Here is a 57671-nt window from a genome sequence, read left to right as displayed (position 1 = left end):
TGAAGTGAAAAAACATTACTTTAGAAAAATCCCTTCTTTTATAAGCAGTCATCGAAAAATGATGGAAAAGCAAAAAGACGACGAAACTGAGTAATTATTTTTAAAGGGGAGTATCTAATGAATGTAGAAATAGGGTTTCTTCGGAAAAGTTATATAAGTGAAGTTCCAGCAGACGGTGATTTTTTTCCATTTGGAATAGATGGAGAAGGATCTTATATCATAGAGTACTACGAAAGCCAAGAGTTAGATATAGAAGTCTTTTTTGACAATTGGATGGCACAGTTAAACAGATTTCCCATATACACACTTTTTTCATATGGGAAAGTCGATGAAGAAGAAATAGATCATACATTTTCATCTGCTAATATTGAGTATGTAAAACTTAAAATAAAAAGGAAACGCTTTATTAAATCTAAAGTACAAGACAATAAGCAATTTGAAATTGTTATGTCTTACTTATATAGACAAGGAAGTATCAATGATTTTGCTGGTTGGTCTCTTTCTGAAGACTTATTTAGCTTTGACAAACGAGATATGAAAACCTTATTTGGGAGAAGAAAAGTTCATATGCCCGTTGTTACACTTCAAAAAGACTCTACAATGTTTTGGATTTGTTATGATGGAAGCTCTGTTATTTCCATTTCTAATGCCACCCTATTTTCTACATTTGATTCAATTATTAGCTCCTTTCCAACAGGTGTTAAAGGAATTAAATCTGAGTATGAAGAGTAATTTCAGATTGTATATCGCATTCACTACTAGTTAACATAGTTCAGGTTCTCCGAAATAAAAAGCCTTTGTAATTTACAAAGGCTTTTTATTATAGATAGTTCAAGAAGGTACACCTTTTTAGGCTATAAAAAAATCAATGATATTAATTCTATTTAATATTAAAAATAGATCTTTTTAGACGTTCAAAAATAAATAGACCTTTTTATACTTTTTGTCCTATACTTAAACTATCTATTATAAACAAGGATGGTTTTCACAATGGGAATTAATTTTGGATATATTCGTGTAAGTACCAATGAACAAAATTTAGATAGACAGTTAGAAGCAATAAGACCTTATCTAACAGATGAAAAGTATCTATACAGTGATAAGGCGAGTGGGAAGGACATGGAACGCGACGGCTTTCAAAATATGCTGAAAGCACTGAGAGATGGCGACACACTGTATATTAAATCCATTGATCGTCTAGGCCGGAATAAAGCACAAATAAAAAAATATTTAGAGCAGTTTAAAAAAGAAGGAATCAGAATCAAAATTATTGATTTACCTACGACTATGCAAGAGGTACCAGAAGGTCAAGAGTGGGTCATAGACATGATCAATAATATCATTATAGAGGTTTATACATCTATGGCGGAACAAGAGCGAGCAACCATTTTACAGCGCCAACGAGAAGGAATAGCCGTTGCTAAGGCAAAAGGGAAACATCTGGGTCGCCCAATCATTGCCTTTCCTAAAGAGTGGGATAAGTTGTATAAAGAATGGAAGTCTGGAACAATCACTGCTGTCGCATTTATGAAGGAAATAGGCATGAAAAAAGCGACGTTTTACAATAAGATAAAGGCTTATGAAGAAAATAAGTAACTATAACAAGAAATAAAAAGAAGCCTAAGCTGAATTTATAAGATATCAGATTAGGCTCTTATTTACATTGTTTTCTTTATATGACCGTTTTTACCTTTTTTACTTACAAATAGACCAATAATTAATACAACTATTCCAAGTTATACACGACATATTCCTGGGGGCGATCCCCGAAATCTTTTAAGAAAACGTTGGTTAGGGTTAAATATTTATACATAAGGCATTCATAGTAACAACAATGAATGCTGCATTGGAAAATATATAATCTAAGGTTGCATGAGAATGCATAATGAAGACATCGAAAAACTTTATGATAAAGTCCAAGTGGGTTACATCGGTTGCTATCAATTATAGCTACACATTCAAGGGGTACCATATGAAGGATATCTAAAACTAAATCAAAAAGAAAGTATGTGTTCTCTTTTTTGTGATTATTTTAGGAGAAACTAATAATTAATTTCGGTATTGAATGAGTTACGGCAAGACATACAGTCCCAGTTATAAGTCAAAACTATTTTCGTTTCCAATAAGCGTAACGTTAATTAGAACATTTCATAATAATACTATATAAACGTTAATAGTAAATGTGTTACAAACAGGACTAAAGTTTCAAAAATTACAAAATATTCTAAAAATAGTTTATTTTTAGGTAATAAAAAAGTAAAATAATGGTTGTGATATACAAAGGGGGATGATGTTATGGAAAAAGCTGTTCTTTTATTCTCAGGTGGACCAGACTCTACTACACTAGCTTATTGGATTAAGGAAAAAGGGTACGATTTAAACACTTTAACTTTTAATTTTGGTGAAGAAGAAGGAGAGGCTGAAAAAAGGACTGCACAATATTTTGCAAGTGAACTAAATGTTCCTCACAAATTTGTTAGCTTTGAAAAGGTTATGCGAGATTTTTATATGGGCGATGAAGACCCTATCCATATACTTAGAAAAGCAGCAACAAATGATGCACCTATAAAAGCTTTTGGTGCTGGTGTTGCAATATCTTTAGCAGCTTCTTATGCAGCAGAAATCGGTGCTAGTCATCTATTCTACGCTGTTCATAAGGATGACACCGTTTTTAGAGAAAATAATAAAGAATTTTTCCAATTAATTTCGAAAGCAATTTCGATTGACCTTGGAAAAGAATTTACTGTTCATACCCCTTTCCTAGATAAAACAAAAGCTGAAGTTCTAAAAATTGGACATGATTTTGGAATACGTCTTGATGAAACCTGGAGCTGCGCTACAAATAGTTCTATTCATTGTGGATCTTGTGCACCTTGTCAGGATAGAAAAAATGCATTTAAGCTAAATAATCTACCTGATAGTACACTATATAAAGAGATCACTTCCAAAAGCGAAACTCTACAACTAGACACTAAAGCATAAATTTAAAAACTGTTAAAAACCTATCTTTTGTAATTTATTAAAGGTAGGTTTTTTTATTAAATGATAAGGAGTAACTAAATGTTAACCTTAAAGAATATAAATAAAACGTTTGATAATAAGACTGTAATAGAAGATATTTCTTTACAATTTAAAGAAGGAGAAATTGTAAGCATAGTTGGACATAATGGAGCTGGTAAGACAACTTTAATGAAAATTATTACAGGTTTAATATTACAAGACTCAGGAACAGTCGAAGTTTACAATCAGAAAAGAAATAAAAAACACTTGAAAAAAATGTCATTATTATTTGAAGGAAATAAAAACTTTTATTCAGAATTAAATCTATACCAGAACATTCAATATTTCTATCGGCTAAGGGGCTTTAAATACTCAATTTCCACACATAATAATGTAGATAACTATTTGAAAGCGTTTAATTTATATGAATATGCTAAAGAGCCTGTTTATAAACTGTCACGTGGTATGCAGCAAAAAGTTTCAATCATTTTAAATTTTGTACTCCCCAGTACAATTATTTTGTTAGATGAACCGACATTGGGATTAGATGTTTTTTCAATAGAAGAATTTGAAAAGCTTATTGTTCAAGCAAAGTTAGAAGGGAAAATTGTCCTTATAACTTCTCACCAGCTTGATTTATTACAGAGACTTTCTGATAAATTAATAGTTCTTCATAAAGGGAAAGTCTTATTTGACAATAAACCGAATGTATTTCTAACAAAATATGCTCCTACAATATACACATTGAAGTATAATCAGAAAATTCCAGAATTTGATATAGCTAATATAACTTCCTTAAAAAGGGAATATAAAATTTTAACCGAAAAAAATGAAATAGTACTTCCCTACTGTACTGATTTAAAGTTATATGATTACTTAAAATATTTAAGCTTAGAATATATTGAAAGTATAAGTACAAACGTCCCCAAATTAGAGGATGCTTATAAAAAGTTTTGGTCCAATGAGGAAATAATATGATAGAAGTTATAAAAGGGAATATTATAAAAGAAGTACATTTAATTAATAATCGTAAAATAGGTATGCTTTTTACTGTTTTAAATTCCTTTTTACTTTTCTTTGCCTTATATATGTTATTTAACAATATTGTACAAGCAAATGACAATGCAAGGTCTACTTTTATCATAAGTTATGTGTTTTGGTATTTTTCTCTTTCCGTAATAACCGATCCAGGATGGGTTATTGTAAATGAATCATCTAGAGGAACTATTGAACAATGGTGGTTATCTCCTTATCCTTTTTGGGGAATACTTTTATCCAAAATAATAGCTGGAAACCTCGTGAACTCACTTAGGACTATAATGCTGTTAATATTAATAATGATTACAACTAGACCTGATATTCTATTTAATTTACAAACAATTATCATTCTATTTATAGCTTTAGTAGGTATGTATGGTGTTGGATTTATATTGGCAGGGTTCTCCATAATGTATAAAAGGATTCAAGATATCATACCAATCTTACAATATATACTTTTAGCAACTATTTCTTTACCTGCTATTAATCATGTCTCTTTTACCTTAATACCTATATACTCTAGCTCTATCTTATTAAAAAAGAGCATAATAGGTAAAAATATAGCTTTTTTTGAATATGGCTTGTTTACTGCATCATCGGTATTAGTCTTTATTTTAGGAGTTCTTTTCTTTATATGTTGTGAGAAAAATGTTAGAAAAAAAGGAAACCTTAGTAAAGTGTAGGTGAAGATTTTGAAAGAATGTATATTCTGCAACATAGTAAACAAAAAAAGTAGTGCTCATATTATTTTCCAAGATGAATATGTAACTTCCTTTCTTGATATAAACCCAATTACAAAAGGTCATACCCTCCTTATTCCTAACCAACACATAGAAAGATTAGATCTTATAGAGGATGAGGAGCTAGCATATCATTTAATGGGTTCCTTAATAAAAGTATCAAATATCCTTATTGAATCGGGAATATGTGAAGATTTTTCAATAGTTCAAGATAATGGAGAGCAAGCAGATCAAGATGTACATCACCTTCACTTTCACATAATACCCAGATATATTATGGATGGAGTAAGCTTAAATTTAGAAACTAATAAGATTTATTCAAGTAAGGAGAATTTGTATAACACTTGGAAGGAAATTTACAAGCCTATGAAGTAATTACGTCCTATATGAGGAATTTGATAAAATTAGAACATCTTGAACTGACTCAGCTAATTTGAAAAAATAATAAGTATATTTTCTTTTTATTAATATAAAATGTACAGTTTTATAATATAGAATACAAAGACAAAAATAAAAAAACAATTTCTATAAATATAATTTAATGTTATTAATAAGAGTAATATTAAAAATATTTTATTTAAAAATACTTTTAATATTACTCTTATTGTAGAAAAATTGGTTCTTTTTCTACAAAGTATATACAATATACAACAAATATGGCCCAGTGACAGGGTAGGAATATTTTGTGGGAAAGTCGAAGTTGTTTTATTGAATAACAACTTCGGTATCGGATTTTTGAAACTATTTGAACATGATAGCATTCACGAAATAAGGTTTGCAAATATTCCAATAATATAGGGTTTATGAAGTGTTGTTCGTTAACAAGATGTTATATGACATATCCGAAAACTCAATTTCAAATTTTCCTATACAGTGACAAGGTGTTTTTTGTTCGAAAGGAATTTGTAACTTTTTAATAGAATAATGATGAAGATGATCAGATAATAAATTTTTACACATAAGGAGATAAAACTATGGCAAAAAACAAATTATTAAGAATGGACAATGTCAGCATCGTTGTAGAATCCCTCGATGACGCAATTTCTTTCTTTGAGGAGATCGGCTTGAACCTCGAAGGGCGAGCTACTGTCGAAGGTGAATGGGCTGATCGCGTAACCGGATTGGATTCTCAGTGCGTAGAGATTGCTATGATGGTTACCCCAGATGGCCACAGCCGAATCGAACTTTCGCGATTTCTTACCCCCTCTACTATATCAGATCACCGGACTGCTCCTGTAAACGCCCTCGGTTATTTACGCGTCATGTTTACCGTTGAAGACATTGACGAAATGGTATCCAGACTCACTAAGTATGGTGCTCAGCTCGTTGGCGAAGTGGTTCAGTACGAGGACTCGTATCGGCTCTGCTACATTCGTGGAATTGAAGGACTTCTAATCGGTTTGGCGGAACAACTGGATAACAAATAAGTAATTGGCGTTTTATAAAAGGCCTTTACTGAAATATACATTACTGAAGTAAAAATATTTAAAAAAAACTCTTATTCAATAAAAGGGCGCTTTTCTGGAGGAAGGAGTGCGCCCTTTTCACGTCTACGTATTTATAGCAAAGACCATCTAACGTCCAATCAAGTGATTTTTTTAGTTTTTATTACTAATTATGTTTTATTATTCCGAATAAATAGTAGTTAAAGAATTTTATCATTCAATTAATGATATAGATTCTCCATATGTTCTTCTTTTTGCTATCTATAAAATGACTCCATCTTTCTCCTTGGCTAATATAATCATTAAACGTAGCATTCTTTATTACAATATGACCTCCACATTTATCTGCCAATTGTTTAGCAGACTCCTCATCAATGGGAAATGCTAACGATTCATCATTAGTAAATTCGTAACTGGATACCTCTTTCTTTTTTACGTCCTTATACGAATGGTATACGTAATATAAATTACCTACCTTCATAAAATAGTATGGATACTCTCTGTTAGGCAACTTACCTCCCTCCATTTCTGCATCCTTTAACTGCTTTATAAGTCACTATTACTATCTTACTTGGACTTAAAAAGGCAAAATCCTTCTACGCCAAAGGATTTCCTTTTTCTTGTGTTCCGGAAATGATGATTATGGTAACTAACTTTGTATAGAGTATTCATTATTCTTTTGCTAATTCTTCTTCCTCAATATCAGGGAGCAAAGGACGATGAGATATAGAAGATGAAAGGATGATAGATGTAGTTACTTGTCCATAAGGAATAAGTTTATCTACTAAGTCTTCTAAAAGATGAATAGAACTTACAGCTGTTTTCATAAAATAGCTATCCGTTCCCGTCACTCGGTGACACTCAAGAATATCTTGCTCATTTTTTATTTTTTCCTCAAATTCACGACAACCACATTTAAGATTACCTATTTGGATAATTGCTTGTACACTTTTCCCAATTGCTTGTGGAGATATACGAGTAGTAAACCCTTCTATTACACCACTTTCTTGAAGGCGTCTTAACCGTTCATTGATGCTGGGACGACTAAGGTGCAATTCTTTAGAAAGTTGAATAATGGTCATTCTACTGTCTTCTTGAAGAAGTTTAAGAATCTTATAATCGATGTAATCCACGTTTTTCACCTCTTTTTTCACTTTTGCTCATTATCTAAACGATTTTTATCCAAAACCAAAACTACAATTCCATTATTTGTACATTTATGCATATAAATATACCTTATTGTTTTCTATAATGCTAGTAGACATGAAGATATGGTAAAAGGAGGAGATGGATTGGATAAATCATTAAAACAGACAATTTCGGCTCCACAGGGGGTAGCACTATACGTAGGAGCTGTTTTAGGGTCAGGAATTCTTATTTTACCAGGGATGACAGGCGGAATTGCTGGAGCTAATGCCCTTATTTCTTGGATTGTGATGATATTGTTAAGTGTTCCCTTAGCTTGTACATTTGCTTTTTTATCGATTGATCATCCTAGCTCTGGAGGTGTAGCTACTTTTGCTAATAAAGCCTTTGGTCATTATACAGGTGCCTTGGTAGGGTGGTTCTTTTTTATAGCAGGTAGTATTGGACAAATTATTGTATCTTTAACTGGTGGAACTTACATTGCCTTTGCTTTTCAGTTGCCTCATTACGTTGCTTATATCATTGCTGGAGCTTTACTTGTTATTTCTGTGACAGGAAATTACTTTGGGTTAAAAACGAGTGGTAAAATGCAATTAGGAATAGCTGCTCTTACATTTTTCATCCTATTGGGCACTATCTTTTTAGCTATTCCATCTATTCGTTATGAAAACTTAGTTTGGAATGTTGGCCCTAACAGTATTAAGCCCATAGCTCAATGTGTCATGCTTATTTTTTGGTCTTTCTTTGGCTGGGAAGCTATCTCAAGTTTAGCTCCAGAGTTTAAGAACCCTAGAAAGAAAAATATTCTCATTTCCACCGTGGGAGCAATTGTAATTGTAGGTATTCTTTACATAGGCATTGCGTTTGCTGTCATTGGGACAAATTCCTACTCTACAGGCGCTGAAAACATGAATGAAGCCATGAATCATGCATCACTCTCAGAAGTAGTCACCAAGGGAATTGGAAAAAATGGAGGCTGGGCGACTGGAATCGTTGCCTTTACGATATGTTTAGGAACAATGAATGCGTTTGTGGCTAGTATGAGTCGGTTAGGATATTCCTTAGCTAAAGATAACATTGCACCCTCATGGCTAAACAAAATTAATGAAAAATATTCTACACCAACCCGTGCGGTATTAGTAGTAGGTAGTATTGCTGCAATTGGTTTATTAGCGAGCTACATTTTTAAAGTTGAATTAGAACAACTTGTATTTATTCCAAATTCGTTAGGAATTGCAACGTATATAGTGGGATCTGCAGCAGGAGTAAGATTAATTAAACACCTTTTAGGTAAGGTGTTTGCAGCCATTGCTTGTATTTTATGTTTCATTGCTTATTTCTTTGTAGGTTCTTTTCTTTTAATACCCATATTAGTATCTATATGTTGCCTCTCTTATCTTTATATAAAGAGTAAGCAGTCTAATAAATTAGCTAAAGAAGCTTAGTCTAATCAAAAGCAGACCTTTAGATTTATGAAAGGTCTGCTTTTTTGCTGCAGATAAAGTATATTACGTGAACAAGAAAATCCTTTAAACAAAAGGTCTGGAGGGTATTTTTATAGAAGTATAGTTAAGTTGACTACTGATACCTTGTGTAATGTCGAGAATGAATAGTGAAATAGGGGGAATTTCAAATGTCACATCACTCATTAAAATTGTACGACTACCATGTATGGGCAAACCAAAAAATTTTCGACCGATTAAAAGAACTTTCTGAGGACATTTACGAAAAGGAAATTCAGAGCGTTTTTCCTTCTATATCAAAGGTGATGGCGCACATTTATGTCTCTGATAACATATGGTTAGATTTTATTTCTGGTAAAAAATTTGATGAAGTATATGCGTCGGCTGATCAATTGAGAGAACAGATGGAAACGAAAAGAATCGAGGAAGTAGAAACGATGTTTTGCGATTTATCTGACCGGTACAAAGCCTTTCTCGATCGTCAAGAAGATATGGAAACGGCCATTGTACTTGAAACCCGATTTGCTGGACGACTCGAAACTCGTTTATCTGACTTAGTACAACATGTTGTCAATCATGGAACATATCATCGTGGCAATATCACAGCTATGTTGCGGCAATTGGGCCATCCTGGTGTTATGATTGATTATGTTTTATATTTATATGAAAGGGATACGAAAGAGTAGTTTTTCCTCTATTGAGGATATACTAAATAATATTCTTAACAAAGTTTAGAATATTATTTATATAATCAGTTAACAAATCGTGTAATAAATGAAACTTTTCAAGGATTGGCTCAATTAAAAAGGCAACAAATCTTAACCTTTATAGATAATAAATAAAAAGAGAAGAGATACTTTAAGTACTCTTCTTTTTTTTATGTGTTCCTATTCTGAATTATGTTAACTAACTTTGTATATAGCACACAAAGATAAATTATAGAAAAAATGATAGTATATGGATAATAGATAAAAAATAGAATAACGGGGGATATCAATGAAAAAGTGGTGCGTAGCTTTGGTTAGTGTTTTACTTTTTATTTCTTTAATTGGATGTCAAAGTAAAGATGAAAAGCCCTTAGATTTTTCTGGTAAGGGAGATCATTGGTCAACAAAAGTGATAGTAAAATCAAGTGGAGATAAAAAAGAAAACAAAAAAATTAATTTAACTTATATAGGTAATGATTTAGATTCTGTTGGAGAATTTGAATTTAAATTAGATGCACCAAATGGTCAATGGGGAATGGGTGCTATTAAATTAGACAAAGAAGGTAAATTTGAAGGTGAAAATAATATGAACGTTAGCGAGAAAACTTCTAAATCTAATCAATTAGTTCTACATATTGAATGGGGTAATCAATCTGAAGAGGTTGTTTTAGAAAACGAATAAGTTCTCAGAAAACCAACCATGTATTCACGGTTGGTTTCTTGCTTGTAATACTCTTTACATCAACCCTGGTATACGATATGTCTAAAACTAGAACTTTTGATAAAATGGAATTAATAGGAATTGCGGAGATTAGGAGGTAGAAGTGAATTTTTTTAAAACGATATTGCGAAATAAAAACTTAAGTATTGTATTGGGAAGCCAATTAGTATTTCAATTAGGTATATGGTTCGGAACAATTGGAAACCTGCAATTTTTACAAACACATGTCGAATCTCATTTTTTTCAAGCGTTTTTTCTTGTCATTGGAGGGATTATAGGCGTTATCATCGGTCCATATGCTGGACGTTATATAGATGTTACGCTCAAGGTTAAGGTATTGAGATTAGTAGGAGTAATGAGAATTGTTTCTGTTATAGCTATGTTAATTGCTATCTATACAGGATCGATTTATTGGATGATGATATATAGCATAGGGATTGGCTGTTCTGCTTCATTTTTTAATCCCACAATACAGACCATTTTACCTTCAATCGTTGATAAAGAGGATCTGATTACGGTTAATGCAATTAATATAAATATCATCACATTATCAAGAATCTTTGGTGCTGTATTAGCAGGTTTATTACTAACGGTTGCACCTTTATATGTATTGTTTCTAATTGCTCTTATTGCCTATCTTACTTTGTATTTTATCAACTTTTTGCTAATTGTTCCTGAAGCCTTGCATCAAAACGTTAAAAAGACTAAGACTAAATTTAAAGACATCTTTCCTATTATTCTAAGAGATCATTCAATAAAGATTGTGCTAGTAGTATCTATTATTCCCCTCATTTTCATTTCTGGATTTAATTTATTTGTCATTGAAGTGGGTAAAGGCCAGTCTGGTTTTATTATGGGAATCCTCTATTTTGTAGAAGGCACAAGTATATTAGTTGCGGGATTATTTATAAAAAGGATAATAAAACGATATAAAAAGCATGTACTCATTCTGTTGTTTGCTTGCTGCTTAATGGGAATAGCTCAACTTCTATTGTCATTGACAAGTATCTATATAACAGTCTTAGCATTTGGTTTATTTGGTTTGGCGTACGGCATGTTTAACCCTCTGCTATATACATATTCTCAACAAAAAGTGCCTTTAGATATCCATGGACGATTTTTTTCATTTAAGACCATGATTGATCGAACCATTATGCAGCTATGTCTTGTGGTAATTGGTTTTTTACTTGATCAAATAGGATACAAAAGTTTAATGATGTTATTAGGTCTATGTACTTTCACTTTAGTTTTTTCTATTTTTATTGATTCTAAGCGTTCTAGGAATAAAAATAAAAATAAGTATTATCAGGGTTAAAATAAGGACAGAGCTTGTGGAATCAATGCTCTGTTCTTATTTTGGTTCCGAGATTTTACATTATGGTAACTACGTTTGTATATCTTATACAGCCTAAAAAGCGAAAAAACCTACTAATCATGGACGATAGTAGGTTTTTCTTTTAGCTTATTTATAGTACACGATGAAGGATTGAGAATGAACATCTCTCCGCCTTTTCAATAGTGTGCTCAAAATTTTAATTTTTATGCTTTAATAGATATCGACTTGTACTACAGTATCCGTTGTGGATGTGTTTCCCCTATAGTAACCATGTAACTGAAAGAGCTTTAAAAGCTAACATTTTCACCTTACTATCTACTTTAAATGTCTAGATCTGTCACTGCCCCTTTTGAAGCAGAAGATACAAGTCGCGCGTATTTTGCTAAAACCCCTGATGAGAATTGAAGTGGAGGTTTAATCCAGTTATGCCGTCTCACTTCTAGATCTTGTGAGGAGATATCAAATTTGATTTCCTGCGTTTCACTATTAATAGTGATAATATCTCCTTCCTCTAATAAAGCAATTGGCCCTCCAACTTGAGCTTCAGGCGTTACATGTCCAACTACGAAGCCATGAGAACCTCCTGAAAACCTTCCATCTGTAATTAAAGCTACTTCTCCCCCAAGTCCTTTGCCGACTATCATTGCTGTAACAGACAACATTTCCGGCATTCCTGGTCCTCCCTTTGGTCCTGCATATCTAATAACAAGGACATCTCCCTTACGTATCTCATCTTTAATAATAGATTGGGTTGCCTCTTCTTCACTATTAAATACTCGCGCAGGTCCAGAAAAACTAAGCCTTTTTAACCCAGACATTTTAGCTACTGCTCCTTCTGGAGCCAAGTTTCCTTTAAGTACAACTAGTGGACCATTTGGTTTTAAAGGATTATTAAAAGGTCTAATAATAGTTTGATTTTCTTGCAAGGGTTCTATTTCAGACAAGTTCTCAGCCAATGTCTTGCCCGTGACAGTTATACAATCTCCATGTAGTAAACCTTCCTCTAATAGTAATTTCATGACCCCGGGAACACCCCCAATGCTATTAAGATCTTGCATAGCATATTTTCCACTTGGCTTGAGGTCAGCTATATGAGGTACTTTTACACGTATACGTTCAAAATCATCCAATGTTAAATCAACTTGTACCGAATGAGCGATGGCAAGTAGATGTAAGAATGCATTAGTTGAGCCTCCAAGAGCCATTACAACAGTAATTGCATTTTCAAATGCTTTTTTAGTCATAATATCTCTTGGATAAATCCCTTGTTCCAAAAGATTAATTACTCTTTTTCCTGCTTCCTTACATTCGAGTGCCTTATTAGAAGAAATAGCAGGTGTCGATGAAGACCCTGGCAGACTTATTCCAAGAGCCTCAGCAGCTGATGCCATCGTATTCGCTGTATACATTCCTCCGCATGCTCCGGGACCAGGACATGCGCTACACTCCACTTTATGTAACTCTTCGTCTGTTACCTTACCGTCGTGATATTGTCCAACTGCTTCAAAGGCACTTACAATATCGACTTTTTTTCCCTCTAAGTTTCCTGGTTGGATAGTTCCTCCATATACATACACAGCAGGTAGATTCATACGTCCAATGGCCATTAGACAGGCGGGTGTATTTTTATCACATCCACCTACAGCTACCAGGCCATCAAAACGTTCTGCGTTCGTAACAATTTCAATAGAATCAGCAATAGCCTCACGACTTGGCAGTGAGAACCTCATACCATCATGTCCCATTGAGATACCGTCAGAAACTGTGATGGTATTAAAAATCAATGGTGCTCCGCCATGGTTTTTAATACCTTCCTTTGCCTGAAGTGCTAGTTCATTGATATGCATATTACAAGGGGTTACTTCGCTCCATGTACTAGCTACCCCAATCATCGGCTTTTTAAAATCTGCATCCGTAAATCCTACCGCCCGCAACATAGCTCGGTTAGGAACGCGATTTACTCCCTCACTAATCACTTTACTTCGAATCCTCAAATCTTTTTTGTTATCCACTTCTATCCCGCCCTTTCTTTATTAAATTAATTCGTATAGCTCATGCATAGGTCTTATTAAGTTTTGTTTCATCATAACAGAAGCCTTTTCATAGTCACGTTCTTCCATTGCATCAATAATAGCTGAATGTTCTTGAACAGAGGCATGGGTACCACTCATCGGCTGTTTTAGAAATACATACTTGAACCGACGAATATGAATTTGAAGTGATGAACTAAAAGACGAGATGTAAGGATTATCAGAGATATCAATAATAAGATTATGAAATTGCTCATCTAATTCCATTGCTTCGTAAGGGGTTCCATTTGCAATAGCGTCACCAAACTGTGCATTTAATGTTTTTAATTGTTCAATCTGTTCAGGCAGAATGACTAACGATGCTGCTTCAGCAGCTAACGCATGTAGGGAGGAAAGGGTAGAATACATCTTCAGGATATCTTCTTTTTCAATATTCTTTACTCGTGTATCTTTTCGAGGTAACAATTCTACAAGACCTTGAATCTCAAGTAGCTGTAAAGCTTCTCTAATAGGGGTTCTACTAACACCTAACGCCTCTGCTAATTCAGCATCTACTAATCTCTCTCCCGGTAAAAGGGTTCCATCTATAATCCATCTTTGAATTTGAGAAAATGCTCGTTCCTTTGCTGACATTCTAACTTTTTTAGAAAAATTACTTGGTATTGGCACCAAAACTATCCCCTTTCTGTGATATATTACGTAATATATCACAGAAAGGGGATAGTTTGCAATATTTAGATAATTAAACTCCGAAATCATCTTAAAATTAATAGGGAATTTCTCTTTTTTTCCGTGATCTAACTCTTTTTTCTAAATTAACGAAACAAATGATAATAGAGTTGCTATTGTTAAAGCAAGTCCTATATAAAAATTAATTATCTTGCTATAACCTAGATAAGAAGAAATATAAAAACTGAACTTGTCAATATTTATTGGACACTAAGTTAGGCTACTATGATGAATAGGCTTTTTCGTATTCAATAGGGTGAAGGTAATGCAGAGAAGAATGCATTCTTTTGGTATTGTAATAGAGCTCTATGTATTTAAATACTTTTTTTCGAGCTCATTCATGCATTAACATAAGGATTTCCTTTTCTACTAACACTTGAGACAGCACCATACTTTTTCAGTATGGCTTGAAAATTACGACCTGTATATTGGGATCCCTGATCTGTATGGATAATTCAATTTGTCCCTGTAAAAGGTTTTATGTTAACTAAAATTAATCCTAAAAAGACAACTTTATTAGAAATGAGGATAGTTTGGTTGTTCTTAGATGTTAGAAGCTAAAATGTTCAATCTATAATATTAACTATATAGATTTTTTCTTCATTAACAAATATAGTTACCATGCATTAGTAAAACCACCTATAGCTATTACAATCACTATTAGACCTATGGCCATGTAAAGAAAGGGTCCCCTTTCTTTACACTCTAAATAGGTAGTGTAACTATTAAAAACGAGCGATGATCCTAACAAAACAAGGCCAAATGACTTCAAATAAAGTGAATGCTGAAAGTAAGAAACGATAGCTAGAATGGCTCCCACTACAGCCAAAAGCACATAAAATACCTTCAATACTTTAATATATGTCATGTATTTCCCCCTTTTGCATCAACCGTATACTATCCTCTGTTACCCAGCATATGTTTGTTCGATATGAATTTAGGTCTAATTTCTAAAAATAATCAAATAAACATTTGAATATTTTTAGAAATTGGCGCCATCTCTAGTTCTAGGTGTGGCTATTAATATTTAATTTCACTATCTGTAAGGTACATTAGGCAAAAATGAATTGTGCTTAATAAAAAAAGAAACCTTTGCTTATATAAGCAAAGGTTTTTTAAATTTATTGGAATAGGGGGAATACGTTATTAGTCTGGCCAGATTTGTAGATTCATATACATATATCTTTAAAAATAAACGGTGTAATTGCCTCTTTTATTAGAAAATACCTTTATTCAAGTAATGTTGTTAGTGGAGTAAATACTAATTTATTTAATATATTATTAATGTTCTACTATTTACTCTACCTGACGACAAATGTAGACTTTCCGAACTGTCAGTAAAAATCTTGAAAAGTTACATGAGAAAAACAAATAGAGATGATTGTTTGGTACATAAGGAATCGTTCTCTGTATATGTGTCGGAAAGAGATATTTCGTTAACTCCTGTTGTGTATCATATACAATCTAAATACGATTCTAGTCATTATTTTCATAATTTAATTTATTGCGTTTTTTTTTTATTTTCCAAAATACACTTGTGAGAAATGCGCTAAAAGCACCAATAGCAATTAAACAAAAAACAACTTGATACAAAATAAAATTCCAACTGTCCTCTAAAGAAAAGAGTGTAATTTTCCCTGAATCTACAACATCAAAAATAATAAACAATAAAACTATAGTAAGATATATAACAGGGAATTTTTTGAAGAAATAGCTCTTATAATTGCTGTTCATTTTATTCACCTCACCTTAATTCTACGATAAGTATATATATGTGTAAAGATATACCAAATATTCAATTAGAATCCTTTAGTCTATGTTATACGCATAGTATTTCTTATTTTTTGTATATTTTTAAAAATATCCCATATTTAGTTTATATATACAAATAATACATATATAATTCAAGGTGATATTTTAATAGAAAGGAAGTTATAAAGTGAAAAAGTTAGTGATGGTATTGTTTTTAGCTCAATTTTCAATTCTTTCACCTGTACTTATGAGTAGTGCAAGTGCCGAGGCTAAAGAAAATGAAGATAGTAATCCTTATTTAGAAGAATCGTCTATTAATGTGGAAGAAAATCAACCTGAATTAAGTGAATTCAGTGATCATGAGTCATTGCCAGAAGAGTATAAAATGGATTACTCTAGAGAATCAAACCCCTGTGATGGAATTTGTACACAGGCAGCAGGAACCGGTTTAGGAGCTAAAACTTCCGATACAGCGAAGTCTAGTATTATAAAAGGTGGAACCAATAAGATATACGGCGAAGTTTATTCAACTGGAAGGGCTCAAGATTTTTTCTATTCAACATTTAAGGGATATGGAAAAACGACATATAGTGGTACTAAAACGCCTAGTAGTATTAAAGCTACAGTTAAAGTAAGTGCTACTGGTGCTGCGCCAATGATTTCATCTGGTGGATCTACTTGGAGTATTTTAAGTGCATCAAGACAAGTAGCAAGTGATTCTAATTCAAAGAGTAAAAGTGCCACTGCAAATTATTCTAATGTTAAAATTCAAGCCATATCGACACTTACAGCTATTTTCAAAAATACATCTTATATTAAAGTTTCAGGAGTAGGTTCAGAAACTTGGACAGAAGATATATGGTTCTGGTATTAATTTACTAAAAGGGATGCTTCTATGCATCCCTTATTTATTTTAGGAGTGTTTCGATTGCAAAAAATAGCAATAATAGCTATCATTTTAGTTTTTTTTACAGGATGTATCAACCAATCAAAGAATCAAGAATCTAAATCTAGTATTAAAGATGAGTGGAATAGAAAAACCGTCGATTTAATCAATAAAGGAAAAATATCAAATAATGTTTATTTTGATTATTCAAGTTTATTGACTCAAGATACCTCTTTAGACGACACATGGAGATACTTGGAATCTTTAAAAGTTTTGAATATCGGATTGAACAAAAAGACTATAGATTATTTAAATAATGTTGAAGTTGAAAATTTACAAGAAAAGATAAAAGTTAATTATCTTTTAAGCTTTTTTTCAGTTAAGAAAAGGTATGAAGTAAATATAAGCTCATACTTAATGGGGATTATAAATGATAATAATACGAATTCTGAAAATAAGATTGAAGAAATATATTATTTAGCTTATTTTACTAATTTGGATGTCCAACAAAAAGATAAAGAAGCATTAAATAAGTTCTTAACAGAAACGCTTCAAAAAAATGTACCAAAAGATAATAATTTGATATATGAAATATTATTTATTAGTCATAAAATAAAAATTGACTATAGCAAATATTTTGATAAAAAAATCTATAAAGAGAATTTTTTAGATTTAGTTGAAAATAAAAGCAACAACATTATTGATATATACTATCTATATTTCATCAATAAATATTTAGAAACAAAATTAGTTTTTAAATATGACTATCTTATAAAGAAATTTCAAACACAGGATAAAGGTTTTAGTAAATCAAATAAAATAATTGGGGATAGTATAACTACATTTATAATATTAAAAATCTTAGAGAGTGAATCTAAAACGGATTTAATCGATAAGGGGTCATTAAACAAAACAATCAATAATAATTTGAATAGTAATGGTGGATACAATATTGGGCTAAATATAAATCCAGACAATATAAATACGACCTCCTTATTAGCTTTATTATCTTTAAAATATCTTAAATACGATATTAATACCGAGGAACACTATAAGTATTTATTAAAAGGAAATACGTTGAATTTAAGAGAGAAATATTTAGGGTATATGTTGATAAAAGAAGATATTACAAAAAAAGAAACACAAGCCCTTAAGAATGATTTAAATACAGCTATCTCACAAATTGCTGAAGCATATAATTTAAATAATAACATAGTAAAAAAACCAGATGTGATTGAAGCAATTTATTACTTAACAATATTTCAAAACGATTTGGATTTTGAGTTGAAGGATTTCAATAAAATAAGCTATATTACTAAAGCAATGATTGATTTTCAAGTAAATAATTTTAAAACGACTGATTCATATCTCTTAATGTTAGCTGTTGAAGTGGCTGTAAAATTAGATTATACATTTGAACAATCAACCATTGTCAAATATATTGTCACCAAATATAATAACGAAAAGCAAATATTCATTGTGAATAATAGGAAAGACTTTTTGCTGAACTATTCGTATATTAGGATTTTATTTTCATTAGAATACAAAGGAGAAATAGATTTAAAGGAGTCACTTCGAAAGTTTAAAGATGTAGATGCGGGATACAATACTATAGTTAATCATAAAGAAACGTCTTCATTAACTGTAACACTTTTAGGCTTGATGTTAAGTGATTTAATTAATGAACATTAAACTCATATTTAAAGAAGACGTATTATATGGGCAGTCTTTTTCTAAACTAATATTTTTAATAATTTACATAAATAAAGGCAAGACAGTAAAACTGTCTTGCCTTTATTGTTTTCTGAAACATCGTGAAGCCTTTGATAACGTTTACAAATTTTGTGCAGCATATAATAACAATTCCTCAATGTTTCTTTTACCTAATTCCTTCGCCTTTTGTTGTAACTCTTCCTTCAAATCACTTGTTACTTTCACTCGTACAATCTCTAAGTCGCTATCAATATAAATGCCACGGCTACGCTTATTAATTTTTCCTGAGACAAGAACCGAATCTAATAACTCCACGATTTCTTGTGCTGATTCTGTCAGTAATACCGGTTTAATTTCAATCAAAAATTGCTCTTTCTCTTCTTGTGGTGTAATTCTCATATTGGTCGGGCTTAGGTACTGATAAAATAAATCCATGAGTTTATAAAGCTGTGATTTCGCATAGGCTGTTTGCTTAAAGGCAAATGTAGCATAGCCTTCTTTGGTAATTGTTTTTTTCGATTCAATCTCATAGGCTGCTTCAAAACCTCGGTTCAACAACTCCTCTAATGTTACCTCTTCATGTTGTTCTGTAACTGCCATAATCGGATCTTCTACCGAGATGATACGAGCAGACTGCTCTTTTTCTTCGCCTTTCTTCACAAAAAGCTGAAATAGGGCCACATTTTGTTCAACGTGATAGAAATGACGCTTACTTGGCTTGCGCCCAACTTCGTGTGTGAGCTTAAACGCTTCTAGATCTTCTTCATTCACAAAATAACAATTAATGCCCCGGTATTCTTCTTGGAACGCCGGTAACAGTTCTTGCTTAATATACTTATTAACCGTTGTAACCGAGATATCAAGTTGTTGCGCTACCTCTTTTGTCGTAAGTCCAGGCTTCTTTAACTCTTCTTGTAAACGAACAACATCCTCGATATCAAATTCATAACGTCCTTCAATATGCCAATCATCTTTATTAATAGGATTTAACTTTTCTTGTTGAATATATGTATAAATCGTTTTCTTCGATGAAATAGATAACATTTCCATCACATCTTCAATGATAATAATTTTAGTAGGATTATCAATCATGATATACACTCCTTTTATATTTCTTATATTTAATAATATATTGTATCACATTTATATAAAGTTATAGATTTAAAGTTATTATTTTAGATATGTAAATATTATAACTAACTTATAAAAATATATGTTTTATTATTTACTTTAAGTGACGACAAATATGGGCTTTTTCTACAACTTATATAAAAGTTATACTATATTTAGAGAAAGTAAGTTTACACTTTTACTTTTAAATAAGATAAAATAAAGAAGTGATATCTATAAAAAGATAATTTAATGATGTACTTAATTATATAAATACTTGATATTTAATTAATATCTTTTGTACTTATATAACTATAACGGATGCTATTAGTAGTATTTAGAGGTTTTTTAGTGTCTATGTACATATGAACACATACATAATCTTAAATAGAGAAGAAACTGCCTTAATACCAGAAAGAGATATGAATAACATGATCCGTGGAAGGAGAGGTTTTATGAACGCTTTCTCTTTAATGAATATAGGAACAGAAGTTGGAGAGACAAAAGGAGATTTCAACAAAATTGTTTCATTGATGTTAGATACTACGTATTATGATGCTTTAGAAGAAAGAAATGAGCATCACCAGCGAAAAAACGAAGACATGTTCAGCGATTTTACAGATGAAGAAATGATGTACTACTATGTCCATCAACGAAAGCATATTCGAAAGAATCGAGAACGAAAAGAAAACACAAAGACCGAATACTTGCGGATTTTGTTGCAGTTTTATCAGTATGCGGTAGACAGTGAGTCATTCTTACGACAAGATGTAGACGATTATATAGAAAAAACGATTTTTAAAAACCTAAGACCTTGGCATATACGGAACTACCAGACATATTTAAGCACAGCATTGTTAGGAAAGGGTGGCAAACCCTATTCACCCGCAACCTTAGATGCTAAGATGACGATTTTGAAGAGTTTTATGAAATGGTTACATGATGCTGAGTATATTCAGTATCCGTTACATAAAGAAATCTTGAGCACCTCACTATCTGAACAAGAAATTCCAAATCGAGATTTGTATTACCATGAAGTCAAGCAGCTGTTAGACTATTACAAAGACCATCCTATCAACCATGGATTGTTAACCATGCTGGCCATGACAGGGCTTCGGGTACAAGAAATAGCCAATGCTTCGTGGGGAGATGTTTATCTAGACAGTTTAAGTGGCCATTATCGATTAAGAGGAGTAGGGAAGGGTGGAAAGAAATTTGATAAGTTACTTCATCCATCTTTATATGAACGAATCCTTGCCTTTCGATCACGACGCCATGTCAGTACGGCATTAAATACAAGTGATCAAGGACCATTATTTCCAGCCAAAGACGGAGGATATTATCAATATAAGAACTTAAGTAATTATATTGTGCGTATTATCGAACGAACGGAGTTACCTTTTGTGAAAGAACGGACTGATAGGATTACGCCTCATTATTTTCGTCATTTTTATGCGATTTATAGTAGGCAGCAGGGAGCAGATATCTTCTTAATTCAAAAAGAGCTTGGCCATAGTGACCGGAAAACAACCGAGCGATATCTGGAAAAGGTTCTGCAGCGAGAACAAGAAATTGGACTGATGTGGAAGGAGCAAGATTTTTAACCAGTATTTTATATCAAAATTGGAAATCCTCATTGTTGCGAGTTGACAATATATATCAAGAAAAGCTACTGATCCTTTTTCAGTAGCTTTTCTTGTCTTTTTAATATGTATCTTGTGCATATTTAGATCCACTTGTATATAAATCCCAATATTATACATAATAATAAAAAATTACTTTCTCAAAAGGGGCTTTCGATAGTGAATAAAGAACAAGTCATTGAAATTTATCAAGATGTTCTAGATAAGAGAAGAAAACGATTTCCGAATTATTTCTTTGTAGGTAATGAAGGAAAAAAATATATGCGCTATATGACATGCTATTTACTTGAGCAACGCTTATCGATCCCTATCGAGGAAATCCCTTTTCAAGTAAGCGCTAATAAATTGTGGTCTCATCGTCTCAGACCCCCTGCTATGCTATATGGATGGAATTATTATGAAGTCATTGATAATGCCTACCCAGGAAGATTTAAAGCTTGGCAGTTTCAACAAGTTCCTGATAAATATTGGGATGGAGACGAGGGGAAAAAACGGGCTATTGAAGCAGTAAAGTATGTAATAGAGGAAAAACTAAAAATCCCTCTTAAAGAAATTCCTATTCAGGTTAATATTCACTTTTTTAATCAACATAGCCTAGGAGGTGTCTTTTCCCTTTTCGGTCAATCCCCTTTTCAAGTAGTAGAGGCTGTTTATCCTGGAATTTTTAAACCCTGGCAATTTGCTCATGTTCCTATGAATTGTTGGAAAAATGAAAAATATATTCGAGAGGCAATGGAAGATTTTTTATTCAAACAGCTTCATTTCTCTTCTTATTACGAGGCTTTTCTCCAATTAAAGGGAAGTCATTTTACCGATTTTCAGTTAACGGGTCTTTTTCAAATGGCTTTTGATTCTAGAATGAATAATGTAAGGGAATGGATAAAAAACCAGCTAAATAATCTAGATGATGAATTATTTTATGTGAACTGAACCATTGATTAATGAAAGAACCGATTGAAACGGATAGCCTGAGCTACATTCCTATTATTGTTATCTCCTATTTAAAAAAATAGCGATTTATAAGTATGTAGTTACTTGCTTTGCTTTTTCTTCTTCATAAAAAGATATAAAGATTCAGCAAAAAAAAGAAAAAGAAGAAAAAAGAGCACAAATAATTCGGCAACCTCCATTACCCGAAAAGGACTCACGGCGTTATACAACGCCTGAGAAACATCAAATCCTTGAAGAATATCGATGCCTAAAGAAAAACCCATTAAGCATCCCATCATTAAAAGACTAATACCCATGATTTTCATATTTATCACGCTCCATTTAATAGGGTCTTCTCTTTTTTCTATGATGATACATAAATGTTTGTTGTTAATTTTTACATAAAAAGTTCCTATATGGTTAAAGTAATAAAAACTTAAAGAAGGGTGCTTAAATCTATGCCTTCGTTTTTTAAAGATCGAAAACCCAAAAAGAAACGACAACAGAATGGTGGGAATCAAACTACTGATTATCCAATAGAACAGATAGAAGTTTCATTATCTGGAAACCTTAATAACATTAAAAAGAAAACGGGCAATAGTTCAGATGTTGTTATTCGTGAGATAAAAATGGGGAGCAATTCCGATATTAAAACAGCCATTGTCTATGTAGATGGAATTGTAGACAATCAGTCGATTCAAGAGTATCTACTGCAATCTATGATGAAGGATGATCATAAAGAAGAAATAAATCAGCACAATGCGTTAGACCTGCTTTCTGAAGATATGATGACAATTGGAAATATATCCTCCGTCACTAACTTGGATGACCTGTTTGCATCTTTAATGGCAGGCGATACTCTTATTTTAATAGACGGAGTAGACCGAGCGCTAAGTGCTAGCACCAAAGGTGGAGAAAAACGTTCCATTTCGGAATCAACTACCCAAATGGTGGTAAGAGGTCCAAAAGGAGCATTTACCGAGTCTCTGGGAACCAATACAGCCATGGTACGCCGGATCATTAAGACCCCCGATTTATGGATGGAGTCTTTAAAAGTCGGACGTGTAACAAAAACAGATGTAACAATTATGTACATACATGGCATTGCTAATGATAAAGTCGTTAAAGAGATTCGTCAGCGATTGCACCGAATTGATATTGATAGCATTTTGGAATCAGGTTATATTGAACAACTAATAGAGGATCAAACATTCACCCCTTTTCCAACTATGTACAACACAGAAAGACCTGATGTTGTAGCTGGAAACCTGTTAGAGGGACGAATTGCTATATTTGTGGATGGGACCCCTTTTGTACTTATTGCGCCAGCTATATTTATGCAATTTTTCCAATCGGCTGAAGATTATTATGCCCGGTTCGACATTGCAACCTCGATTCGTCTTTTGCGTATTTTTATGTTTATGATTTCTTTAATTGCACCTGCTACCTATGTCGCCGTTACAACTTTCCACCAGGAAATGGTGCCAACCACGCTCATTGTAGCTATTGCGGCACAGAGGGAATCCGTTCCTTTTCCCGCATTTGTGGAAGCCGTTCTTATGGAAATAACCTTTGAAATCTTACGAGAAGCAGGGATACGCTTACCTAAAGCTATTGGTTCAGCAGTATCCATTGTCGGAGCCCTTGTAATTGGGCAAGCAGCCGTTCAAGCAAGTATTGTGTCACCAGCAATGGTTATCATTGTATCAATCACAGCCATTGCTAGTTTTGCCACGCCTTCTTTTGATATGGCAATTTCAGCTCGTTTAATTCGTTTTTTGTTTATGATTGGCGCAGCAACATTTGGTTTCTACGGAATTATTCTGTGCCTTTTGATGATGGTTGTCCATCTATGCAGTTTACGTTCATTTGGGGTACCCTATATGGCCCCATTTGCTCCCTTCATCCCGGTAAACAATGCTGATACTATTATAAGATTACCGTGGTGGACCCTGAGACAAAGACCACGGTTAATTACTGCTAACACGATTCGGGAAGGGGCAAATCAATACCCACATCCTCCTTCATCTCGTGGTATGGTGAACCGGGACCTTGAAGAAGGTGACAATAATGAAACGTAAAGGAGTTTTTCTTTTATTGATGATGACAATGACGCTCTTGCTCACAAGTTGCTGGAGTAAAAAAGAATTAACGGACCTTGCTATTGTATCAGCCATGGGGATCGACGAAACGAAAGACGGAAGATTTCACCTAACACTTCAAATTATCAACCCAGGAAACGTGGCAGGAGGTATGCAAGGAGGAGGCGGCAGTCAAAGCCCTCCTGTTACCATCTATTCGGCTTCAGGGGATAATATAGTGGAAGCAAGTAGACGGGCTTCAGGAAGAATCTCTCGACGATTGTATTATGCTCATACAAACTTAGTTGTAGTTGGAGAAAAACTGGCCAGAAAAGAAGGGCTTAATACGTTAATCGATAGTTTAGATCGGGATCCAGAATTTCGAAATACTTCCACTCTTGTGGTTGCGAAAAACTCGACCGCAGCTGACCTTGTTAAAACGTTAACGCCAGTTGATAAGATTCCAGCGAATAAAGTGCTAAAAACCTTAGAATTTACGGAAAGAAAATGGGGAGAGAACGTAAAAACATCACTCCAAGAAGTGATGAAGAGCATTGAATCCCCTGGAAGAGGAGCTGTCGTTTCAGGATTTCGTCTAGATGGGAATCCCCAGCAAGCACAAAAGCTGGATAACCTTCAAGAAAGTGCACCTGGAGCGACGCTTCGAGCTTCGGGAATTGCTGTTTTAAAGCAAGGAAAATTAGTGGATTGGCTGTATGGAAAACCAGCAAGAGGAACGGTATGGATTCTCAATAAAATCCAAGGAACGAATATTAATATTGATTGGGCAGGAAAGAAAGAAGCTATTGCTTATCAAACCGTACGACAAAAAACAAGTGTATTTGCCCAAGTGAAGAATGGGAAACCTCATATTTCTGTTCATACACGTGTTGAAGGAGATATCGGTGACATGGAGGTACCTGTTGATATCACGAATCCAAAGGTTATTACAAAAATCGAGCAATCTGTGAGGAAAGAAATTAAAAAAGAGCTAAGGACAGCTATTAAACGTGCACAAAAAAACAAAACAGATATTTTGGGATTTGGCGAAGTAGTTCACCGTACTAGACCCAATCAATTTAAAAAATTAAAAACAGAATGGAATGATGTCTACTTTCCAAAGTTAGATGTAGATATCACAGTGGAAGCCTATGTACGTCGAGCTGGATTACGAAATAAATCGTTTCTTTCAGGAGTAAAAGAGAATCAAAAGTAAGGAAAAGGAGGTGCCAGTTAAATGGAGAAAGCAAAAATTAGTGCCAGTCAGCTCTTTATTTTAATGGTCCTGTTTGAGCTGGGGAGTGCTTTACTGGTACCTCTTGCGATAGATGCAAAACAAGACGCTTGGCTTGCAATTCTGCTTGGAATGGTATTCAGTTTCATTCTATTATTAGTCTATCATAGGCTTTATACCTATTATCCTGACCTTTTGCCTACAGAATATATGCAAAAAATCTTAGGGAAAGTGATGGGGACTGGACTTGCCTTTGTTTACATTCTTTACTTTATGTACGATGCCTCAAGGGTTCTACGTGATTTTGGTGAGATGCTGTTAACCTTTGCCTATCCTGATACGCCTTTATTCATCGCGAATGCATTATTGATGCTTGTCATTATTTATACCATTAGAAAAGGGATTGAGGTCGTAGCTCGATCCGGAGAACTGCTTTTTATTTTTATGTATGTCCTTGCGGTTGGAGGCTTTATCTTAATTATATCTTCTGGCTTAATTGAGATTAAAAATTTACAACCCATTTTAGAAGAAGGTTTATTCCCTGTTCTAAAAGTGGTATTTACTCAAACCTTGTATTTTCCATTTACAGAAGTTATTGTATTTACGATGATTTTGCCCTATTTAGACAATCCCCAAAAAGCAAAGGTAACTATGTTATGCGCAACAGGATTAAGTGGAATCAATTTAATTATTACCATGCTTATTAATGTCTGTGTACTGGGTGTTGATCTAACTGAACGTTCACAATACCCACTTCTTAGCACAATTGAGAGCATCCAAGTAGCTAATTTTTTAGAACGTCTTGATGTATTTTTTATGCTTGCCTTAATCATCACTATCTTCTTTAAAATCTGTGTATTATTTTACGCAGCTGTCGTAGGAACTGCTAGTTTATTTAAAGTTAAATCACCTTCACGGTTATCGTATCCTTTAGGGCTAATCATTCTCTTTTTATCTATTACCATTGCGAGTAACCTTCAAGAACATAACTATGAAGGACTGAAGGTGGCAATGTTCACTATACACATTCCTCTTCTTGGGATTATTCCTCCTTTGCTTCTTCTTGTAGCTTTCTTTAAAAACAGGAAGAAGCATGAGGAAAACACATTTAACTAGCTAATTTTCATATGTAATATTGTCATTCTTGTTAAGCTCCCCAGTAAAGTTCTTACCCGTAGACAGAATACTTTTAGCCTAGAATTAACCTTAAAGTAAATCTGCTATCTATTACATAACGTTTAAAAGATTGTACGTAATGAAAGGTCGAGAAAGCAAAAGATTAATTTAAATAAAATTAGAAAGGAGGTTCCAGTTGAATGGAGAAGGCAAAAATTAGTGCCAGTCAATTGTTTATTCTAATGGTTCTGTTTGAACTAGGTAGTTCTTTATTGGTACCTATTGCAATGGATGTAAAACAAGACGCCTGGCTTGCGATTCTGCTTGGGATGGTAGGAAGTTTTGTTCTATTTCTAGTCTATAATAAGCTGCATTCTTATTATCCGGATTTGCTGCCTACCGAGTACATGCAAAAAATCATGGGTAAAGGGATTGGAACGGTACTTGCCTCTGTCTACATCCTTTATTTTATGTATGATGCAGCGAGGGTTCTCCGTGATTTTGGCGAGATGTTGTTAACCTCCGCCTACCCTGAGACTCCTTTATTCATTGCACATACTTTATTAATGCTTGTTATTATTTATACGATTCGAAAAGGAATCGAGGTTGTAGCTCGCTCAGGAGAAATCCTTTTTATATTCATATATATTTTTGCCATCGCGGGGTTTGTTCTCATCGTATGTTCAGGTTTAATCGAGTTTACAAACTTACAGCCAGTACTTGAAGAAGGTGTTTTACCTGTCCTGAAAGTTGCATTTACTCAAACCATCTATTTCCCGTTTGCAGAAGCGATGGTATTTACAATGATATTGCCGTATTTAAAAGACCAAAAAAAGGCAAAAATGACGATGTTATGTGCAACAGGACTAAGTGGCATCAACTTAACTATTACAATGCTTATTAACATTAGTGTACTTGGGGTTAATTTGACTTCACGTTCACAATTCCCTCTTCTTAGTACCGTACAAAGCATCCAGGTAGCTGACTTTTTGGAACGTCTTGATGTATTTTTTATGCTTGCTTTAGTTATCGGTGGTTTCATTAAGATTAGCGTGTTGTTATATGCAGCTGTCATAGGTACGGCTAACTTATTTAAGATTAAATCACCTTCACGTCTTTCCTACCCTTTGGGCTTCGTTATTCTATTTATGGCTAGCACGATTGCGAGCAATTTTCAAGAACATCTCCATGAAGGACTAAAGGTAGAAATGTTTATTCTACATATGCCTATCCTCGCGATTATTCCCCTTCTTCTTCTTCTTGTTGCTTTCTTGAAAAACAGCAAGAAACAGAGAGGGTAACAAGTTCATTTGTATCATTTTCCCGAAGTTGACGTGATTCATATCATCTGTTGAATTCTTATAAGTTAGTGCTTATCAAGGTGAATTTAAACGATTTGAGGTGTTTTTTATGTATACGTGGTTTTATGATCATTTTATTAACACTATCCTTTTTCCTCTTACTTGTATAGTGATGGTGGCCATCACTTTAAGTTCGTATGCATACTTTAAACTGGGGAAAACAAAGAATCAATAGTCTCTTTTCTGGTTTAATCAAAAGAATTATTACAGAAGATGAATTTAATGATCTATCTGATGAGCTTTATAAAAATCAAACAAGATTAAGATCTACAATGGAGCTAGAAAAGGAGTTATATCAGAGATGAAGCTCTCAATTAAAAAGAGAAAAAACTACTGCTCCTGTTACAGTAGTTTTCCTAGTCGTTGAAATATAGATGTTATGTTGACAATGCTCTATTGCATCTTGGGTAGTTTGCTCAAGCTGTTATTTATTATTCTTTTTTATAATTATTAAATAAAAAGAAACAGACTTGTTAGGAAGTCTGCAACTGCAACAAGAAATAAAGCTATTTACATACAACAGGTATTGTTTATTTAAAACTACACATGAATAAGTACATCTTCTATTGCCTTCTGTAAACTTGATTTTATAGTCAAACTACTGAAATCAATACCAATACTTACAATGGTCTGTGCAACTTCCGGACGAATTCCTGTTAGAATTGTTTCTACACCAAGAAGCTTTAACGAGTCTATCACTTTGAAAATCCGATCTGCTACCATAGTATCTATAATATAAACACCTGATAAATCTAATATTAAACGTTGAAGTTGTAGTCTGTTTACTGATTTCAACGTTTCTTCCATTAGATAATTGGCTCTTTCCGTATCTATATTTCCAATGAGAGGTAAAACAGCGATTTCTTTGGCTAAAGGTACAACAGGCACCGATAATTCAAGAAATGCACTTTGCGCACGTTCAAGGGTTAATTGATAGAAATGCACATAACTTAAACTAAAGGAATAAGCAGCATGATCTAAAAGAGGATCAATAATTTCACCTACTTCAAATACCGTATCTATTGATAGATTGTTTTCCTTTATTACTTCCTTCAATTTCTTCCATAAGAAAGTTCGATAATATCTTGTATCTTTTAACGCTTCATCCAATGGCACCTTCAAATTGCAAAACATTTCTCCTTTTTCTTTTCCCCATTGTGTAAATTTTTGGAGGGCTGTTTTTTCACCTAGATGATCCCTAAGAACTTCACCAAATAGACTTATAAAGTGAGCTCGGATATTAATAAGTTCCACTTCAAAAGCAGCCAATTGTTTTTTTTCTTCTTCTGTAATACCAATCATTCTACTTTCATGTACTTCATTAGCGATTTCAAATCTATATTCTAAGATTTTATCTCCTAAAAACTTTATTTCATCTTTCATTTTTCCTCTTTTCCTCCGAAAAGCCTGTTGAGGCTATTAATTAATTTTTTATATTAATTATATCACCACATGTCAAAATACTTAGGGACCGTCAATAATTTTCTGTAAATAAAAATTTATAAGGATGAAAAAGATAAATAGAAAAGAATAATAAGTCAATAGGGTATACCCAAACGATAGTTAAATAGAGTTTTGATTTTTCTATATAATTCAACTATCATATACACTTGTCTTTTGATTAATAATTTTGAGGAGGTTTTTTATGATTTTTGGGTATGCGCGTATTTCAGCCTTTGATCAAAATTTAGATTCGCAGATTGAACAATTGAGAGAGGAAAAAGTCGATCGTATTGTGCAAGAAAAAGTATCTGGTATCCAGCATCAAAAAGAAGAATTAACACAATTGCTTCATCAACTAGTAAAAGATGACACATTGATCGTGACACGAATGGATCGTCTAGGAAGAAACACGAACACCTTCAGGGAAGTTTATCTTAACCGTTATGTCTGCATTTAGTGAACTTGATCGAACGATGATTAAAGAAAAGAAGCAAGCTGGAATTGCGATTACAAAAAGAAAAGGTATATATAAAGGAGAGAAGCAAAAATTCACGTTAAAGCATGATGAATTACGACATGCCATCGAACTACATGAAACCACTAATAAGCCTGTAAAGGAAATCTGTAAAATCACAAATATAAGTGAAGCTACTTTTTATCGTCGGTGGAGAGAATACCAGAATATCAAAAATGCGGTGACTCCGGGAGAATAATAGAAAGAATTTTATTTTACACTACATAAACAGCTACCTATAGTCGATTAAAGTAAAGAGAATTAACTATTTAGTTGTAATATAGTGGATGGTCACTATAAAATAGGGTTTTAAGCTTAAAACAAACGGTAAATGATAAAAAGTATTTATGTAAGGAGGTACTATTATGAAAAAGTCTATAGCAGTTCTGCCAGAAGAGTGGATGAAGCTAGTTAAAGATGCAATGAATTCAAATGTGAGTAAAGAAGAATTTAAACAGTTTCTAGAAGCAAAATCTCAAGATAACACGATAACAAAAAACATTAGATAGCGTGCCTATCTAATGTTTTTTATTATCACTAGGTTTGTTTATTATCTAAGAATGCTTTTACTTCTTTAACCGATAACCCTACTTCCTTAGCCTCTTGGATAAGTCTAATCCATTCTTGGTCTAAATGTGACGTTATTACTTCTTTTTTACTGTCCATAAACATAAATTCCTCCAGATTTTCAGGAGGCTCAGCTGTCATAGTCAATTGACTTTAGACCTGTAGCTTTGCGTCCTAGCTTTTCAACTAGTTTGCCTTTATCTGAATGTGTATATTTATATAAAATATTACTACATAATGGATGTTGAAGTATGTCAAAATAAGTATTCCTATAATTATTTTCTGAATTAAACAACTATTTCTAACTCCAAAAATAATGCTGAGAGTTATCAGCTGGGAAGAGACGTAAAACAAGCGTACAATAAGGCCTAGTATTTTTAATCCGTCTAAAAAGGTGTACCTTTTTGGACCATCTACATTGGACAGCCTTAATAATAGATGATGTAGTGTATCCTCAATGAATCAATATAACAAAAGCACCGAAATAAACATAATGTTACAAATAATAATGTTCCATATTTTTGTTACACTGATATTAGGGTTTTAGAGATTCATTGTACTTTTGAGTTATCAGTAACAAAACTGGTCGTTTTTGTTGCGTATGAAATACATAGTTTTTATTTTTGGTTGCATAGAATGGGGAACAGGTGAAAGAATCTTATTTGAAAGAAGGAAACATCTCTTTTTTATAGAATGTAAGTACTTTACTTAAGAGGAGAGTGATCTCATTGGGAAAAAGAGCTTTACTGGTATTTTCATTACCAGCATATAAAGAAGAAATTGGCCGATGGCTATGGTGTTTAGAAGATGTTCGCCGTACTCTTCTAACACAATTAAATGGCATCAGCCAATGTATGCTTGATACAAAAATTGATGAAAGACAAACGATTAGCTCACTATTATATCACATTGCATTTATCGAGGCAGATTGGTTATATAATGAGGTTCTTGTTACTGAATGGGATTCCGAAATACGGTCGTTGTTTCCATTAGAAAATAGTTCTGAAGATGGCTCTTTAACCCACATTAAAGGACAAAGTTTAGAGGAACATTTTTACCGTCTTAATAAGGTGCGAGAAGTATTTCTTTATCACTTTCGTTCAATGGATTTAACAGATTGGCGTAAACCAAGAGTACTTGAACATTACGACGTTACACCTGAGTGGGTTGTTTACCATTTGATTGAACATGAATCTCATCATAGAGGTCAAATTTTCCAATTACTTAGAGAATTACGAAACGATTAAGATGTTAAAGTAATGAAATAAAACAAAAGAGGTGCCAAAAATAACTATTTATATTGCTTTATTACGAGGCATTAACGTAGGTGGACACAAATTAATAAAGATGCAAGAATTAAAGAACGTATTAACAAACATGGGATTAGATAAAGTTAAAACCTACATTCAAAGTGGAAATGTAATATTTCATTCTGAAAGCAATGCAGAACAATTAGAAGAACAAATGGAGCAAGAGATTAGAAGTGCTTTCGGTTTTTCTGTCATTATTATCTTAAGAACAGGTTCAGAATGGGAACAAATTATTAACAATTGCCCTTATCCAGTTAACTCGTTATCGGAAGGGGAGAGTGTACATATAACGTTGTTAGCTAAAGAACCTTCTAAGGAATGCATAAATCATTTACTCGACTATAAAAGCGAGATGGAGCAATGTTGCATAAGGGGCAGAGAGATTTATTTATATTTGCAACAAAGCATTCGGCATTCTAAGCTTTCTGCTCAACTTCAGAAGGTAGGTGTTCCAGGAACATCTCGCAATTGGAAAACCATTAAAAAGCTCGGAACTATGGTAAATGAAATACAATAAGTAGTTTGAAGAAATCCTTATAATTTCGTTGTTCAACTAATACGAAGAGTGTGTTAGTTATTTATTATGTATCTTGCGGAAAAATAGGCAATTTTTCTACTTAAGTCGGGTAGAAAGGAGTCCTCGCGGACGCCTTCCCCCCCAAGAACCGTACGTGACAGATTTCCCGTCATACGGCTCAAGCCTTCTTTTTATCCAAACAACTCTTTTAATTAATACAAGGTACATGTACCAATTTAACAGCTTTACCTGTAGAAACTTCTAGATTTCGTCCAGTAACCTTTTCTCCATTTTGTAGAGTTCTGATACACTAAAATTAATGGGCGGTCTTTGTTATGAATATTCATCTGGAATAAGGTTTTCTTGTACTGCCATCCGTACAATAAATTATTGTTTCTTGAGATTATTAAAATAATCTTTTAATGCTTGGAATGAGGGAGCTGTTTTATAATAAAACGTATGGTCTTTATTCGTGATTTCATAATCAGGCCAAGGAATAGATTGATATAATTCATTCATTGAATTTCTAGACCCAGCTAATATAAATTTAGCTGTATCAGGTTGAGTAATAGCTATATAAGCTAGGCCACTTTTACGACTTAAAGTTTGGAAAACAGAGTATTTCCCTTGAATTCCTAAGGTAGCTAAATTAGCAGGATAGTAGACAACATCATTACAAGGTGTTGGTAAAACAATTAAGTCTTTAACTAAAGTAAATGGAGTTAAATCTTCTGTTACCATTTTCATCACCTCTTCTATATAAGATAGACTAATTATTAATCATAATCGTGAATTTTACAACTAAATCTTCTGTTTGTAATTACTTTTAAACAAAAAGGACAAAGAACTTCTTCCCAGTGATTCTATTTGAATTTATGAAATGAATATACCCATAATTTAAAAGAAGTAAAGGACAAGGATTTTAACTGGTCAATTTCTTTTTGCGTAATCGGTTTAATCTTCGTTGAACCCCATGCCTTGATCGTCCTATTAGTTGGCCGATTTCTTGTTGTGTGCGATTTTCCTCGTAGAACATATACCATAGACGAGCATCTTCTTCTTCTGTCCATTTTTTATTTTCATGTTTAGGGCGATTAGAATAATCACATCTTCTTTGTTTCTTTACCCAATCAGGCTCTGGAATTAGAGTATTTCTAGGTATCTTAGAAAAGTTAAGAAGTTCTTTATTCTGTTCAGCCCATTTCCAAAAAGCCAATACATCGATTCCTATAAAGTTCCGTGTTCTTGCCCTCGTCATTTTATAAGGCAATCTATTATTCTGAATCCAGTTATAAATGGTATGAACATCAACTTGGAGGCACTTTGCTAGTTCATACACCGTAATATTTCCTGTATGGGCCCTTACTCCATATACACCTAAGCGATTTAATCTAGACTCTAACGCAGGTATACTTCGCTTTAGTCGTCTGGATATGTGTCCAAGAGATTTGGATCCATAATATTTTAGTAAATATTCATCCTCTTGCTCCGTCCATCTACGCAGTGTTTTTCTTCGTGTTAGTTTTAATATTTTAATACGAGTAGCAACAGAAGAAGGGCTCTTACCTAAATGATTTCCTATTTCACGATTATTCATGATATCAATGTTTTCTTTTAAAAAAGTATCTTGCTCCGTTGTCCATTTTTTATGTAAGCAATTCTCTTCATTCCGAAGGTTTAATCGTATAATCCGTTTATTAACGGATTCTTTGCTACGATTTAAGTGTTCACCAATTCTTTGGAACGTCATCTGTCCATATTGCTTTTTAAGGAATAAATCTTCCTCCTTGGTCCATAGCTTTTGATTTTTACCCAATGTTATCTCCCTCCAGTGCGTGTAGAAATCTTAAAGTGAAGAAGACAGTAAAAAGGACGTTAGTAACCTGTACTAACGCCTTTGATGATATTCATATTTTATGGATTAGTAGTGCTTTTATTTGTGATTATCTAGATTAGTTATAGTATGCCGTATTATAGGTATATATATATACTATATCATATTTTCACATGGACAAATAAATATAAATTTCTCTTTATAAAGCTATAAAGTACTTAGATATTACCTTTCTAAATCACAGAAAGTCAATTATTATTTAACCTTTATTTCGACGTACATTTGTCTAAAAGGATGTACCTTTTTATACCTTCATTAAATTTTTATGTCTAGCAATGGAGGTAGTTCAATAGTGTGTGGTCTTTACTATGAATGCGATTTGTTACCACAATTCATAAATGTAAAATATCAGGATAATCTATTGTGTAGCATTTATATCCTATCGGAGGTAACAAATTTGAGCAGAAACGACAGTAGATTAACTTCCTCAGAAATTACAAGCCTGTGGGTACAGTATATTCGGGAAATAATGGCAATTTGTATTAGCAACCGTCAAAGATTCTGAAATTCGTTCTCTTTTTGAATTTTGTTTAGAATTATCTGCAAAGCACCTCAAAGTGTTAACAAAGCTTTTAAATAACGAGAATTTCCCTCTACCAAATGGCTTCACGGATAAAGATGTAAATCTGGAGGCTCCTCCTTTATATACAGATTCCTTTTGGTTACAGTACATACATGATATGACGATTCATGGATTATCGGAACATGGGATGTCGTGTAGTGGCTCAGTTCGGAAAGGTATTCGAGATCATTACTATCAATGTAATATTGATGCGATGGACGTTTATAATAAATCAATTGATATTCTCTTATCTAAGGGAATTTATGAAAGGGATCTTTAGTATTCTACACCACAAAATATTGGATTCATTACAGACTTAGGATATGCGATGGATATACTGGGGAAGAAAAGACCTTTAAATACGATGGAGGCTGCAAATATATACTTTAATTTGAGAAAGAGTATTGCAGCAAAGGGGATTATTCTTGGGTTTCAGCAAGTAACTAAGGATAAAAAAGTACATAAATTTATGAGCGATGCTTTAAATTTATGTAATAAACATATCGGTATTTTCTCTTCGATACTACATGAAGCAAACCTTCATTCACCAAGTTTATTAGATACAAAAGTTACAAATTCTAAAACGGCTCCTTTCTCAGATAAATTAATGTTATTTCATGCAGGATTTATGTTTAATTTAGCAATGGTATATTACTCCAATGCTATGGCTGCAAGTATGAGGGTAGATGTAATAACACATTGTGAGGCATCTATTCTAAGAGATTTAAAACTTACTACAAGTTGGGGAAATATTATGATTGAAAGAGGATGGTTAGAGCAACCACCCGAAGCAAGTGATCGAAAGGAATTACCTAATAATTAAGGATTAAAAGAATATATATTATTTAAATGATAAACCTAAGAAAAAATAGGCTTAGGAGATTATAAATGAAACCAATTAAACTAGGCGCGAAAAAATCAAATCTCAATGAAAAATTAACAGCTGCAGAACTGGGAAAACTTTGGGCAACATATATGGGCAATAGCATGTCTACATGTATTCTAAGTTACTTTCTTCAACATGTTGAAGACCAAGATATAAAAAAATTATTGGAAAATGCACTAAACTTAAGTAAAGAATTTCAGAAAACCATAAAAGATATTTTCATAAAAGAGAACTTTCCTATTCCACATGGTTTTACAAAAGAAGATGTTAATCTTGATGCTCCAAAATTATTTGAAGACGAGTTCTATGTACATTATTTAAGATATGTAACTAAAGTAGGACTTAGTCTTTACAGTGTAGGAATACCGTTAATGTATAGAGAGGATATAAGAAAATTTTCTCTTCATTGTATGGAATCAACTATAAAATTGGGGGAACAGATCAAAGATATTTCAATAAATAAAGGGTTGGTTATTAAATCGCCTATTATTCCGACACCACAAAAAGTAAATATAGCACACAAAAATTATTTAAAAGGTTTTATTGGAGATGTTCGACCTTTACATGCATTAGAAATTGCCCATTTATACGATAATCTAGAGACTAACGTGGCAAGCAAAGCCTTAGTAATGGCATTTAGTCAAGTTACAAAAACGAAAAAGATTCGAGAGCTATTTATAAAAGGAGAAGAACTTACGTGTAAAGCGATTGAAGGTTATATAAAAAAACTTCACGATGATAACTTGCCTTCTCCGGAATTAATTGATCATTTAGTGACAACTTCAACATCTTCTCCTTTTTCCGATAAATTAATGGTATTTCATAAAATGGACATGTTTTCGATGAGAGTAAGAAACTTTGGAAATTCAGTAGCTGTAAACGGAAGACGCGATTTAGCGCTAATGTATGCAAATTTTTTAAAGGATATATCAGGATTTGTTAATGATGCAGCTGATATCATGATAGAAAACGGATGGATGGAAACACCACCCGAAGCTGCGGATAGAGAAGACTTATCTTCAAAGTAGGGACTACACAGTTGTCAATGGTAGGCGGGCCGGGAGGCATTAAGGAATTGACAATGTCTTTATACGAAGACCCTCTTGGCACTCGAACAATCGTGTTTGAGTGCCAACCGGCGAGAGAGCCCCTTCACTTTCGTTTATCATACCTATCTTCTCCTAGCAGTATTCTGGGCCATGCATTTGCCCTCTGTTCCGCATTTCCTCATGCAACCGACAGACTCGTTACCAAGCATGCCGGTTCGGATGGAGATCATCTCCGCGTCTAGATGAGTAGCGTTAGCTACACTGTAAGAAAGCGACTTCTTGTCGCACCATAATGGACTTTATAGGTACTCTTTTGGCTCAAAAAAAAGAAAGCCCCTGAAAATAGTTTCTAAAGGTTTTCTTTTTATAATAATCCTCTATATTTGGCTGCTTTTTTTAATTCTTCAATATCAGCATTAGGAAGCTTCTTTTTTCCAGGTAAATGATCAATGATTTCTTTATCCGTAAATTCTTTTGTTTTATCAGCCTTTTCTTCTCTCATATCTGGATCAAAAAACACTACCATTACTAATGAAATAAATATCTCTTCTAGAACAATTGTTGAGTTAGTCGATCAGTACCGCGCTAAGGTTGCTCCTTTAGCTGAGAAGTGAAAGGAATGTAAAAACAGTCAAGATGAGCAAACAGAAACACCTGTTGAAGCTAAAAAAAAGGAAAAGAAGAGTTTTTAGACCTTTCAGCCTCTGAAGGAGTGTCAGAAGAGAAGATTGAAGAGTCTGACGATAGCGCGGAAAATGGTGCTACTTAAATAAAGAAGGAAGGGATAGATTCAATTAGTCCCTTCCCATCAATTTAATCGATTTCTCTAGAAAAAATGATTTCAAAATATGCGGCAGTACCATACGAAGCAGTGCCAGGAGCGAATATTTGAACTAATTCCCATCCATCCTTTGCAGCCTCATGAATAATTTCGTGATAATCCTCTTTAGGATCACGCGAGAAGGATTTTAGTTCAATTTTTTCAAAACGATATTCTTTCATATTCTAGCCCCCCTTTCCTAATAACTACGGTTAAAATTGGAAAAGGTTTCAAAAGATGATGAATTTGACTCCTTTTAATTGGAGGATAACCGTGAAGTACAAGGAAGCACAGGCTGAGTTTCAAAAAGTATTTGACCATCAACAAACAGTTAGTGTTCCAAAGTTAAAGCCGTTGTTCGAGTCATTAAATATATCCGTAAAGAAACCATTAGGAGATTCGAATAAAGAAATATCGTACTTAAAAGGTGAAATATCTAAGTTGAAGAAGAAAAATAAGCGATTAAGGGAGGGGAAGGGGACCTTTTGATAATAATTATGAGGAAAAAATTTCAAGACAAGAGACTATTAGAAGACAAAAGGTTTCGACAAACCCTTTGTTATAAGTTGGTGATTGTAATGTATATTAAACCCACTACAATATATAAAACTATGAAACTTACAAGACATCCAAATGATCGTTTATTCTTAGTACGTCTATTCATTATGTTACTCCTTGTGCTATGTACTAAAGATTACATTATATACGAATATATGGAATGGTTGCAAAAAAATCAAAAGATTGTCTTATTAGTCTATTAATGTAAAATATTCAAATTGTATGCTGTGAAAAAATATTATTGCGGTAGCTCATTTAGAAAAGAACTAATTAAATCTCTAAAGCCAAGAAAAAGGCTGTTGAGGGAGAGATAGCAATGGAAATCATGGTTGGTCAAAATTATAAAATCACATCGGATGCACTTAACATCATCTTAAATAAAAAGTATCTCAAAAAGGATAAGCAAGGCAATGTAACAACGGAAGTGGGTTTCAAACAAATCGGTTATTACACCACTCTTGATGGAGCTTTTAACGCTCTCATAGAGAAAGAAATCAAGAGGAGTGATGCAATTTAGTCTAGATGAGCTGAAAAAGCATGTAGAAAGCATAAAAGAAGGTATCTTTGAGGCTTTGAAGTCGGTGAAGGTTGAAAGTGTGGTAAATGTGTAAAAGGCGGTCTTATTACTCACAGTTTAAGGGGAGATCCTAACGCTTCGATTCCAACACCACAGTCACACTTGTGACTTATAACGACTTAGCTTTCGGTTGCTCCCATGTAGGGATAAATAAAAAAGACGCTCTGCCAGGAGCATCTGTGTGATAAAAAAGAATTTGTTACAAGGTAGTCTCATTATACACTACCACTTGTGAAATTGAACCAGGAATCTCTTCCCAGTAAACCTAATGCAAAAGACTTAGCTGCATCCTTTAACACGTTTGTTTCTTTTTTCTTCTCCACATTCTCCCCGTCTATAATCTATATGAATTAACTGTATGAAAGCTCCATGCACACTGTCTATATTAGTATATCCTTCAAAAAATTAGTGTATATTATATACACTCTTATTTAACATAATCACAATATAAGGAACAAATTATCAAAACGAGCCCTTGATACGCAAGGACTCGCCTACCTTCTAAATTTATTATGAGAAGTTCATATAAGAGATTTTAGGATCGATACAACTTAATTGTGCTCTTTCTTTTCTCTTGTTTAAAGCGTTTTAAACGTAGCTCCATTTTTTTATCCAACGCTCTGTGTAATATCCAGGTAATAGCACATATAAAAAATAGGATTACAGTAATAACTACAGCTTGTGGTAATTGAAGATAGAAGCACAGTATGGCTACAATTGGAGCGATAACACAAATGCAATTAACGATCCACTTCCTGTTTCTGTGGGCTTCAAGATTCCTTTCAAGTAACTGTTTTTGTCCTTCTTCACTTGTCATACTTTTTAAATCATTGTGTGTAAGACCCATCGTTGTTTCTCCCTAAAAGTTAATTTTGAATAATCTAAGATAGCACTCTTTATTTTACCAGAGTCGCCAAATTGTAGAGCAAAAGAACTGGCGTTTTTACTTTATTAGTATAAAACAGTTGAATTCAAAAGTTTATAGCTACTTTTGTAAAAAGCATTTCATCTTAGTTATCATAAAAAGCTAGTATCTCTTTCCTAAATGTTTACGGTAAAACGCAAAAAGGAGGCCACTAGAATGTATTCTAGTGGCTTTACTTTTAAAAATCGCTATATTCTTCTAAGTCATCATCGTCTAATGAGCCAGATATATTTTCTAAATCCGCAATCTTTCCTTCTTTGACTTGTCTAATCCTTTACATAAGCGACAGGTTAACCATAAAGATGGGATAAAAACCAGTAATTACGTTAGTAACCTCGAGTGGGTAACCAATACAGAGAGCCATTACACAAAGATAAAAAAAGATATGCTTACAATCATCATAATAGTATTAAAATGGAACAGTTAGATGAAGCTGGAACCGTTCTTCGAAGGTTTCGTTCAATGACCGAAGCATGTAAACAAAGGGGATTCCATACGTAGATAATAGATTGTATAGTTTCTTTTGTATCATTAAACGTTGTACTCCATTGTTGTTTCTTCATTCCCATCACCCATCACCTTCTGTTAGCTTACTCAACATTGTCTTTATTATAAATAAAAGAACACACAAAAGAAAAAGAAATACTACGTAACAGGTGTTTTACCCATTTAGACATAATCGCTTATAGCAACTTAATTCTTTTATTCCGTGGTTGTCAGGATGATTCCTGTAAATAAAGGTATTTCATTTGATTCTTCATCTTTTTCTTGATTCGGTAAAGGGCATTATCCACTGTTTTTTGAGGAAGATGTAGGTTTTTAGCGATTTGCATATATGTTTGTCCCTTCATGTACAAAGAAAATACATCTTGTTCGATAGTTGATAATATTTCTTGCAAGATTTGTTCTCTCTCTCTTTTATTCTCGCTTTCTACAGCTGCCTTTTCCGGACTTACTGCGTGGGGATGGGGAAGCATCTCCATAAGGGTTATGTCGTCTTCTGCTCGTTTTGAATTTCTAGATATGTTTAAAGAAAGAGCATTATTTAAAGGCGAATGTTTTTGACGATTACCTGCCTTTATCACTGTAATAAGTTGACGTGTAATGCATAGCTCCGCAAAGCCTCTAAATGAACTCTTCCCTTCTATTTTAAAATCACGAGTAGCTTTATATAATCCTAACTTTGCCTCTTGTAAGAGATCCTCACGATCTCCTCCTAATAGGAAGTACATTTTTACCTTCAAACAAACTAAATACTCATATTTCTTTACTAGTACATTGAAAGCATCGTCGTCGCCTTGTTGAAACTCCTGAACGATCTCTTCATCACTTAGGATAGTCTTGTTTTCTCTTGGTTTTACATCAACTAACATGTTCATCTGCGTTCCTCCTCTTGTCCTATGCTTTCTGTGTACTTTACATTATAAAAAAGAGAAGGTATAAAAAATGTCGAAAAAACAAAGAGTAAAAAGAATATTTAGGTAAAAAAAAAGGAGACATTCCATACAGCCTCATATGTTGCTTTATTATATATATTCATTATAGTTACATCTGATTCATACACAAATATCTAAAAGAGAGAAGTGCCTTTATGCGAAAGCTGAAACCCTCATTTCAAAATCTCATTAATGAAAATAAAAACAAGATCCAACAAGATAGAAGACTAATGGATGAAATTGAAGAACGCATTGACTATCGGCATGAGCATGCCATGAAACAAAAAGTCACAAAAAACAAAGGATAAAAGCCACTCATATGAGATCAGTGGCTTTTATCCTCTATATCTTCCTATCAGTATGATGATGGCTATTCCATCGTTTCTTTACCTTATCTATGCATTCACGAGAAAGTTCAACAGCAAAAAAAACAGCACTACTAAGCAGCATTCCATGTCAAACCGACCAGCACCCTTATGTTGCCACATACACTCTGCACATGTCGAGGTAGTATCGCAGATAGTTTTAAAAGAAGAAGCAGGTTCCCGATAAGGGAATAACCTGCTTCTTTTCAAATTCTGGGGCAGTGAAGCGATAATGGGTCCGCCATCTGCCTTTACATCAATTCGATTAATTAAGCCATGCAACGTATCCGGTAATCAAGTGGTTATTTATAGGGGGCTTTCCAGAAGTTTCGCGACTTTTTGGAGGCCTTTATTTCATAGATATTTCTATCTATACAGAGAATAAACCTATATTTTACCTCAAATTAAAATATATTGTCAATGGAAAAGTTGTGATTTTTTTAAAAAAATGTTATAATAGTCTTATAAATGTTTTTTTGATCGTATTCCGAATTCCGCCGTATTTTTTTACAGATAGAATTATGGATACGTTTTTTCAATATCCTTGTTTAAACCGAAGAAAAATTCAAATAGTTGTGTGAGCTTTAAAGGTAAGTTATAAGTTAGTTGAATAAAATTATCAATTTACTATCTAATAGTAACCGAGTTTTTATTCTACAAGGAGGCCTAGAATAATGAATCTAATCAATAAGAAAGTTACACACGAGCGTTTTGGTATGGGAAGTATAGTTAAATATAATGATTCTAGTATTGAAATACATTTCGCATCGGAAAATAAAAAGTTTGTTTTCCCCGATGTATTTGGAAAGCACCTAAAACTGCATGATAAAAGGGTTGCTAATTCACTCGAAAAAATTATACAAAAAAAGGAAATGAAACGAAAGGAGGAAGAATGGAAGAAGGAAGAGGAAAAAAAACTACAACGAAAAAAACAGGAACTTCGCTGGGGACATGAAAAACTTATGAAAAATCATAAACTTCATCCCGAATCACAAGTGGTTTTTTGGTGTGACACAGAAGAACAGAATAGTTCTTTTTCAGAGTGGAAGGTTTTTTCAGGCGTAATAAAAAGTGGTAATAACAAGGGGAAGCCAACCAAACCTATCCGCTTGCACCAAAATAGCGCTGTCTTGTTAACAGCAATAGATTCCAGCATGCCTGAAAAAGACAGACGTATCTTAGGTGTCTATATGGTGAATGAAGATTTTATCGGTAAGCTTTGTGAAGATGGATATATTCCTGCTCATTCAAAATACAGACTTCAACTTACAGAACAGGAATCGGATCAGATGCTTTTCTGGGAATATTATGAAAACGGAAAATTCCCAGAAAAAATGACATGGAATACAGGTAAATACCGTTATTTTGATAATTCATGGATGGCTCAAATGTTGCTTGATATAGTTTCATTAAAAAGTGACCCAAAGGAACGAGAGCAGGCACAACAATTTTTTGAACATTTTTGTAAAATGAATCTGATAACAGCTGAAGAGTTACCAAAGCCTAATGGCGCATTAACGCGTATTTAGACGTTAGCTCAAAGATAATAAGAATGATAGGGGACTTACACATTTTTCCCACCCATCACTAATGGCGAACAGTGCCTGGCTCTGTTTGCTAATAAGAGTGTAAATAAAGCAGATCTTCTTGCAGTTATTTTTCTTAGTGTTTTTGGTGTATTTATTAACCAATGGTCCTTTTTTAGAGGCTTACAAATAGCTGATTCAACAACATCTGCTTTAATTTTGGCAACAACACCTATTTTAACAGGGTTGTCTAAAACTTAAGAAAATAGTATGGACTAGTATTATGTAACTTGCCCAAGATGAATATTTTCTTATATAGTGAGCAAACTATTCAAGACGCCGTGAGGCATCTACAACTTATTTTTATCTATCACCCGAAAACCCTACTGACCTCAACAGTAGGGTTTTCTTTTTTAAGCTGTATAGGATATACAAAGTTAGTTAACATAATGGATTTTCTAGGAACCTAAGCAAGCAAACGAGCCATTGATGCATAAGGGCTCGCCTAAATTCAACATTTATACATCGTTGATTTATTAACATTTCGAGCCCTTGCTAAATAATATGTTCTACATAAGAAAGGAGAACTTTATGCTCCATTTCATTCAGATACATCAATTATCGAATTCGATTAATCCTCCTCCCCACCATTTTCTTTCCAACTTTTTTGTAGTTTCCGAATATAAATGATTTGACCAATGTGATATGCGTTATGAGTAGTTAAATTTCCAAGTACCTCCCACCACTTTACATGTTCGGAAAAACCCTTTACATCTCTTTCGACTTTTTCCTCAGTTAATAACTCTTGCCATTGTAACAGGACTTCTAATAGTCGATTTTTTAAATGATCAAATGGTTGATTTTCGGCAATTATAAAGCTTTTATTATTATTTTCTATAGAAGGTACTGCATTGACATGAGACTTTTGATATCTAATTTGCCATGTTTCATTCCAGTAAAGTAGATGTTGCACAATCTCAGCTATACTATGACTATCCTTGTTAGGCTTCCATAAAGCCTCTTCTTCTGACAAGTTTTCAATTGAAGCTGAAAATGGCTGGTACCAGCTAGGGTCATTAGCATTTGCTAACAACTGGTCGGCTAAAACATCCTTCGCGTGAAACATGATTTCCATCCCCTTTACAAAAAATTTCCGATTTATTCACAAGAAAAATTAAAATTATGTAAAGGTGCCTTGCTGAAAATGTCATAAATCTATTTTCTTTCCACTAACATACATTCTCTTATATGTAGTTATTTTCCTTTCTTCATTCAACCACTACCTTTCATTTGTTTAACAAATGAAAACTATATACTTTTACATTAGAAGAATATATTTTTGTTTATTTAAAGGGATTTTTGGTTTCTGTAACATGAATTATGTAAACCTACATCTTGCATGTAGGTTTTTGATTTTGTTAAAAACTATCATTGCTTTCTTTAATAAAACCACACAGGATCGTCATCCTTATTTGAGTGTTTTAGAATTCTAACGCTTACTCATCGAACAGTTATATATTTACGTATAAAACTTAAGGAACAGTTATATTTATATGCGAAAAGAAATAGATTTGATAGAGTGACAAAGGGCTTTCAAGCATAAATAACAGCAGAGAATTTGTAGAACATATAGGGCTGATAAAAACGTAAAGAGAGGGAAAACAAATGAGAAAAAATACAATGGAACAAGGCAAGAGTAAATTCTCCAAAAAAGGCTTGAAAAGAATGCGCGATGTGATGATACGGCACGTTGAGTCTGGAAAGATTCCAGGGCTCGTCGCTCTAGTTAGTGGGTACGGCGAGACACATGTCGAAGCGATCGGCACAATGCGCCATGAAGGTGGCTCACCTATGCGCCGGGACACGATTTTCCGGATGGCTTCGACATCTAAGCCAGTTTCGGCTGCGGCGGCAATGATCCTGCTCGATGAGTGCAGGATGCGGTTAGATGACCTGGTAGAGACTTGGTTGCCGGAACTAGCTGACCGACAGGTACTGAAGCGAATCGATGGACCTTTAGATGATACTGTACCAGCGCAGCGACCGATTACCGTACGGGACATTTTGACTTCGACTTTCGGACTTGGCATGGATATAACGTTGTTAGGCACCCCTATTATGGGGGAGATCTTCAAACAAGGGCTCACGCCTGATCTACCGGAGCCTATGCCTGAGCCAGATGAATGGATGCGCCGTCTTGGTACACTTCCGTTGATGTACCAGCCCGGGGAGCGCTGGCAGTATCACATTAGCAACGACCTACTTGGTGTACTCGTTGCTAGAGTCACAGGACAGTCATTTGAAACATTTTTGAGAGAACGCATTTTTGAACCTCTAGGGATGAAGGACACCGGCTTCTATGTATCTGGTAACAAAATCGACCGGCTTCCGCCCCTCTATGCCCCTGATCCAAAGACTGGAGAATTTACCGTGTGGGACGAAGCTAAGGGAGGACGCTATAATCAACCTCCGGCGTTCCAAGGCGGCGGTGGTGGACTGGTCTCAACTGTTGATGACTATCACGCGTACTTCCAAATGCTGCTGAATCACGGCATGCATGGGAACAGACGAATCCTGTCCCGACCTGCCGTTCAGCTAATGACTACCAACCGCCTCACGTCCGAGCAACAAGCTGCCCGAAACACTATGGCTGCTAATAACGTCCATATTTCATTCGGACAAGGGCAGCACGGCGGCTGGGGTATGGGGATGGCGGTGCGTACTTACCGTGGTGACTATGCGCCCCTCGGCCAATTTGGCTGGGACGGAGGAAGTGGCACTTCTACCTACGCCGATCCAAACAACCAGGTAACCGGAATGCTGCTCACTCAGGTTGGGATGTCCACTGCGGATTCTGCAAGGGTTATCCACGACTTCTGGACCATGGTCTACCAAGCAATCGAAGACTAACACCTAGCCCGAAGTTCATTTATAAAAAAGGCCTCTGCTAGGAAGCAGAGGCCTTTTTAATATTTATATTTTCGATAATTCACATTATGTAACTAAGGGTGTATAGAGTATACATTTAATTTAGATTTATATTATAAAGATTAGATCAAGTTAAAAAAGCTAAAACCATATATCGAACAAATAGTAAATACGATGGTCCATACTGCTAAACTAGTTGTCATCCATCCTATTACATGTCGACGCGAAGATCCGAAAGTTAGAGCAAGTACTGCAGCAATATCTGTTCCTACTAAAATAGGAGCAAGCAAAGCTAATCCTGGTATGCCGTATTTTTCCCATATCTTCTTTGACCTTGTTTCTTTTTTAGTTGGACCCGTAATCCCTTTTTTCATTCTTCTTTTTGTTCGCCATGCTGAAAACTGTTTAAAAAATAGCCCTAGCAATAAAATCAAAAGAAGATTACCGATAAATGCTGTTACCCCAACCCCAATGGGTGACAATCCCCATATAACTCCAAGTGGAACAATAATAGATACATCCATCCATGGAGCTACGGCCAGCAAAAATAAAACGAGATATTGCCATACACTATTTGCATTTTGTGCCCATTCTAATAGATTCATTTCTTTTCTCCTCGCATCTTTAAAATTGATTTAGCTTGCGTATAGTTAACCAATATACAAGGTACTGTCCTAACCCCAAAGCTCCTATACTTAGTAACGGAATAAAGCGACTAGTAGAGAAGAGAAAACAGATACCTGCGATTACAGGTAAGGCATACGTATAATAAATATATACGTTCCTGCAAGCTTTAAAAGTAATCCATTGTTGTCCTTCATCTGTTTCTTGAAATTCCGGGGGGATTAGCCCTAAAGAATTAATGCGGGCATGGGGATGTTTACGGTTATGTAATTGCGCCAATACTGTCCAGCATAGTGTTATAGCAATTAAGGCTAAAAACACCATTCTAGCTAACATAGATTGATTTGGATAAAAATCCATAGTAGAAATGGTAAAACATATAATGATTAAAAGAAACATACTCATAGGTATGAATGGGGATCTTATAATACGTTGTAGCATGTTATTCCTTCCCTTCCTTCAGGTAAAATACGTCTTCAACAGATACATTAAATGATTTGGCGATTTTTAAAGCTAGGGCAACAGAAGGAGCATAATCTCCTTTTTCAATTAAACCAACTGTCTGCCTTGTAATGCCGACTGAATCAGCTAAGTCTTGTTGTGTCCATTTAAAACGGGCACGTAATTCACGAACTCTATTTCTGAGCATTTAGAAGCCTTCCTTATCCAATTATTTACTTTTAATTGTAAGTTATCATTTGCAAAATGTAAAGGATAGTTTGCATTTTAGGCGATATAGCTTTATTCCTATAATATGGATTATGGTGCGACAAGAAGTCGCTTTTATATAGCGTGGCTCACGCCACTGGTTTAGACGCAAAAACTATCCCCGTCCAAAACTGCGGGCCTGGTAACGGGCTCGTGGGTTGCATGAGGAAATGCGGAAACAGAGAGTCAGTGCACGACTCGGAACACTGCTAGGGGAAGATGAGTATGGTGAACATTAGTGAAGGTTTGTAAGCTTCGTAAGTGTTAGCTTAGGATAGTGCACAGAATTGCCTGGGTATTGGCAAGAGGAAAAGCAGATTCATAAAGCTGCTGTGACGCGTCCCGTATCTTGCCCGGAGTAAAGAACCCACCTAACCTCGTCGTATCTATAAGATGCGAAACTTGGTAAGCCCTTTGTCATCGTAACGGAAACGAAGGAAAAGGCTGAAAGCATGTATAGGAAACTCATTCCTTACTTACAAAAGCGAGGAATTACACTTAGTAAAGAGAAAACTAGAGTTACACATATTGAGAACGGATTTAATTTTCTCGGTTTCTCGCTGCGTCAATACAAGACGGAACAAGGCAATAAGCTACTAATCAAACCTAGCAGAGACAGCATTAAAAAGGCAAAAAATAAGATAAAAGATACGTTCGCAGTAATGAGAGGACGACCAATAAAAGAACTAATACGTGTTTTAAATCCAATTATTCGTGGTTACGGACAGTATTGGAAACATGTCGTTTCTAAAAAGACGTTTGGATATATGGATAATTACTTATTCCTCAAAATAACAAAACACCTTAAACGACTACATCCAAAGAAGTCGTGGAAATGGATTACCAAACGTTATTTTAAGAAGCCCAACCATGGAGGGAATGATAAATGGACTCTCACATGTCCACTTACTAACATTCAATTGTTAAAGATGTCCTGGATTAAGATAGAACGGCATGTCATGGTAGCCTATAAAAACAGCCCAGATGATCCGAGTCTAAGAGAGTATTGGGAAAAACGAGACCGTAAGGTCTTTAATAATGAAAATACATTGGATAGGATGAAACTCGCAAGAAAACAAGGATATCGTTGTGCATTGTGTAAGCAGACTCTACAAAATGGAGAGAAAGTTACAGTGCGAAACCTAGAGGTTTCTACAGGTAAATTTGCTAAATTAGTACATGTACCATGTATTAAATAAATAAGTTGTTCGGATAAAAAGAAGGCTTGAGCCGTATGACGGGAAATCTGTCACGTACGGTTCTTAGGGGGGCGGGCGCTCGTGAGAGTGCCTGCCTACCCAACTTAACTAAGATTGAATACTGTATTCATAGAAAAATAGTGATCTACTTATCATTAAAATGAAAATAATGGTATTATTTAAATATAAAAAAATAAGGAGAGAATGATTTATGATTAAAAGACTTGATATCAAGAACAGAAAGATAGCAACTGAGATATTGAGTATTCAAATTCCTTCTTATTTGGTTGAGGCAAAGATTATAGGTTATTATGATCTTCCACCATTAATAGATACCATTGATTCGTTACAACAATGCCAAGAAACTTTTTTTGCTTATTACTTACGAGAAGAGTTATGTGGAATTATATCGTTCAAATTAGATAAAACTGAGGTCGATTTACATCGATTAATTGTGCACCCAGAGCATTTTAGAAAAGGCATAGCTCAGAAGCTTTTAGACTTTGTTGAAACGATAGAAGGAGTGAAATCAATGAGAACAACAACGGGGGCTAAAAATACGCCGGCCATTAATTTCTATTTAAAGAATGGCTTCCGTAAGTTACAGGAAGTCAAAGTTGATGAACATCTTACACTCTCTTCCTTTAGAAAATATATTATTTGAATAACTTCTAACATTGATACCGGGAAAATCCATTATGTTATGTTTACATAATGTGAAATATCAGTAGTAAATAAAAAAGAGAGCCCTAAAATAAATAAGGATCTCTTTTTATTTGTAGTCATTTTTGTATCCTTCTAAAAAATAGAATTTATTCTCTCTTTAATTTGTTTTAGCATTTCCTTCAGCACTGACTCCTCAAGATGTTCAGAGACATTTCCAAACAATAAATGATCTATAGGTTCAATTCCTGTAAACTCAAATATCCCAACATCTGATGTAATTTTTAACCCAGCTGTCATTCCAATTTTGTCATACATCTCTTTTGGAGCACCGTGAGTATTAATTATCAAACCTTTCTTACCCTTGAGTAACTGAATAATTCCTTCCTCACCATAAGCATACGCATAGCCATAAGAAAATACACGATCTACATAGCCTTTGATAATGGCAGGAAGACCAGCCCACCAAATTGGATATATAAATGTTATTACATCTGATTGAGTAATGAATTCTTGTTCCGTTTTAATATCATCTGGGATATGGCCAGATTTCATAGCATCCGTATCTTCAGGTTTCAGTACAGGCTGAAAATCTAATGCATACAAGTCTCTCACAACAACCTCATGACCATTGTTCTCTAAGGCTTGAACAATGGTTTCCATTATAGAATAATTAAAACTTTCTGGATGTGGATGGGCATATACAACAAGGTGTTTCATTCATATTCCTCCATTTATATTGGATTTCTTACACCAGAACCAACATTACTGTTCTTTTGAAATATTATTCTTTCTTTTTCTTCTTACTATGAGAATAATAGCAACGACAAAGGCAATTGCACTATATATCCAGGTAAACATAAAGGCAAGACCCAATCCAATATTAGCGTCCACATAGTCGCTGTTCATATGGTCTATAGCTAAATAGAGAAGTGGGAAGCCTCCAATAATAAGTAAGGGTATCAAGAAAATACTCCTTTTTGTCTTTCCGGTTGTTAGTAAAATGATCAGAAAAGATAGCAAAAGAAACATTTCCGAAGCTATCGTCAAAATTAACAGCCTGTTCATATTAAATTTTCTCCTTTATGTAATTGTTTGGAATTTTGGAGTTGCTTGTAATATATTCAATAATGTCTATCATATGAAAATTTTCATTACGTTTCCATATGGAACCCAACATCCGTATATCAATTTTCATAGGGAGCTGATTTCGGACTATTTACTTGTTTCTTACTTTTTTTCTTCCGATTGGTCAATATAGCGACTCCAACTCTAGGATGGAAAAGATGTAAAGGAGGGCGTAGTAAATTCATCACTCTAACTAATCTAAGGTAAATCTCAGGATCAGAAGCTGAAAGCTGGTAAACTTTCTTACTATACCATTGTTTAATCGGCTGTATGAAAGGTTTCTCCCCATTAATATCGGGATGACGAAATGCCTCTGTAATTGCCATATCCCATGGAGTTGCAATAAGAGTAGAAAATCTCTTGTGAAGTATTTTGGTAAACCTTTTATTAGGATATGCAAAATTCCCAAAATAGCGTTGCAACTCTAAGGCTTCCATAGCAGCAACAGATATTCCCTGTCCAAATACCGGATCAAAACGACAGTGAGCGTCTCCAACCACTAAGAAACCTTCTGGAACATTGGCAAGGTCAAAGCGTCGACGTACTTGATAAGGAATTGCATGTATTTTTATTTCTGAAATTGGTTCTACTTGTTCTAGGAAATGAAGTACATCAGGTACAGGTAACTTTTGTGCATAAGAGAAAAACTCCTCAGTTGTTCTTGGTGCATTTTCGTTAGCATAACCACTAAAGGTGATAGAAAAACGATTCCCTTCAATCCTTTGAATATATGCACCATAAGGGTTATCAGGGAAACTAGGAGAGATTAGAAGATTACACCAGTCAGGTCGGTCTTGATTCTTCAGACGAAAGAATCTGGTCGCGTAAAAAAGCTTAATCCCAACCTTCTCTTCCTTAACTTCTATACCATATGATTTTAGCCACTCTACACTCTTTGAACCAAACCCACTAGCATCAATAATAACATTTGCAAGAATTTCTTTTTCGCTTCCTGTCTTAGGGGAGCGCGCTCGTACCCCGGATATTTTATTACATTGATGATCTAATAGTAGTTGCTCGACCTTTGTTTCATACTCGGTTGTAATATTAGGAATTTGTTCAATACGATGTTGCAAATGCCACTCTAACATAGGGCGGCTTTGTTGAATCATCTCTAATTCTCCTAAAAATCGTTTTTTCCAGGAACCAAAATGGTGCCACTTTAAATCTTTTGTAAAGTTATTTATAACGCTGCCATCCTCGATTAATTGATTAAAGAAGTGAGGGAACAACTTCTCAATTGCTTGTTCTCCTCCTTTTAATAAAACATGAGGATGATAACTTTGAGGCAATCTCTTTCTAGGGGCTTTCTCCTCGCACTTTTCCCCAGCTTCTAGAACAATTACTTGCCGAAAAGTATGTGATAGGGCTTTAGCAGCTAGTTTCCCAGCAATGCTTCCTCCGATAACTATTGCTTTCTCCAATATGATTCTCCCCTCAATCTAAATTAGCATAAAATACCATGTGAAATTTATTTTATTATACTTCATAAGAATTACCTTTGAAATGAACTTCTCATAAAATCAAAAGTTTCTAGTCGGAAATCAAATAGGCAGAAGTCCTTTTAAAATAAAGAACTTCTGCCTATTTGATTTTTATTTAATATGATATAGCATATGGATCATATATCCCAGTTAACAATAGAATGCTTGTAAATAAGGCAACTGTTCCTACCACCAACAATGCACTACTTATAATTCTATTCTTTTGCTTACGTGAGAATAGCCCCCATAAAATAAATATAATTGCAAAAAATATTAACATAACTCCTAAGCCCATATTCAAAATTCTCTCGCCTCCTGGAATATAATAACATATACCTTTGTTTCTAGTTAACATAGTCACCGTTACAGGAACAAACCAGCTATTAGAATTATGATTCTAATAGCTGGTTGGAAAGTTAAATTTTATTATTGTGAACATTGACTAGGCTTTTTCTTTCTTTTTTAAAAAATCACTGCTGTTTAAATCGTACACCGTTTTAAATATAAAATCATGTATAAACATCTAAATACCTCCTATCATCTTCTAGGGAAAAACCCTTTGAAAATATATGATAAGTAGTTTGTACATATGTAATAAATAGTTTTTTCTGTTTTTAATCTACATATGATATACATTCTTTCTTCTATAAATTGAGTAAGTAATATCAGGGGTTTATTTCTAAAATAAGACATTGACATATTTTATTATTCTTAATCATAAAGAACAAGAGAAATAAATTCTGTAAGGAGTTGGAACGGATGCGAGCAAGTTATAGAAAATGGAATGAACACCCTTATGACGGAGAGAAAAACCCTCCTCAAGGCTCTTCAGAAGCAGGATATTGGCCAATGTTTTTTTTATCAAAAAGTAGAGATAATCATTTCTTAGATCCTTTTCATCAACCTATCAATTGGAGAATCAAAAACCCTAATGATATTAATTGGCAAACAGAACTTTTTCTAGTAGAACAAACATTAAAATCCCTAACTCCTCAACAAATACAAATTGCGCAGTATTGGGGTACAGGTGAATTATGTGCAAAAATTACTGCAATGATTTTCGATTTAGGTGAAAAATATCAATTAGGATCACCTACTATTGCCAGAGCACTAGGGTATTCCAATGCTGCTATAAACGATACATTCGTAATCACATGGTTTTTAAAGTATCTATGGGGTGTAGCACGACCAAATCAATACGGGAGAAATTTGTCTACCGTGTTGATTACTCCTCGTTTTCCATCTTATCCTTCTGCCCATGCTACTATTGCAGGATGTTCAGAAATATTATTAAGTTATTTCTTCCCCTCAGAGTCGGCAAGAATAAAAAATTTGATGAAAGAAAGTGCTCAATCTCGTTTGTATGCTGGGGTACATTTTAAAGTAGACAATGATGAAGGTTTAAGATTGGGAAGGCAAATTGGTGAAACAATCGTAAAACTAATGAGGTCACAAAACTTAAACACCATTTGATAAGAAGCCTAATAATTATATGTAACTTAACCACTATGAATATTTTTTTATAACTGAAGTAAACTACTCACGATGTGAAAAGACATCGGAGTATGTATAGCATACTGGTAACAAAAAAAATCACTGACGGAAACAGTGATTTTTCGCTTTTTTTAGACTAGCTATACTAATTATATAACTCATTATATTTTCATCATATTTTCACTTTTCTTTTTTATAATGTACTTTGTAAAAAGAAAACTAATCTGTTCATCAAATATAGATCATAAAAATCGTACGATTAGTTAAGCTCACTTTGCTAATCGTACGATTTTTGACTATGTGAACCATGAGAAATAAAAAGATACTTATTCAAAGAAGTACATAGTACATAGTACATACCTAACTTTTCTCAAACACAAACTACTTTTTGTGAATGAATAAATTTATTTATAAAGAGCAAACTACCCAAGACGCCGTGAGGCCTCTACGATAATTCTTTAGCAATAGAGCAGAAAAAACCTACCTCTTTGTGGATTGGGAAGAGATAGGTTTTTTTCTATTTTCAAGGTGTATACTCCATACATTCTTAGTTACCATAATGTAGTTTATAGGTATAAATGAATCCTTCATATTTTTAAAAAATTAATAAATAGAGATTTGGAATATATACTAAATACAGGGAAGGGGTAGGGGAGCATCAAACGGAAATAACATCTGTGTCCATGTTATTGAAAAAACTTATTCTTAATGAACATTATTTAATTAAAAAGGAGAGATTTTATATGACTGATAATAAATCGAATGATTCAGAAAAGGCATTAAATAATAGTATAGATGAAACTGAACTGGTTGAACCTCAAAAAGAGCCTGTAATAAAGCCTTCTGATTCTTATCCACACAGATATTATACTGGAGATGTCTCTATAGTTTCTGATGCTGTACTGAGAAACGATAAAGAATAAAAGAATTTTTCAAGGTATCACCGACCTTTTATCCTATTTCCCACGATAATAAAAAAATTACCCCCAACCTTTAAATTAGGCATAGGGGGTTTTTTTATCTATTCTTTAAAGATTAATATAAACTAAATTACTTATAATATATATGTAATTATTAACTCACTTTAGTTAAAATAGCGTTAACCATTACATACCTTATAGAAAAACCCACTACATGATCAATACTCTTATGATAGCAAGAAAGGAACGAAAAATAACTATTAAGTCATTTCGTATAATGGAGAGATAAGCATATATGAAACCTCCTTAATCTATAAGGAGGCCTCTCTTTTAAAACATAAAAAATTGCTTTGTTATATCTCATCATTTTTATTTAACGATTGTTAGGGAATACTCTTTTAACGGTTTCAGTAAAATCTTCAAATAGGCCATTTCTTGTCGCACCTTCATTAATTCGATTTCCGTACCCTTCCATACGATTCACAAAATCAGGATCAGATGACACGTACACGTTTCGAATATCCTTATCTGTAGCTCTTACTTGATCTGAAATCTTCTTTTTTAAACGGTCGGTTACTTCTCCGTTTGCCTCATTCTTTAAAACAACAGCCACGTATGCATTTCGGTTTGTAACAATCACATTTGCAGTGTCTACTTCATTTAATTTAGCAATACGATCCGCAGCTTTATCAGCTACCTCTAATCGTGTCTGATTATTATTATCTACATTATTATTTTGATCACCGTCGGGTTGAAAACCCACGTCTCGTAGATCATTGTTGTCACGAGTATTTTGAGCTTTTTGTTCAGACGGTTCTTCAGTTGGATCAGGCTCAGCTTCATCTTTTTTATCATTACAACCAAAAAGAAAACCTACTGATAAAATAGCTGATAAGAGTCCCAGTACATACTTTTTTGTCTTCATTCCTTTTTCACTCCTTCTACTAGTCATATATGTATTAAGGTTTACCTTGTTTTTAAAATAATTACAGGAAATAATTTGAAGATACAAGTAGTGATAGCATCATTTTCCGAGTATATATACGTAACCACGGCAAAAAATAAAGATGTTGGAAGAAAGCTTTCTTTCAAACACTTATCAAAGAGGGACTTGCATAATGAATAATGTACAGCAGCTAACTTCTTTATTTAATGTTAATGGCCTATTTGGGAAGAAAAATAATAACAGAGGCATGCTACTGTCACTTTTAAGCATAGGAATTGGGACTTTAGTGATTTGGATAATAAGAGGAAATGGAAATAAACCAGGGGCACCAACCATGCAAACAATGACGAGTAGAAGCCAAATGAAAAACGGTTTATCTAACCAATAAAAGTAAGCATACTTTCTCTACAACGTATAAGTGGGAAGTTTAGATTTAATAAAAAAGCATTTCTATTTAGCTTTTCCATTTAATATAATGCATATAAATTTAGTTAACATACTGAATTTTATCGGAAGTCTTAAAAAGTGGAAATTAAGCATAATATTTGATAAAAGGACGCAACAGAAAAACCTACTGAACATGGGGACTGACCCCATGACAGTAGGTTTTTTCTCTTTTCAGACTGTATACGATATACAAATTCAGTTAACATAATACCTGCTTTCGGAACCAAGCAAGCAAAAGAGTCCTTGATATGTTAGGCTTTTTTTGTTTACCATAAATGCTTAATGATAACCATTTTGTCCATTTTGGCTGTTGCTCGTTTTGTGTTTCGGCTGGCTTTTTTTATTTTGCTTCGTATTACTTCCACCTTTTTTAGTATGCTTTGTCATTGTTTTAAACCTCCCTTTCACCTTGTTAGTATGCTCATATATACAACATAATTTCATACCAATAATTACTTGGCTCGTATGCATCGCCAAGGTTTCACGGGCTAGATATTACAAATGGCAGCATACTCAAAAATCGCGAAGTTAACGAAAAGCACATAGAGAAACGTCATGAAATTATAAAGCTAACCTAATACAGTTAGCTTTATTTATCTTTTACTGAACTGGTTTACATAATGTGAATTATCGGAAATATTGGAAGAAAAGCTAACTTGTATGAAAGCTTAAAAGGAGGGGAAGCTAAGAAAAATTATTTTTTATACGGAGGAACAGAAAATTGCAAAAAAAGAATCCATTAACATCTCCTGAAATTGCAAACTTATGGACACATTATACCCGTGAAACATTATCTGTATGTGTAAATAAATATATGCTTCACACGATCCAAGATCCTGAAATACATAGCCTTTTTCAAACAGCTCTTCAGTATTCACTTAACCATATAGATACCTTAAAAGCGTTATTTAAAAAAGAAAAGTTTCCTCTTCCTAACGGATTTACAGAAGAGGATCTAAATTTAGAAGCTCCTCCTTTATTTACGGACGTTTTGTGTCTCAAATCCCTCTATATGATGAGCACACATGGACACAATGAAATGAGCTTATCTTTTACAACTTCCCTACGTCAAGACGTTGTAGATTTTTATTATCAATGTAATCTTGATGCGATGGAGATTTATAAAAAATCTAAGGACCTGCTTATTTCAAAACAACTTTATCAGCAACCACCTACCTATATAACACCTAAGAAGGTAGAACTGATTAAACAATACCACTATGTAACAGATGTCTTCGGTAAGAAGAGACCCATGAATGCAATAGAAACTGGACATACTTATTTTAATTTACATAAAACAATGATTGCGAAAGCGATGATTCTTGGCTTTTCACAAGTTTCAAAAAATCAAAATGTACGAGCTTTATTAGAAAAAAGCCTCCAAGTAAAAAACAAGCACATTGATATATTTTCATCCCTATTAACAAAAGACAACCTTCATTTACCTAAGTCATGCGATACAGAGATTACAAATTCTACTGTTTCTCCTTTTTCAGATCGGCTTATGCTTCTCCAAACAGGTTTCGTATTTGGTGTAGCAGTAACTTATTATAACGCGGCCCTTATCGCAAGTATGAGAGCTGATATTGCAGCCCATTGTGAAAAGGCAGCCTTGAATAGCTTATGGATATATAGTCGTATTGGGAAAGATATGATTGATAATCAGTGGATGGAACAACCTCCCCAAGCAGATGACCGTAAGAGATTAGATTATTAGACAAACATTCTCAGTGAATAATATTTAATCCCAGGAGCATACTACTACAGGTGATGTAAATCATCACTCCGTATAAAATTACATGTAAGTAGAAAAGACTACTGTTCATGAACTGAACCCAAAAAGTTAGACACTGGACTTGTCAATATTTATTGGACACTAAGTTAAGATACTATGATGAATAGGCTTTTTCGTATTCAATAGGGGAAAGATAATGCAGAGAAGAATGCATTCTTTTGGTATTGTAATAGAGCTCTATATATTTAAATACTTCTTTTCGAGC

62 protein-coding genes, 4 pseudogenes and 1 riboswitch (1 of these 67 running past the window's edge) are annotated in these 57671 nt (G+C 33.9%); of the genes and pseudogenes, 38 read left to right on the top strand and 28 right to left on the bottom strand.

Annotated elements, in window-relative coordinates:
• The 8 genes from AC1DEF_RS25965 to AC1DEF_RS25930 form a co-directional block, all read left to right on the top strand.
• A protein-coding gene (locus AC1DEF_RS25965; protein ID WP_471870238.1) for a hypothetical protein crosses the window boundary here: on the top strand, positions 1 to 94 show its end. It extends 221 nt beyond the left edge of the window; the window shows 94 of its 315 coding nt (coding positions 222-315); its start codon lies beyond the left edge, outside the window; its stop codon occupies positions 92 to 94.
• A 23-nt stretch (positions 95 to 117) separates the two neighbouring features.
• Positions 118 to 732 (top strand): hypothetical protein, encoded by a 615-nt coding sequence (locus tag AC1DEF_RS25960; protein ID WP_477727645.1) that lies wholly within the window; start codon positions 118 to 120, stop codon positions 730 to 732.
• 258 nt (positions 733 to 990) lie between these two features.
• Complete coding sequence (locus tag AC1DEF_RS25955) at positions 991 to 1596, top strand: recombinase family protein (protein ID WP_477727644.1); 606 nt, start codon at positions 991 to 993, stop codon at positions 1594 to 1596.
• Between the two features lie 699 nt (positions 1597 to 2295).
• Positions 2296 to 2982, top strand: a complete 687-nt coding sequence (locus AC1DEF_RS25950) for a 7-cyano-7-deazaguanine synthase (protein WP_477727643.1) — start codon at positions 2296 to 2298, stop codon at positions 2980 to 2982.
• 78 nt (positions 2983 to 3060) lie between these two features.
• Positions 3061 to 3978 carry an ABC transporter ATP-binding protein gene (locus AC1DEF_RS25945; protein ID WP_477727642.1) on the top strand — a complete coding sequence of 306 codons (918 nt, stop codon included), beginning with the start codon at positions 3061 to 3063 and terminating at the stop codon, positions 3976 to 3978.
• Positions 3975 to 4721: a hypothetical protein gene (locus tag AC1DEF_RS25940; RefSeq protein WP_477727641.1), complete on the top strand. Its 747-nt coding sequence runs from the start codon at positions 3975 to 3977 to the stop codon at positions 4719 to 4721. Before AC1DEF_RS25945 ends, AC1DEF_RS25940 begins: the two co-directional genes overlap by 4 nt.
• A gap of 9 nt (positions 4722 to 4730) precedes the next feature.
• Positions 4731 to 5153, top strand: a complete 423-nt coding sequence (locus AC1DEF_RS25935; RefSeq protein WP_477727640.1) for an HIT family protein — start codon at positions 4731 to 4733, stop codon at positions 5151 to 5153.
• Positions 5154 to 5752: 599 nt separating this feature from the next.
• Positions 5753 to 6205 (top strand): VOC family protein, encoded by a 453-nt coding sequence (locus AC1DEF_RS25930; protein ID WP_216885591.1) that lies wholly within the window; start codon positions 5753 to 5755, stop codon positions 6203 to 6205.
• A gap of 235 nt (positions 6206 to 6440) precedes the next feature.
• Here the strand turns inward: AC1DEF_RS25930 and AC1DEF_RS25925 are convergent, their stop codons facing one another.
• The gene (locus AC1DEF_RS25925) at positions 6441 to 6749 is read right to left on the bottom strand and encodes a hypothetical protein (protein WP_477727639.1); all 309 of its coding nucleotides are present in this window, start codon (positions 6747 to 6749) and stop codon (positions 6441 to 6443) included.
• Between the two features lie 145 nt (positions 6750 to 6894).
• On the bottom strand, positions 6895 to 7356 hold the full coding sequence (locus AC1DEF_RS25920) for an Lrp/AsnC family transcriptional regulator (protein WP_477727638.1): 462 nt from the start codon (positions 7354 to 7356) through the stop codon (positions 6895 to 6897).
• 159 nt (positions 7357 to 7515) lie between these two features.
• On the opposite strand from AC1DEF_RS25920, the gene AC1DEF_RS25915 reads away from it, so the two are divergent.
• The 4 genes from AC1DEF_RS25915 (at position 7516) to AC1DEF_RS25900 (ending at position 11575) form a co-directional block, all read left to right on the top strand.
• Positions 7516 to 8814, top strand: a complete 1299-nt coding sequence (locus AC1DEF_RS25915; protein WP_477727637.1) for an APC family permease — start codon at positions 7516 to 7518, stop codon at positions 8812 to 8814.
• Positions 8815 to 9002: 188 nt separating this feature from the next.
• Positions 9003 to 9518 (top strand): DinB family protein, encoded by a 516-nt coding sequence (locus AC1DEF_RS25910; protein WP_477727636.1) that lies wholly within the window; start codon positions 9003 to 9005, stop codon positions 9516 to 9518.
• A 310-nt stretch (positions 9519 to 9828) separates the two neighbouring features.
• A complete protein-coding gene (locus AC1DEF_RS25905; RefSeq protein WP_477727635.1) occupies positions 9829 to 10221 on the top strand; it encodes a hypothetical protein in 393 nt (130 codons plus the stop codon).
• A 142-nt stretch (positions 10222 to 10363) separates the two neighbouring features.
• Positions 10364 to 11575 carry an MFS transporter gene (locus AC1DEF_RS25900; protein WP_477727634.1) on the top strand — a complete coding sequence of 404 codons (1212 nt, stop codon included), beginning with the start codon at positions 10364 to 10366 and terminating at the stop codon, positions 11573 to 11575.
• Between the two features lie 341 nt (positions 11576 to 11916).
• Here the strand turns inward: AC1DEF_RS25900 and ilvD are convergent, their stop codons facing one another.
• The 5 genes and pseudogenes from ilvD to AC1DEF_RS25875 form a co-directional block, all read right to left on the bottom strand.
• Positions 11917 to 13608 (bottom strand): dihydroxy-acid dehydratase, encoded by a 1692-nt coding sequence (ilvD, locus tag AC1DEF_RS25895; protein WP_477727633.1) that lies wholly within the window; start codon positions 13606 to 13608, stop codon positions 11917 to 11919.
• A 21-nt stretch (positions 13609 to 13629) separates the two neighbouring features.
• Complete coding sequence (locus AC1DEF_RS25890; protein ID WP_477727632.1) at positions 13630 to 14295, bottom strand: GntR family transcriptional regulator; 666 nt, start codon at positions 14293 to 14295, stop codon at positions 13630 to 13632.
• Between the two features lie 283 nt (positions 14296 to 14578).
• A pseudogene (locus AC1DEF_RS25885) lies at positions 14579 to 14810 on the bottom strand (IS3 family transposase); the annotation flags it as partial.
• 161 nt (positions 14811 to 14971) lie between these two features.
• Positions 14972 to 15223 carry a hypothetical protein gene (locus AC1DEF_RS25880; protein WP_477727631.1) on the bottom strand — a complete coding sequence of 84 codons (252 nt, stop codon included), beginning with the start codon at positions 15221 to 15223 and terminating at the stop codon, positions 14972 to 14974.
• Between the two features lie 608 nt (positions 15224 to 15831).
• Positions 15832 to 16089, bottom strand: a complete 258-nt coding sequence (locus AC1DEF_RS25875; protein ID WP_154974344.1) for a hypothetical protein — start codon at positions 16087 to 16089, stop codon at positions 15832 to 15834.
• 205 nt (positions 16090 to 16294) lie between these two features.
• On the opposite strand from AC1DEF_RS25875, the gene AC1DEF_RS25870 reads away from it, so the two are divergent.
• Together AC1DEF_RS25870 and AC1DEF_RS25865 are read left to right on the top strand one after the other, a co-directional pair.
• Entirely contained in the window at positions 16295 to 16981 is a 687-nt protein-coding gene (locus AC1DEF_RS25870; protein ID WP_345936462.1) for a hypothetical protein, read from the top strand.
• A 54-nt stretch (positions 16982 to 17035) separates the two neighbouring features.
• Positions 17036 to 18685: a hypothetical protein gene (locus tag AC1DEF_RS25865; protein WP_477727630.1), complete on the top strand. Its 1650-nt coding sequence runs from the start codon at positions 17036 to 17038 to the stop codon at positions 18683 to 18685.
• A 141-nt stretch (positions 18686 to 18826) separates the two neighbouring features.
• Here AC1DEF_RS25865 and AC1DEF_RS25860 read toward each other — a convergent pair whose 3' ends face one another.
• Positions 18827 to 19798, bottom strand: a complete 972-nt coding sequence (locus AC1DEF_RS25860; protein ID WP_477727629.1) for a helix-turn-helix domain-containing protein — start codon at positions 19796 to 19798, stop codon at positions 18827 to 18829.
• A 473-nt stretch (positions 19799 to 20271) separates the two neighbouring features.
• Here AC1DEF_RS25860 and AC1DEF_RS25855 point away from each other — a divergent pair, with 473 nt between their 5' ends.
• Positions 20272 to 21420 carry a tyrosine-type recombinase/integrase gene (locus AC1DEF_RS25855; protein ID WP_050688695.1) on the top strand — a complete coding sequence of 383 codons (1149 nt, stop codon included), beginning with the start codon at positions 20272 to 20274 and terminating at the stop codon, positions 21418 to 21420.
• Positions 21421 to 21618: 198 nt separating this feature from the next.
• Entirely contained in the window at positions 21619 to 22389 is a 771-nt protein-coding gene (locus tag AC1DEF_RS25850) for a DUF4046 domain-containing protein (RefSeq protein WP_050688696.1), read from the top strand.
• Positions 22390 to 22490: 101 nt separating this feature from the next.
• On the opposite strand, the gene AC1DEF_RS25845 is transcribed toward AC1DEF_RS25850, so the two are convergent.
• Complete coding sequence (locus tag AC1DEF_RS25845) at positions 22491 to 22715, bottom strand: YczF family membrane protein (protein ID WP_050688697.1); 225 nt, start codon at positions 22713 to 22715, stop codon at positions 22491 to 22493.
• Positions 22716 to 22847: 132 nt separating this feature from the next.
• On the opposite strand from AC1DEF_RS25845, the gene AC1DEF_RS25840 reads away from it, so the two are divergent.
• From AC1DEF_RS25840 to AC1DEF_RS25825, 4 genes are all read left to right on the top strand, one after another.
• Positions 22848 to 24470, top strand: a complete 1623-nt coding sequence (locus AC1DEF_RS25840; protein ID WP_477727628.1) for a spore germination protein — start codon at positions 22848 to 22850, stop codon at positions 24468 to 24470.
• Positions 24460 to 25686, top strand: coding sequence for a Ger(x)C family spore germination protein (locus AC1DEF_RS25835; protein WP_477727627.1), 1227 nt, complete (start codon positions 24460 to 24462; stop codon positions 25684 to 25686). The genes AC1DEF_RS25840 and AC1DEF_RS25835 overlap by 11 nt, the downstream gene beginning before the upstream one ends.
• 21 nt (positions 25687 to 25707) lie before the next feature.
• Entirely contained in the window at positions 25708 to 26820 is a 1113-nt protein-coding gene (locus AC1DEF_RS25830; RefSeq protein ID WP_477727626.1) for a GerAB/ArcD/ProY family transporter, read from the top strand.
• A gap of 200 nt (positions 26821 to 27020) precedes the next feature.
• A complete protein-coding gene (locus AC1DEF_RS25825) occupies positions 27021 to 28121 on the top strand; it encodes a GerAB/ArcD/ProY family transporter (protein ID WP_050688701.1) in 1101 nt (366 codons plus the stop codon).
• Between the two features lie 600 nt (positions 28122 to 28721).
• Here the strand turns inward: AC1DEF_RS25825 and AC1DEF_RS25820 are convergent.
• Positions 28722 to 29564 (bottom strand): STAS domain-containing protein, encoded by an 843-nt coding sequence (locus AC1DEF_RS25820; RefSeq protein ID WP_427090989.1) that lies wholly within the window; start codon positions 29562 to 29564, stop codon positions 28722 to 28724.
• A gap of 262 nt (positions 29565 to 29826) precedes the next feature.
• Here AC1DEF_RS25820 and AC1DEF_RS25815 point away from each other — a divergent pair.
• Both AC1DEF_RS25815 and AC1DEF_RS25810 read left to right on the top strand, forming a co-directional pair.
• Positions 29827 to 30337 (top strand): annotated as a pseudogene (locus AC1DEF_RS25815) (recombinase family protein).
• Positions 30338 to 30503: 166 nt separating this feature from the next.
• Positions 30504 to 30647 (top strand): anti-repressor SinI family protein, encoded by a 144-nt coding sequence (locus AC1DEF_RS25810; protein WP_162213409.1) that lies wholly within the window; start codon positions 30504 to 30506, stop codon positions 30645 to 30647.
• A 28-nt stretch (positions 30648 to 30675) separates the two neighbouring features.
• Here AC1DEF_RS25810 and AC1DEF_RS25805 read toward each other — a convergent pair whose 3' ends face one another.
• Positions 30676 to 30846, bottom strand: coding sequence for an anti-repressor SinI family protein (locus AC1DEF_RS25805; RefSeq protein ID WP_368896913.1), 171 nt, complete (start codon positions 30844 to 30846; stop codon positions 30676 to 30678).
• Positions 30827 to 30911: riboswitch (cyclic di-GMP riboswitch) on the bottom strand. It overlaps the preceding gene by 20 nt.
• A gap of 522 nt (positions 30912 to 31433) precedes the next feature.
• Here AC1DEF_RS25805 and AC1DEF_RS25800 point away from each other — a divergent pair.
• Together AC1DEF_RS25800 and AC1DEF_RS25795 are read left to right on the top strand one after the other, a co-directional pair.
• Positions 31434 to 31952, top strand: a complete 519-nt coding sequence (locus AC1DEF_RS25800) for a DinB family protein (RefSeq protein WP_207372381.1) — start codon at positions 31434 to 31436, stop codon at positions 31950 to 31952.
• A gap of 40 nt (positions 31953 to 31992) precedes the next feature.
• Complete coding sequence (locus tag AC1DEF_RS25795; RefSeq protein WP_237894418.1) at positions 31993 to 32532, top strand: DUF1697 domain-containing protein; 540 nt, start codon at positions 31993 to 31995, stop codon at positions 32530 to 32532.
• Positions 32533 to 32919: 387 nt separating this feature from the next.
• Here AC1DEF_RS25795 and AC1DEF_RS25790 read toward each other — a convergent pair whose 3' ends face one another.
• A complete protein-coding gene (locus AC1DEF_RS25790; protein WP_034655903.1) occupies positions 32920 to 33273 on the bottom strand; it encodes a hypothetical protein in 354 nt (117 codons plus the stop codon).
• 181 nt (positions 33274 to 33454) lie between these two features.
• Positions 33455 to 34348, bottom strand: coding sequence for a MarR family transcriptional regulator (locus AC1DEF_RS25785; protein WP_477727625.1), 894 nt, complete (start codon positions 34346 to 34348; stop codon positions 33455 to 33457).
• Positions 34349 to 34932: 584 nt separating this feature from the next.
• Here AC1DEF_RS25785 and AC1DEF_RS25780 point away from each other — a divergent pair.
• From AC1DEF_RS25780 to AC1DEF_RS25770, 3 genes are all read left to right on the top strand, one after another.
• Entirely contained in the window at positions 34933 to 35268 is a 336-nt protein-coding gene (locus AC1DEF_RS25780) for a DUF3231 family protein (protein WP_242647228.1), read from the top strand.
• A 48-nt stretch (positions 35269 to 35316) separates the two neighbouring features.
• Positions 35317 to 35811, top strand: a complete 495-nt coding sequence (locus AC1DEF_RS25775; RefSeq protein ID WP_436362880.1) for a DUF3231 family protein — start codon at positions 35317 to 35319, stop codon at positions 35809 to 35811.
• 65 nt (positions 35812 to 35876) lie between these two features.
• Positions 35877 to 36902, top strand: a complete 1026-nt coding sequence (locus tag AC1DEF_RS25770; RefSeq protein WP_237894384.1) for a DUF3231 family protein — start codon at positions 35877 to 35879, stop codon at positions 36900 to 36902.
• A 385-nt stretch (positions 36903 to 37287) separates the two neighbouring features.
• Here the strand turns inward: AC1DEF_RS25770 and AC1DEF_RS25765 are convergent, their stop codons facing one another.
• Both AC1DEF_RS25765 and AC1DEF_RS25760 read right to left on the bottom strand, forming a co-directional pair.
• Positions 37288 to 37449, bottom strand: coding sequence for a hypothetical protein (locus tag AC1DEF_RS25765; protein WP_477727624.1), 162 nt, complete (start codon positions 37447 to 37449; stop codon positions 37288 to 37290).
• Between the two features lie 287 nt (positions 37450 to 37736).
• Positions 37737 to 37925 carry a DUF4177 domain-containing protein gene (locus AC1DEF_RS25760; protein WP_207372267.1) on the bottom strand — a complete coding sequence of 63 codons (189 nt, stop codon included), beginning with the start codon at positions 37923 to 37925 and terminating at the stop codon, positions 37737 to 37739.
• Between the two features lie 692 nt (positions 37926 to 38617).
• On the opposite strand from AC1DEF_RS25760, the gene AC1DEF_RS25755 reads away from it, so the two are divergent.
• Positions 38618 to 38818, top strand: coding sequence for a hypothetical protein (locus AC1DEF_RS25755; RefSeq protein ID WP_061860558.1), 201 nt, complete (start codon positions 38618 to 38620; stop codon positions 38816 to 38818).
• 595 nt (positions 38819 to 39413) lie between these two features.
• On the opposite strand, the gene AC1DEF_RS25750 is transcribed toward AC1DEF_RS25755, so the two are convergent.
• From AC1DEF_RS25750 to AC1DEF_RS25740, 3 genes are all read right to left on the bottom strand, one after another.
• Positions 39414 to 39725, bottom strand: a complete 312-nt coding sequence (locus AC1DEF_RS25750) for a hypothetical protein (protein ID WP_061860403.1) — start codon at positions 39723 to 39725, stop codon at positions 39414 to 39416.
• A gap of 476 nt (positions 39726 to 40201) precedes the next feature.
• Positions 40202 to 40366: a hypothetical protein gene (locus AC1DEF_RS25745; protein ID WP_197672874.1), complete on the bottom strand. Its 165-nt coding sequence runs from the start codon at positions 40364 to 40366 to the stop codon at positions 40202 to 40204.
• A gap of 153 nt (positions 40367 to 40519) precedes the next feature.
• Positions 40520 to 41182, bottom strand: coding sequence for a sigma-70 family RNA polymerase sigma factor (locus tag AC1DEF_RS25740; protein ID WP_061860402.1), 663 nt, complete (start codon positions 41180 to 41182; stop codon positions 40520 to 40522).
• Between the two features lie 212 nt (positions 41183 to 41394).
• On the opposite strand from AC1DEF_RS25740, the gene AC1DEF_RS25735 reads away from it, so the two are divergent.
• The 3 genes and pseudogenes from AC1DEF_RS25735 to AC1DEF_RS25725 form a co-directional block, all read left to right on the top strand.
• Positions 41395 to 41547: an FbpB family small basic protein gene (locus tag AC1DEF_RS25735; RefSeq protein ID WP_081113413.1), complete on the top strand. Its 153-nt coding sequence runs from the start codon at positions 41395 to 41397 to the stop codon at positions 41545 to 41547.
• A 731-nt stretch (positions 41548 to 42278) separates the two neighbouring features.
• Entirely contained in the window at positions 42279 to 43133 is an 855-nt protein-coding gene (locus tag AC1DEF_RS25730) for a malate synthase (RefSeq protein ID WP_436362873.1), read from the top strand.
• Positions 43134 to 43214: 81 nt separating this feature from the next.
• Positions 43215 to 43379: pseudogene (locus AC1DEF_RS25725) on the top strand (EamA family transporter); the annotation flags it as partial.
• Positions 43380 to 43761: 382 nt separating this feature from the next.
• Here AC1DEF_RS25725 and AC1DEF_RS25720 read toward each other — a convergent pair.
• Positions 43762 to 44256, bottom strand: coding sequence for a DinB family protein (locus AC1DEF_RS25720; protein WP_237894391.1), 495 nt, complete (start codon positions 44254 to 44256; stop codon positions 43762 to 43764).
• A 539-nt stretch (positions 44257 to 44795) separates the two neighbouring features.
• Between AC1DEF_RS25720 and AC1DEF_RS25715 the strand changes: the two genes are divergently transcribed.
• Positions 44796 to 46040: a serine hydrolase domain-containing protein gene (locus tag AC1DEF_RS25715; protein WP_477727623.1), complete on the top strand. Its 1245-nt coding sequence runs from the start codon at positions 44796 to 44798 to the stop codon at positions 46038 to 46040.
• Between the two features lie 140 nt (positions 46041 to 46180).
• Here AC1DEF_RS25715 and AC1DEF_RS25710 read toward each other — a convergent pair whose 3' ends face one another.
• Genes AC1DEF_RS25710 through AC1DEF_RS25700 form a run of 3 tightly spaced genes read right to left on the bottom strand, consistent with a single transcriptional unit; the run spans position 46181 to position 47331 of the window.
• The gene (locus AC1DEF_RS25710) at positions 46181 to 46663 is read right to left on the bottom strand and encodes a small multi-drug export protein (RefSeq protein ID WP_471876679.1); all 483 of its coding nucleotides are present in this window, start codon (positions 46661 to 46663) and stop codon (positions 46181 to 46183) included.
• Between the two features lie 19 nt (positions 46664 to 46682).
• Positions 46683 to 47123, bottom strand: a complete 441-nt coding sequence (locus AC1DEF_RS25705; protein ID WP_237894389.1) for a hypothetical protein — start codon at positions 47121 to 47123, stop codon at positions 46683 to 46685.
• A 1-nt stretch (position 47124) separates the two neighbouring features.
• A complete protein-coding gene (locus AC1DEF_RS25700; protein ID WP_047933531.1) occupies positions 47125 to 47331 on the bottom strand; it encodes a helix-turn-helix transcriptional regulator in 207 nt (68 codons plus the stop codon).
• Positions 47332 to 47803: 472 nt separating this feature from the next.
• On the opposite strand from AC1DEF_RS25700, the pseudogene AC1DEF_RS25695 reads away from it, so the two are divergent.
• Positions 47804 to 48589, top strand: a pseudogene (locus AC1DEF_RS25695) (group II intron maturase-specific domain-containing protein); the annotation flags it as partial.
• A 211-nt stretch (positions 48590 to 48800) separates the two neighbouring features.
• Positions 48801 to 49253, top strand: a complete 453-nt coding sequence (locus AC1DEF_RS25690; protein ID WP_237894387.1) for a GNAT family N-acetyltransferase — start codon at positions 48801 to 48803, stop codon at positions 49251 to 49253.
• A 134-nt stretch (positions 49254 to 49387) separates the two neighbouring features.
• Here AC1DEF_RS25690 and AC1DEF_RS25685 read toward each other — a convergent pair whose 3' ends face one another.
• From AC1DEF_RS25685 to AC1DEF_RS25670, 4 genes are all read right to left on the bottom strand, one after another.
• Positions 49388 to 49972, bottom strand: a complete 585-nt coding sequence (locus AC1DEF_RS25685; protein ID WP_237894394.1) for an NAD(P)H-dependent oxidoreductase — start codon at positions 49970 to 49972, stop codon at positions 49388 to 49390.
• 45 nt (positions 49973 to 50017) lie between these two features.
• Entirely contained in the window at positions 50018 to 50320 is a 303-nt protein-coding gene (locus AC1DEF_RS25680; protein WP_471876681.1) for a hypothetical protein, read from the bottom strand.
• Between the two features lie 119 nt (positions 50321 to 50439).
• On the bottom strand, positions 50440 to 51807 hold the full coding sequence (locus tag AC1DEF_RS25675) for an NAD(P)/FAD-dependent oxidoreductase (protein ID WP_471876688.1): 1368 nt from the start codon (positions 51805 to 51807) through the stop codon (positions 50440 to 50442).
• 172 nt (positions 51808 to 51979) lie between these two features.
• Entirely contained in the window at positions 51980 to 52159 is a 180-nt protein-coding gene (locus tag AC1DEF_RS25670) for a hypothetical protein (RefSeq protein WP_471876689.1), read from the bottom strand.
• Between the two features lie 464 nt (positions 52160 to 52623).
• Between AC1DEF_RS25670 and AC1DEF_RS25665 the strand changes: the two genes are divergently transcribed.
• Both AC1DEF_RS25665 and AC1DEF_RS25660 read left to right on the top strand, forming a co-directional pair.
• Positions 52624 to 53337 carry a vanadium-dependent haloperoxidase gene (locus AC1DEF_RS25665; protein WP_237894396.1) on the top strand — a complete coding sequence of 238 codons (714 nt, stop codon included), beginning with the start codon at positions 52624 to 52626 and terminating at the stop codon, positions 53335 to 53337.
• Between the two features lie 764 nt (positions 53338 to 54101).
• Positions 54102 to 54281, top strand: a complete 180-nt coding sequence (locus tag AC1DEF_RS25660) for a hypothetical protein (protein ID WP_477727622.1) — start codon at positions 54102 to 54104, stop codon at positions 54279 to 54281.
• A gap of 370 nt (positions 54282 to 54651) precedes the next feature.
• Here AC1DEF_RS25660 and AC1DEF_RS25655 read toward each other — a convergent pair whose 3' ends face one another.
• The gene (locus AC1DEF_RS25655) at positions 54652 to 55203 is read right to left on the bottom strand and encodes a YhcN/YlaJ family sporulation lipoprotein (RefSeq protein WP_055992560.1); all 552 of its coding nucleotides are present in this window, start codon (positions 55201 to 55203) and stop codon (positions 54652 to 54654) included.
• Between the two features lie 193 nt (positions 55204 to 55396).
• Here AC1DEF_RS25655 and AC1DEF_RS25650 point away from each other — a divergent pair, with 193 nt between their 5' ends.
• Positions 55397 to 55612: a hypothetical protein gene (locus AC1DEF_RS25650; protein WP_098804088.1), complete on the top strand. Its 216-nt coding sequence runs from the start codon at positions 55397 to 55399 to the stop codon at positions 55610 to 55612.
• 780 nt (positions 55613 to 56392) lie between these two features.
• Complete coding sequence (locus AC1DEF_RS25645; RefSeq protein ID WP_477727621.1) at positions 56393 to 57388, top strand: DUF3231 family protein; 996 nt, start codon at positions 56393 to 56395, stop codon at positions 57386 to 57388.
• A 172-nt stretch (positions 57389 to 57560) separates the two neighbouring features.
• On the opposite strand, the gene AC1DEF_RS25640 is transcribed toward AC1DEF_RS25645, so the two are convergent.
• A partial coding sequence (locus tag AC1DEF_RS25640; RefSeq protein WP_477727650.1) for an IS3 family transposase occupies positions 57561 to 57671 on the bottom strand: 111 nt, incomplete at its 5' end.

Source organism: Priestia sp. 10L35 (genome assembly GCF_056395685.1).
This window is presented reverse-complemented; position numbering and strand designations above follow the sequence as displayed.

Coding starts and splice junctions, on each gene's coding strand:
- AC1DEF_RS25665 (WP_237894396.1), top strand. CDS start 52,624: ATGCGAGCAAGTTATAGAAAATGGAATGAACACCCTTATGACGGAGAG.
- AC1DEF_RS25730 (WP_436362873.1), top strand. CDS start 42,279: ATGAATCTAATCAATAAGAAAGTTACACACGAGCGTTTTGGTATGGGA.
- AC1DEF_RS25700 (WP_047933531.1), bottom strand. CDS start 47,331: ATGCTCAGAAATAGAGTTCGTGAATTACGTGCCCGTTTTAAATGGACA.
- AC1DEF_RS25705 (WP_237894389.1), bottom strand. CDS start 47,123: ATGCTACAACGTATTATAAGATCCCCATTCATACCTATGAGTATGTTT.
- AC1DEF_RS25775 (WP_436362880.1), top strand. CDS start 35,317: ATGGATATACTGGGGAAGAAAAGACCTTTAAATACGATGGAGGCTGCA.
- AC1DEF_RS25825 (WP_050688701.1), top strand. CDS start 27,021: ATGGAGAAGGCAAAAATTAGTGCCAGTCAATTGTTTATTCTAATGGTT.
- AC1DEF_RS25880 (WP_477727631.1), bottom strand. CDS start 15,223: ATGACATATATTAAAGTATTGAAGGTATTTTATGTGCTTTTGGCTGTA.
- AC1DEF_RS25720 (WP_237894391.1), bottom strand. CDS start 44,256: ATGTTTCACGCGAAGGATGTTTTAGCCGACCAGTTGTTAGCAAATGCT.
- AC1DEF_RS25875 (WP_154974344.1), bottom strand. CDS start 16,089: ATGAACAGCAATTATAAGAGCTATTTCTTCAAAAAATTCCCTGTTATA.
- AC1DEF_RS25845 (WP_050688697.1), bottom strand. CDS start 22,715: ATGAAAATCATGGGTATTAGTCTTTTAATGATGGGATGCTTAATGGGT.
- AC1DEF_RS25860 (WP_477727629.1), bottom strand. CDS start 19,798: ATGATTGATAATCCTACTAAAATTATTATCATTGAAGATGTGATGGAA.
- AC1DEF_RS25945 (WP_477727642.1), top strand. CDS start 3,061: ATGTTAACCTTAAAGAATATAAATAAAACGTTTGATAATAAGACTGTA.
- AC1DEF_RS25770 (WP_237894384.1), top strand. CDS start 35,877: ATGAAACCAATTAAACTAGGCGCGAAAAAATCAAATCTCAATGAAAAA.
- AC1DEF_RS25820 (WP_427090989.1), bottom strand. CDS start 29,564: ATGAAAGATGAAATAAAGTTTTTAGGAGATAAAATCTTAGAATATAGA.
- AC1DEF_RS25765 (WP_477727624.1), bottom strand. CDS start 37,449: ATGGTAGTGTTTTTTGATCCAGATATGAGAGAAGAAAAGGCTGATAAA.
- AC1DEF_RS25790 (WP_034655903.1), bottom strand. CDS start 33,273: ATGGTAACAGAAGATTTAACTCCATTTACTTTAGTTAAAGACTTAATT.
- AC1DEF_RS25830 (WP_477727626.1), top strand. CDS start 25,708: ATGGAGAAAGCAAAAATTAGTGCCAGTCAGCTCTTTATTTTAATGGTC.
- AC1DEF_RS25710 (WP_471876679.1), bottom strand. CDS start 46,663: ATGAATCTATTAGAATGGGCACAAAATGCAAATAGTGTATGGCAATAT.
- AC1DEF_RS25660 (WP_477727622.1), top strand. CDS start 54,102: ATGACTGATAATAAATCGAATGATTCAGAAAAGGCATTAAATAATAGT.
- AC1DEF_RS25905 (WP_477727635.1), top strand. CDS start 9,829: ATGAAAAAGTGGTGCGTAGCTTTGGTTAGTGTTTTACTTTTTATTTCT.
- AC1DEF_RS25670 (WP_471876689.1), bottom strand. CDS start 52,159: ATGGGCTTAGGAGTTATGTTAATATTTTTTGCAATTATATTTATTTTA.
- AC1DEF_RS25960 (WP_477727645.1), top strand. CDS start 118: ATGAATGTAGAAATAGGGTTTCTTCGGAAAAGTTATATAAGTGAAGTT.
- AC1DEF_RS25805 (WP_368896913.1), bottom strand. CDS start 30,846: ATGACAGCTGAGCCTCCTGAAAATCTGGAGGAATTTATGTTTATGGAC.
- AC1DEF_RS25755 (WP_061860558.1), top strand. CDS start 38,618: ATGGAAATCATGGTTGGTCAAAATTATAAAATCACATCGGATGCACTT.
- AC1DEF_RS25925 (WP_477727639.1), bottom strand. CDS start 6,749: ATGGAGGGAGGTAAGTTGCCTAACAGAGAGTATCCATACTATTTTATG.
- AC1DEF_RS25650 (WP_098804088.1), top strand. CDS start 55,397: ATGAATAATGTACAGCAGCTAACTTCTTTATTTAATGTTAATGGCCTA.
- AC1DEF_RS25930 (WP_216885591.1), top strand. CDS start 5,753: ATGGCAAAAAACAAATTATTAAGAATGGACAATGTCAGCATCGTTGTA.
- AC1DEF_RS25715 (WP_477727623.1), top strand. CDS start 44,796: ATGAGAAAAAATACAATGGAACAAGGCAAGAGTAAATTCTCCAAAAAA.
- AC1DEF_RS25740 (WP_061860402.1), bottom strand. CDS start 41,182: ATGAACATGTTAGTTGATGTAAAACCAAGAGAAAACAAGACTATCCTA.
- AC1DEF_RS25840 (WP_477727628.1), top strand. CDS start 22,848: ATGCCTTCGTTTTTTAAAGATCGAAAACCCAAAAAGAAACGACAACAG.
- AC1DEF_RS25835 (WP_477727627.1), top strand. CDS start 24,460: ATGAAACGTAAAGGAGTTTTTCTTTTATTGATGATGACAATGACGCTC.
- AC1DEF_RS25950 (WP_477727643.1), top strand. CDS start 2,296: ATGGAAAAAGCTGTTCTTTTATTCTCAGGTGGACCAGACTCTACTACA.
- AC1DEF_RS25940 (WP_477727641.1), top strand. CDS start 3,975: ATGATAGAAGTTATAAAAGGGAATATTATAAAAGAAGTACATTTAATT.
- AC1DEF_RS25745 (WP_197672874.1), bottom strand. CDS start 40,366: ATGAAGAAACAACAATGGAGTACAACGTTTAATGATACAAAAGAAACT.
- AC1DEF_RS25655 (WP_055992560.1), bottom strand. CDS start 55,203: ATGAAGACAAAAAAGTATGTACTGGGACTCTTATCAGCTATTTTATCA.
- AC1DEF_RS25810 (WP_162213409.1), top strand. CDS start 30,504: ATGAAAAAGTCTATAGCAGTTCTGCCAGAAGAGTGGATGAAGCTAGTT.
- AC1DEF_RS25760 (WP_207372267.1), bottom strand. CDS start 37,925: ATGAAAGAATATCGTTTTGAAAAAATTGAACTAAAATCCTTCTCGCGT.
- AC1DEF_RS25680 (WP_471876681.1), bottom strand. CDS start 50,320: ATGAACAGGCTGTTAATTTTGACGATAGCTTCGGAAATGTTTCTTTTG.
- AC1DEF_RS25955 (WP_477727644.1), top strand. CDS start 991: ATGGGAATTAATTTTGGATATATTCGTGTAAGTACCAATGAACAAAAT.
- AC1DEF_RS25690 (WP_237894387.1), top strand. CDS start 48,801: ATGATTAAAAGACTTGATATCAAGAACAGAAAGATAGCAACTGAGATA.
- AC1DEF_RS25685 (WP_237894394.1), bottom strand. CDS start 49,972: ATGAAACACCTTGTTGTATATGCCCATCCACATCCAGAAAGTTTTAAT.
- AC1DEF_RS25750 (WP_061860403.1), bottom strand. CDS start 39,725: ATGGGTCTTACACACAATGATTTAAAAAGTATGACAAGTGAAGAAGGA.
- AC1DEF_RS25855 (WP_050688695.1), top strand. CDS start 20,272: ATGAACGCTTTCTCTTTAATGAATATAGGAACAGAAGTTGGAGAGACA.
- AC1DEF_RS25910 (WP_477727636.1), top strand. CDS start 9,003: ATGTCACATCACTCATTAAAATTGTACGACTACCATGTATGGGCAAAC.
- AC1DEF_RS25735 (WP_081113413.1), top strand. CDS start 41,395: ATGCGAAAGCTGAAACCCTCATTTCAAAATCTCATTAATGAAAATAAA.